This is a genomic window from Schlesneria sphaerica, assembly GCF_044336245.1.
GTDB classification, from domain to species: Bacteria; Planctomycetota; Planctomycetia; order Planctomycetales; family Planctomycetaceae; genus Schlesneria; species Schlesneria sphaerica.
The window spans coordinates 1,177,399-1,234,019 of record NZ_CP172346.1 but is presented as its reverse complement, the minus strand read 5'-3'; the positions used below and the strand labels follow the sequence as shown (position 1 = coordinate 1,234,019).

At 57.6% G+C, this 56,621-nt stretch carries 60 protein-coding genes and 2 tRNA genes (1 of these 62 running past the window's edge); 8 read left to right on the top strand and 54 right to left on the bottom strand.

Going from position 1 to position 56,621, the window contains the following annotated elements; genetic code table 11:
* Both ACGY09_RS04730 and ACGY09_RS04725 read right to left on the bottom strand, forming a co-directional pair.
* Positions 1-624: the beginning of a hypothetical protein gene (locus ACGY09_RS04730; protein ID WP_397570664.1), read on the bottom strand. 1,257 nt of this gene lie to the left of the window's left edge; only the first 624 of its 1,881 coding nucleotides appear in the window; its start codon is at positions 622-624; its stop codon lies beyond the left edge, outside the window.
* A 388-nt stretch (positions 625-1,012) separates the two neighbouring features.
* The gene (locus ACGY09_RS04725; RefSeq protein WP_397570663.1) at positions 1,013-1,483 is read right to left on the bottom strand and encodes a hypothetical protein; all 471 of its coding nucleotides are present in this window, start codon (positions 1,481-1,483) and stop codon (positions 1,013-1,015) included.
* A 32-nt stretch (positions 1,484-1,515) separates the two neighbouring features.
* Between ACGY09_RS04725 and ACGY09_RS04720 the strand changes: the two genes are divergently transcribed.
* A complete protein-coding gene (locus ACGY09_RS04720; RefSeq protein ID WP_397570662.1) occupies positions 1,516-1,761 on the top strand; it encodes a hypothetical protein in 246 nt (81 codons plus the stop codon).
* Positions 1,762-1,770: 9 nt separating this feature from the next.
* Here ACGY09_RS04720 and ACGY09_RS04715 read toward each other — a convergent pair whose 3' ends face one another.
* The 50 genes from ACGY09_RS04715 to ACGY09_RS04470 form a co-directional block, all read right to left on the bottom strand.
* The gene (locus tag ACGY09_RS04715) at positions 1,771-2,685 is read right to left on the bottom strand and encodes a phage tail tube protein (RefSeq protein WP_397570661.1); all 915 of its coding nucleotides are present in this window, start codon (positions 2,683-2,685) and stop codon (positions 1,771-1,773) included.
* Between the two features lie 5 nt (positions 2,686-2,690).
* Positions 2,691-2,897, bottom strand: a complete 207-nt coding sequence (locus ACGY09_RS04710; RefSeq protein ID WP_397570660.1) for a hypothetical protein — start codon at positions 2,895-2,897, stop codon at positions 2,691-2,693.
* Positions 2,894-3,130 carry a hypothetical protein gene (locus tag ACGY09_RS04705; protein WP_397570659.1) on the bottom strand — a complete coding sequence of 79 codons (237 nt, stop codon included), beginning with the start codon at positions 3,128-3,130 and terminating at the stop codon, positions 2,894-2,896. Before ACGY09_RS04705 ends, ACGY09_RS04710 begins: the two co-directional genes overlap by 4 nt.
* A 28-nt stretch (positions 3,131-3,158) precedes the next feature.
* A complete protein-coding gene (locus ACGY09_RS04700; protein WP_397570658.1) occupies positions 3,159-3,599 on the bottom strand; it encodes a phage virion morphogenesis protein in 441 nt (146 codons plus the stop codon).
* A 5-nt stretch (positions 3,600-3,604) separates the two neighbouring features.
* Positions 3,605-4,495, bottom strand: a complete 891-nt coding sequence (locus ACGY09_RS04695; protein ID WP_397570657.1) for a hypothetical protein — start codon at positions 4,493-4,495, stop codon at positions 3,605-3,607.
* On the bottom strand, positions 4,492-4,935 hold the full coding sequence (locus ACGY09_RS04690; protein ID WP_397570656.1) for a hypothetical protein: 444 nt from the start codon (positions 4,933-4,935) through the stop codon (positions 4,492-4,494). The genes ACGY09_RS04695 and ACGY09_RS04690 overlap by 4 nt, the downstream gene beginning before the upstream one ends.
* Position 4,936: 1 nt before the next feature.
* On the bottom strand, positions 4,937-5,269 hold the full coding sequence (locus ACGY09_RS04685; protein ID WP_397570655.1) for a hypothetical protein: 333 nt from the start codon (positions 5,267-5,269) through the stop codon (positions 4,937-4,939).
* A gap of 25 nt (positions 5,270-5,294) precedes the next feature.
* Complete coding sequence (locus tag ACGY09_RS04680; protein ID WP_397570654.1) at positions 5,295-5,954, bottom strand: hypothetical protein; 660 nt, start codon at positions 5,952-5,954, stop codon at positions 5,295-5,297.
* 341 nt (positions 5,955-6,295) lie between these two features.
* Complete coding sequence (locus tag ACGY09_RS04675) at positions 6,296-6,742, bottom strand: hypothetical protein (protein ID WP_397570653.1); 447 nt, start codon at positions 6,740-6,742, stop codon at positions 6,296-6,298.
* 106 nt (positions 6,743-6,848) lie between these two features.
* A complete protein-coding gene (locus ACGY09_RS04670; protein WP_397570652.1) occupies positions 6,849-7,337 on the bottom strand; it encodes a hypothetical protein in 489 nt (162 codons plus the stop codon).
* A 76-nt stretch (positions 7,338-7,413) separates the two neighbouring features.
* Positions 7,414-8,739, bottom strand: a complete 1,326-nt coding sequence (locus tag ACGY09_RS04665; protein WP_397570651.1) for a phage major capsid protein — start codon at positions 8,737-8,739, stop codon at positions 7,414-7,416.
* A 63-nt stretch (positions 8,740-8,802) separates the two neighbouring features.
* Positions 8,803-10,140, bottom strand: coding sequence for a hypothetical protein (locus tag ACGY09_RS04660; protein WP_397570650.1), 1,338 nt, complete (start codon positions 10,138-10,140; stop codon positions 8,803-8,805).
* A 259-nt stretch (positions 10,141-10,399) separates the two neighbouring features.
* Positions 10,400-10,600 (bottom strand): hypothetical protein, encoded by a 201-nt coding sequence (locus ACGY09_RS04655; RefSeq protein ID WP_397570649.1) that lies wholly within the window; start codon positions 10,598-10,600, stop codon positions 10,400-10,402.
* Positions 10,594-10,818, bottom strand: coding sequence for a hypothetical protein (locus ACGY09_RS04650; protein WP_397570648.1), 225 nt, complete (start codon positions 10,816-10,818; stop codon positions 10,594-10,596). Before ACGY09_RS04650 ends, ACGY09_RS04655 begins: the two co-directional genes overlap by 7 nt.
* A gap of 9 nt (positions 10,819-10,827) precedes the next feature.
* Positions 10,828-11,655: a hypothetical protein gene (locus ACGY09_RS04645; RefSeq protein WP_397570647.1), complete on the bottom strand. Its 828-nt coding sequence runs from the start codon at positions 11,653-11,655 to the stop codon at positions 10,828-10,830.
* Complete coding sequence (locus ACGY09_RS04640; RefSeq protein ID WP_397570646.1) at positions 11,648-14,578, bottom strand: phage portal protein; 2,931 nt, start codon at positions 14,576-14,578, stop codon at positions 11,648-11,650. Before ACGY09_RS04640 ends, ACGY09_RS04645 begins: the two co-directional genes overlap by 8 nt.
* A 35-nt stretch (positions 14,579-14,613) precedes the next feature.
* Positions 14,614-16,014 (bottom strand): phage terminase large subunit, encoded by a 1,401-nt coding sequence (terL, locus tag ACGY09_RS04635; protein ID WP_397570645.1) that lies wholly within the window; start codon positions 16,012-16,014, stop codon positions 14,614-14,616.
* Positions 16,011-16,676: a hypothetical protein gene (locus ACGY09_RS04630; RefSeq protein ID WP_397570644.1), complete on the bottom strand. Its 666-nt coding sequence runs from the start codon at positions 16,674-16,676 to the stop codon at positions 16,011-16,013. The genes terL and ACGY09_RS04630 overlap by 4 nt, the downstream gene beginning before the upstream one ends.
* A gap of 10 nt (positions 16,677-16,686) precedes the next feature.
* The gene (locus ACGY09_RS04625; RefSeq protein ID WP_397570643.1) at positions 16,687-17,190 is read right to left on the bottom strand and encodes a hypothetical protein; all 504 of its coding nucleotides are present in this window, start codon (positions 17,188-17,190) and stop codon (positions 16,687-16,689) included.
* Positions 17,187-18,017 (bottom strand): hypothetical protein, encoded by an 831-nt coding sequence (locus ACGY09_RS04620; protein WP_397570642.1) that lies wholly within the window; start codon positions 18,015-18,017, stop codon positions 17,187-17,189. Before ACGY09_RS04620 ends, ACGY09_RS04625 begins: the two co-directional genes overlap by 4 nt.
* A complete protein-coding gene (locus ACGY09_RS04615; RefSeq protein ID WP_397570641.1) occupies positions 18,014-20,458 on the bottom strand; it encodes a hypothetical protein in 2,445 nt (814 codons plus the stop codon). Before ACGY09_RS04615 ends, ACGY09_RS04620 begins: the two co-directional genes overlap by 4 nt.
* Positions 20,458-21,720, bottom strand: a complete 1,263-nt coding sequence (locus ACGY09_RS04610) for a hypothetical protein (RefSeq protein WP_397570640.1) — start codon at positions 21,718-21,720, stop codon at positions 20,458-20,460. Before ACGY09_RS04610 ends, ACGY09_RS04615 begins: the two co-directional genes overlap by 1 nt.
* Positions 21,721-21,732: 12 nt before the next feature.
* Complete coding sequence (locus tag ACGY09_RS04605) at positions 21,733-23,454, bottom strand: hypothetical protein (RefSeq protein ID WP_397570639.1); 1,722 nt, start codon at positions 23,452-23,454, stop codon at positions 21,733-21,735.
* 54 nt (positions 23,455-23,508) lie between these two features.
* Positions 23,509-23,925, bottom strand: coding sequence for a hypothetical protein (locus ACGY09_RS04600; RefSeq protein WP_397570638.1), 417 nt, complete (start codon positions 23,923-23,925; stop codon positions 23,509-23,511).
* Between the two features lie 157 nt (positions 23,926-24,082).
* Complete coding sequence (locus ACGY09_RS04595) at positions 24,083-25,234, bottom strand: hypothetical protein (protein WP_397570637.1); 1,152 nt, start codon at positions 25,232-25,234, stop codon at positions 24,083-24,085.
* 451 nt (positions 25,235-25,685) lie between these two features.
* A complete protein-coding gene (locus ACGY09_RS04590; protein ID WP_397570636.1) occupies positions 25,686-26,471 on the bottom strand; it encodes an HNH endonuclease in 786 nt (261 codons plus the stop codon).
* A 54-nt stretch (positions 26,472-26,525) separates the two neighbouring features.
* Positions 26,526-27,029: a hypothetical protein gene (locus tag ACGY09_RS04585; protein WP_397570635.1), complete on the bottom strand. Its 504-nt coding sequence runs from the start codon at positions 27,027-27,029 to the stop codon at positions 26,526-26,528.
* Entirely contained in the window at positions 27,026-27,205 is a 180-nt protein-coding gene (locus ACGY09_RS04580) for a hypothetical protein (protein WP_397570634.1), read from the bottom strand. Before ACGY09_RS04580 ends, ACGY09_RS04585 begins: the two co-directional genes overlap by 4 nt.
* Positions 27,206-27,229: 24 nt before the next feature.
* Positions 27,230-28,909, bottom strand: coding sequence for an SNF2-related protein (locus ACGY09_RS04575; protein WP_397570633.1), 1,680 nt, complete (start codon positions 28,907-28,909; stop codon positions 27,230-27,232).
* The gene (locus ACGY09_RS04570) at positions 28,906-29,280 is read right to left on the bottom strand and encodes a hypothetical protein (RefSeq protein ID WP_397570632.1); all 375 of its coding nucleotides are present in this window, start codon (positions 29,278-29,280) and stop codon (positions 28,906-28,908) included. Before ACGY09_RS04570 ends, ACGY09_RS04575 begins: the two co-directional genes overlap by 4 nt.
* A 23-nt stretch (positions 29,281-29,303) precedes the next feature.
* A complete protein-coding gene (locus ACGY09_RS04565) occupies positions 29,304-29,582 on the bottom strand; it encodes a hypothetical protein (protein WP_397570631.1) in 279 nt (92 codons plus the stop codon).
* Between the two features lie 25 nt (positions 29,583-29,607).
* Positions 29,608-30,117 (bottom strand): ribosomal protein S18-alanine N-acetyltransferase, encoded by a 510-nt coding sequence (gene rimI, locus ACGY09_RS04560; RefSeq protein WP_397570630.1) that lies wholly within the window; start codon positions 30,115-30,117, stop codon positions 29,608-29,610.
* Entirely contained in the window at positions 30,114-30,476 is a 363-nt protein-coding gene (locus ACGY09_RS04555) for a hypothetical protein (protein WP_397570629.1), read from the bottom strand. Before ACGY09_RS04555 ends, rimI begins: the two co-directional genes overlap by 4 nt.
* A 45-nt stretch (positions 30,477-30,521) precedes the next feature.
* On the bottom strand, positions 30,522-30,980 hold the full coding sequence (locus ACGY09_RS04550; RefSeq protein ID WP_397570627.1) for a hypothetical protein: 459 nt from the start codon (positions 30,978-30,980) through the stop codon (positions 30,522-30,524).
* Between the two features lie 921 nt (positions 30,981-31,901).
* Complete coding sequence (locus ACGY09_RS04545) at positions 31,902-32,111, bottom strand: hypothetical protein (protein WP_397570626.1); 210 nt, start codon at positions 32,109-32,111, stop codon at positions 31,902-31,904.
* Positions 32,112-32,127: 16 nt separating this feature from the next.
* Positions 32,128-33,507 carry a hypothetical protein gene (locus ACGY09_RS04540; RefSeq protein ID WP_397570625.1) on the bottom strand — a complete coding sequence of 460 codons (1,380 nt, stop codon included), beginning with the start codon at positions 33,505-33,507 and terminating at the stop codon, positions 32,128-32,130.
* A 64-nt stretch (positions 33,508-33,571) separates the two neighbouring features.
* Complete coding sequence (locus ACGY09_RS04535) at positions 33,572-34,795, bottom strand: DUF5131 family protein (protein WP_397570624.1); 1,224 nt, start codon at positions 34,793-34,795, stop codon at positions 33,572-33,574.
* A complete protein-coding gene (locus ACGY09_RS04530) occupies positions 34,795-35,412 on the bottom strand; it encodes a hypothetical protein (protein ID WP_397570623.1) in 618 nt (205 codons plus the stop codon). The genes ACGY09_RS04535 and ACGY09_RS04530 overlap by 1 nt, the downstream gene beginning before the upstream one ends.
* 32 nt (positions 35,413-35,444) lie before the next feature.
* On the bottom strand, positions 35,445-35,657 hold the full coding sequence (locus ACGY09_RS04525) for a hypothetical protein (RefSeq protein ID WP_397570622.1): 213 nt from the start codon (positions 35,655-35,657) through the stop codon (positions 35,445-35,447).
* Between the two features lie 789 nt (positions 35,658-36,446).
* Positions 36,447-37,772: a DNA-methyltransferase gene (locus ACGY09_RS04520; RefSeq protein ID WP_397571848.1), complete on the bottom strand. Its 1,326-nt coding sequence runs from the start codon at positions 37,770-37,772 to the stop codon at positions 36,447-36,449.
* 50 nt (positions 37,773-37,822) lie between these two features.
* Entirely contained in the window at positions 37,823-38,911 is a 1,089-nt protein-coding gene (gene dnaN, locus ACGY09_RS04515; RefSeq protein WP_397570621.1) for a DNA polymerase III subunit beta, read from the bottom strand.
* Positions 38,908-39,291, bottom strand: coding sequence for an ASCH domain-containing protein (locus ACGY09_RS04510; protein ID WP_397570620.1), 384 nt, complete (start codon positions 39,289-39,291; stop codon positions 38,908-38,910). The genes dnaN and ACGY09_RS04510 overlap by 4 nt, the downstream gene beginning before the upstream one ends.
* The gene (locus tag ACGY09_RS04505) at positions 39,291-39,785 is read right to left on the bottom strand and encodes a DUF4326 domain-containing protein (RefSeq protein WP_397570619.1); all 495 of its coding nucleotides are present in this window, start codon (positions 39,783-39,785) and stop codon (positions 39,291-39,293) included. Before ACGY09_RS04505 ends, ACGY09_RS04510 begins: the two co-directional genes overlap by 1 nt.
* A gap of 28 nt (positions 39,786-39,813) precedes the next feature.
* On the bottom strand, positions 39,814-40,374 hold the full coding sequence (locus tag ACGY09_RS04500; protein WP_397570618.1) for a crossover junction endodeoxyribonuclease RuvC: 561 nt from the start codon (positions 40,372-40,374) through the stop codon (positions 39,814-39,816).
* 374 nt (positions 40,375-40,748) lie between these two features.
* Positions 40,749-41,198 carry a hypothetical protein gene (locus tag ACGY09_RS04495; protein ID WP_397570617.1) on the bottom strand — a complete coding sequence of 150 codons (450 nt, stop codon included), beginning with the start codon at positions 41,196-41,198 and terminating at the stop codon, positions 40,749-40,751.
* An 11-nt stretch (positions 41,199-41,209) separates the two neighbouring features.
* A complete protein-coding gene (locus tag ACGY09_RS04490) occupies positions 41,210-42,115 on the bottom strand; it encodes a PD-(D/E)XK nuclease-like domain-containing protein (RefSeq protein WP_397570616.1) in 906 nt (301 codons plus the stop codon).
* A gap of 393 nt (positions 42,116-42,508) precedes the next feature.
* A complete protein-coding gene (locus ACGY09_RS04485) occupies positions 42,509-44,023 on the bottom strand; it encodes a hypothetical protein (protein WP_397570615.1) in 1,515 nt (504 codons plus the stop codon).
* 54 nt (positions 44,024-44,077) lie between these two features.
* Positions 44,078-44,269 (bottom strand): carbon storage regulator, encoded by a 192-nt coding sequence (locus ACGY09_RS04480; protein WP_397570614.1) that lies wholly within the window; start codon positions 44,267-44,269, stop codon positions 44,078-44,080.
* A 375-nt stretch (positions 44,270-44,644) separates the two neighbouring features.
* Positions 44,645-44,718 (bottom strand) — tRNA-Met (locus tag ACGY09_RS04475).
* Between the two features lie 336 nt (positions 44,719-45,054).
* The gene (locus ACGY09_RS04470) at positions 45,055-45,351 is read right to left on the bottom strand and encodes a hypothetical protein (RefSeq protein WP_397570613.1); all 297 of its coding nucleotides are present in this window, start codon (positions 45,349-45,351) and stop codon (positions 45,055-45,057) included.
* Positions 45,352-45,546: 195 nt separating this feature from the next.
* Between ACGY09_RS04470 and ACGY09_RS04465 the strand changes: the two genes are divergently transcribed.
* From ACGY09_RS04465 to ACGY09_RS04455, 3 genes are all read left to right on the top strand, one after another.
* Positions 45,547-45,876, top strand: coding sequence for a hypothetical protein (locus tag ACGY09_RS04465; protein WP_397570612.1), 330 nt, complete (start codon positions 45,547-45,549; stop codon positions 45,874-45,876).
* A 27-nt stretch (positions 45,877-45,903) separates the two neighbouring features.
* Complete coding sequence (locus ACGY09_RS04460; protein ID WP_397570611.1) at positions 45,904-46,137, top strand: hypothetical protein; 234 nt, start codon at positions 45,904-45,906, stop codon at positions 46,135-46,137.
* A 520-nt stretch (positions 46,138-46,657) separates the two neighbouring features.
* Entirely contained in the window at positions 46,658-47,842 is a 1,185-nt protein-coding gene (locus tag ACGY09_RS04455) for a tyrosine-type recombinase/integrase (RefSeq protein ID WP_397570610.1), read from the top strand.
* A 20-nt stretch (positions 47,843-47,862) separates the two neighbouring features.
* On the opposite strand, the gene ACGY09_RS04450 is transcribed toward ACGY09_RS04455, so the two are convergent.
* Positions 47,863-47,934, bottom strand: a tRNA-Cys gene (locus tag ACGY09_RS04450).
* A 674-nt stretch (positions 47,935-48,608) separates the two neighbouring features.
* A complete protein-coding gene (locus ACGY09_RS04445; RefSeq protein ID WP_397570609.1) occupies positions 48,609-49,850 on the bottom strand; it encodes an MFS transporter in 1,242 nt (413 codons plus the stop codon).
* A gap of 109 nt (positions 49,851-49,959) precedes the next feature.
* Between ACGY09_RS04445 and ACGY09_RS04440 the strand changes: the two genes are divergently transcribed.
* From ACGY09_RS04440 to ACGY09_RS04425, 4 genes are all read left to right on the top strand, one after another.
* Complete coding sequence (locus ACGY09_RS04440) at positions 49,960-50,223, top strand: CDGSH iron-sulfur domain-containing protein (RefSeq protein WP_373651392.1); 264 nt, start codon at positions 49,960-49,962, stop codon at positions 50,221-50,223.
* A gap of 235 nt (positions 50,224-50,458) precedes the next feature.
* Positions 50,459-52,270, top strand: coding sequence for a c-type cytochrome (locus tag ACGY09_RS04435; protein WP_397570608.1), 1,812 nt, complete (start codon positions 50,459-50,461; stop codon positions 52,268-52,270).
* A gap of 364 nt (positions 52,271-52,634) precedes the next feature.
* On the top strand, positions 52,635-55,376 hold the full coding sequence (locus tag ACGY09_RS04430) for a M16 family metallopeptidase (protein WP_373651394.1): 2,742 nt from the start codon (positions 52,635-52,637) through the stop codon (positions 55,374-55,376).
* A 361-nt stretch (positions 55,377-55,737) separates the two neighbouring features.
* On the top strand, positions 55,738-56,178 hold the full coding sequence (locus ACGY09_RS04425; protein WP_373651395.1) for a type II secretion system protein GspG: 441 nt from the start codon (positions 55,738-55,740) through the stop codon (positions 56,176-56,178).
* Positions 56,179-56,621 lie beyond the last annotated feature (443 nt).

The window sequence follows — 56,621 nt, the reverse complement described above, 5'->3', positions numbered from 1 at the left end:
TCCTGCGACTTCCGCAGCGGCCTTCGACTCCTCCTCCCTCGCGGCGTCCTCTTCTTCCTTTTTTCGCTTGGCTTTTTCGGCATTCGTTGCACGAACTGCATTCGCGACGTCGTTGTCAAAGACGTCCTGCCTCTCCTGGGCGAGTTGCTCCCGCTGCCGTCGACGCTCCTCCTCATCCCTTCTGTGGGCCGCGTCACGCTCATTTTGCGCGATCGTGGCATCGCGAATTCTCCGGTCGCTTTGCTCCCGCGTCGGGTAGATCGCCCCCTCTTGCGCGAGTCGTTCGGCAAGGTCGTTTGTCGCCCCTCCAGCCGCGAGGATCTCCGCCGCGAATGTGCCTGCTGCAGGACTGCCCCAGTTCCGGCCACGGCCCCGCCTCGCTCCGCCACCGCCTCCAAATCCGCCCGCGCCACCGCCTCCGATCCCACCCCCGCCCAAGCCACTGAACGTCCCGCTGGCGGTCTCGCGCGCGGCCGCGAACGCAGCTTCCATTTCCCGCTGCATCGCTGCAGCCATCGACTGCACGTCTCGTTGTGCGGCATTCAGCGCTGCGGAAAACGTCGACGAGTCGCCCGGCTGGATGGCGACTCTGATAACGACGTCTCGATGTGTTTGGCCGCTCATGTTTCTTCAACCCCACCGACGGCCGCAATCATTTGCCGTCGAAACCTGTCTTCTTTCCACTCGCGGAACTCGCCCTCAACCTTGCGGATGATCGCTGCGTTTCGCCTAACGATCGGATCGTCGGGGAATTGGCTGACCGCCTTGCATTCCTGGTAGTGCTCGTAACATCGCTGATTCTCCGGCCACAGCGTCCGTTGCCTCTCTGGCGATCCTTTCGGACATCCTTGCCGCGACTGGCACGGCGGCGGGCAGCCCATGTGTCTCAGTTCTGGTTGCCCGTCTCGCCCCAGGGTGACCAGACCGGTGTCTTCGTACTGGTATTTGAGACATAACTGGCAGTCTCGTTTTGCGATTCGCGGGTGCCACAGCAGCAGGCGGCACCCTGAGTCTAGTTTTTTGCGAGTTCCTCGAGGGTCGGCGGCGAGGGGACCTCATCGGGAGATTGACCGTCATTTTCCTCGGCCGGTTTCGGATCGCTGACCATCGAGCCGCGAATGATTGAGTAGAGTTTCGAAAACACTTGAGACTTCATTCTCGCGCAGGCATCTGCAGAGACCGGCACGCCTTGCCCACTTCGGTTTGTCAGATCCCAGTCCGAAACGTGCTCCGCGACAAACTTGCATGCCAGCGACTCAGCTTGCAGAGCGCAGGTCGGATCGGTTTCCTCGTTCTTCATTGCGATTCGGCACTCCGCATCGTGCTTGATCACTTCCATGCGGGTGGCGTAGCGGTAGGAAAACGAGAGCGAATCATGCAGTCGTTCCCCTGACTTCGCAGGTTCTGCAGATGCGATGTAGCCATCGTCGCGGGTGTATCCATCATCAATGTAAGTCGCTGGCATCTTAGTTTGTGCTTTCAATCAGTATTTCAGGTCGGTAAAGTGGTTTGATCATGGTCAACGAAAATCGCCCTCATCAGCGCATCGAAATGAACATCAACCCGATTGAACCGGCGTTGTTCGACGTTCTGCGGACCATTCGGGACACTCCCAGTTCCACACTGCAGGAAAAACAGTTGGCAATCTGCTGTCTGCACATGGGGCTCGCACTCAATGAGCTTCTCGGGAAACTGGAATATGGGGACGTAATTATCTCCAACAACATCAGCGAAAAGCCGCTCTCTGACTTTATTCGCTAGTCGCCACCGTCAGTTCGGCAGCGTGACTACAAGTTCTTTTGTCGTGCTTAGCCCGTAGCACTGGTAATTCAACGGCAATCGCAACTTGCTTCGTCCTGGGATTTTCACCGATTCGGCCATCGCGACGAGTTGCGCAAACGTCATCGTCAGGATGTTTGACCCATTGGTGAATGCGAGACTCGCCGCCCGCCCGGTTTTTGCCCGCGTATCTGTTTGCAGGACGACTTCCGTCGAAGTGAATTTCGTCTGCATCCCCAGCGTGATGATTCGGTCTGCCGGCTCCAGGTCAGTCGCGGTCTGCCCCTGCATGTACGTCGGATCGATCATGTTGTCGATGATCAACTCGAATCGATCGATCGAGTAAGTGAGTGAGTTGATCGTCACTCCGCTTCCAAGGTCGTACATCATCCACGGACGGGCAGTCAGGTCCATCGCTGGAATGCTCGCAGACGCAAACGTGCCCGCGTTTCCGATCGTCATGACGGTTCCGACGAGATCGAGCTTCAATTGCAGCTTTCGTCCGGGTGACGCGGAGAACGTCGCGCGGCTGACCTTCGTTGTAAACGTGTTGACCTTCGTCGTGTAATCGACGAGGAGATAGAGAAACGGGAGCGTATCCGCGAGTGCGTACGTTCCACTGCTGCTCGCCGTCCCCATGATAAACGGCATGATCGTTTCGAGTTCAACGGGCGTCGGCTCGAGCACAATTGACCCGCCGACCGCAATGTTACCCTGTGCCAGTCGCTCCGCTGCTCTGGTTCGCGTCCCACGAAGCCCGTCGTCCTGCTCAATCGGAATCGTCTCCGCCAGATCACAGCTCACAAACTCAAGTCGTGACGACGACGAACTGAATGCCGTCGTGTTCGCGATATTGGCCATCGGCTGCATGGCGAGCGCACTGGCCCAGCCCATTGATTCCGTCATGATAACTACCTCTCTTTACGCTGCTTTGGCACCGGCTTTGGCCTGTATTCGCTGATTGATAACGGTCGGTTTTCGGGATCTGTAATGTGGGCGAACACCGCTTCCCACGCCATTCGCTGGATGTGCCGCAGACCGTCCCACGTCGGCAGCTTGACGCCATTCTCCGCGTGGATCCGGTGATATTCGGCGTAAGCGGTGCGTCCGGATTTCATGGTGCGGATTCTGCGGTTGGCGGTTTCTTTGATGCCTTTGCGGCAGCCTGATCGGTTCCTGGTTCGGCCACTTTCGCACGAGGTTCCGTAGCCCATTTCTGAGCACACGCGATAGCCTCTTTGACGGTCTGGAACGGTCCCCGGACCTGCCCACCGCGATGGACCGTCGATGAAAAGCCCTCTTCGGTCTTGTCGGATGGCTCGCTCACAACTTGGAAACCGTTAATGTCCATAGTTCCGTCCCGTCCCCTCAAACTCTGATCACAATGAATCAATCGTTGCCCGGGCCACTCGTTCGCACAGATCATCAAGGGTCTCGTCGCTCATCCCCACCGCCGGCCGCGCTGGCATTCGCGAGGTCCCCGTCTCATGAAAGATTGCGTACTCAACATCTGTCCCGAACATCAGCCCGTGCGAGTTGGTGGCGTTAATATTCCCCGGCCCGTCGACGTCAATCAGCGATGACGCCAGATCGCCTGTGTCCACTAAGATGTATGCGTGCCCCTTGCGTCGTACCGTCGACTCCGCGAGCGGTGCCCACGGTACCCCGCCTGGTGTCGACTGAGCCCGGAATGCGACCTCTTCACCTTGAGCAATGACCTGCTGGAACTGCTCCAACATCGGTCCGTAGTCACACCGCTGCACGACTGTTTCCATATCGTGATAGAGCGACTCAAACGCCGATGTGTCTGCCGTTGCCATAGGTGTCAAAAGTCCGGTGTGCTGAGTTCTTCGAGCTTTCGATGCGCTGTGTTGTGATGTGCAGTCGCCGCTGCTCTGTGCAGCCGCGCCGCTCGCTCGTGTGCCTGTTTCTGCTGCGGATCCTTCACCCGCTTGGCAAGATCTTCATGTGCCCGGGCATGTTCCGCGTGCTCGTTCGACGCTCGCTTATTCAGGTGATCCGCTGCGTCGTGACCGTGCTTCGAAATCTGTCGATGTGTGGTGCTCGCTGCCTGCGCGAGCGGGCCCTTTCCCCCAGTAGCCGCCTGCGAGGCCTGTGCGGCTCGCTGGGAGACCGTCTCGGCATGTTTTGCCATCACAGCGCCCGGAGCGTCTTTCCCTTTCTGTGCAGCCGATCGCTGGTGAGCCGTCGCTGCTGCTCGGTGGATCGACGCTGCGTTCGCGTGAGCTTCTCGGGCCTTGGGATCTTTGGTTGCCTTGGCGATTCGCTCGTGCTCTGCCGCGTGCGATGCGTGCTCTTTCGCGAGGTCCTGATGCTCACTCGATGGCATCAGTTCGCCGCGTTTCTCCGCCACCTTTCCGGTGTTGCCTGCCGCTTGCGCCAGAGGCCCCTTACCTCCGGTCGCGGCTTGGGTCGCTTGTGCTGCTCGCTGGGATGCGGTCATCGCGTGGCGGGCGACGACTTTGCCGGAGACGTGGCCGTTCGATCCACCGTTTCGTGTGGATCCACTGCCGCCGCTACTTCCACCTGATCCCGCTGAAGATCCACCGCTACTGGTCCACTTGCCGTCATCGGCCCGGGCTTGATTGGGGTCGTAGGACTTGCGTTGCCGCTTTCGGCCGAACTCGGTTGAGCCCGCGAACCGCTTGAATCGCGTTGCGGGAGGGGTCACGCCAGTGAATACAATCTTTGTCACGCTCGCGGCTCCTGGAAGAACACTCGAACCACCATGCCGCTGACAAAAGCATCCCTGTCGAACCACGCTCGCGGCTCGACGACGTTCCCCGGCTCGACGTCGAGGTTGTAGTTTTGTGGGAGGCCGTCGAGGGACCGATTTTTCATCGCTCGCCGGATTGACTGCCGCCACGCGAGACGCTGCTCCAAATCCGTTACCGAAGGCTTTGCGATGATCGCGACCAGTGCGCCGTAATACGCTCCATCGCGTGCGTCTGTTTCGTCGCCGACACGCTCAGGCCCGTAGGGGGAGATACTGACGAACGGAAGTGGGATCTGGCCATCCAGCGAAGTCGCAACCTCTTGAATGACCGTTCCACCGGTCAGCCCTTCGAGGGACAGCCCGTCAATGATGTCTTTGATCGCAATGATCGCGTCGTAGTGATTGGAGAGTCCTGCCATGTCAGCCGATTTCCTTTCTCACGACGCATTCCCAGACTGTGCGGACGGTCTTCAGCCGAGCTGCATGAACGCGATACGTCGCACCAGCACAGGTGATCTTGTCGCGAGGCCGGATCTCTCGTCCCTCGCCCTGAGAGTTTAATTCGTGATCGGGGACCATCAGCAGAGTTTCGTTACCCTGGAGGTTCACGCCGCCGTAAGTCGTCAGAGCGACGTTCACCGGCTTGAGCCATGCACCATGAACGGGAATCAGCGTGACCGTGTTTGAGTCTGGGTTGAGCGCGACGGTAGCCGGGACCCGCTCGGGGACCAACGCCATCAGCGATCGTGCCATTGATCTCGGTATCACGACTCACCTCTCAAATCACGATTGACCGGAACAGGCCCAGCGTCGACGTCACCGAACCGATGGTCTTTGCCACTTCGTCGCTCGCCGCGAATGACGCTGACGCGTCCTCGTAACTCGCCGACTGAACCCCGCCGCCGAATTGGCTTTGGAAGATCCCTTTCGCTACCAGCGAATTGACCGCCATCACCAACGCTGGGGGGATCTCGGCATACCCCGCCGTGTACTCAACAAGGATGTTTCCCTGAGCTTTGGAGGGCAGCGATTGGACGGTGCCCGCAACTCTCGCCGGCCACGCTGCCCAGGAGCCGCCGATCCGTCGCAGAATCCCCGATGAACCCTTACCCCACTGACCTGCAACCAACGCGTAGTCCACGCCGGAAACAAGATCGTTCGCAGATGGAAACGCGTTCGCCGGATCGCCGAAATAGCCGCCCGAATCAACGCAAACCCGTTGAACCGAGATCACCGGGTACTGCCGCAAAAGTAGCTCAACAGTCCCGTCACCGGAGTAGTACTCCGTGTACTCCTGCTGCTCGATGTTGCGGCCGAGGAACCGCGTTACGTAGTCGGAGATCCCGCAGATGAACGCTTTGATCTGGTTGTCGCGTGTGGTGTCCGCACGGGGGATTCCCGCCTGGTCCTTCACAGCGTTGAGAGTCGTCAGCGTCATTCGTGGTTACTTCGCGGTTTTGGAAGACTTGCTGGATGGTTTCGGCTTCTCGACTGGCTCCGACTGCTCAGTGGGTGTTTCGCCGCGAATCGCCACCGCAGCGGCCTCCCAAGAGTCCCTCACCAGTTGCGGCACATTGGCCCAATTCGGTGAGGGGAACGACCTCCCGGCATCATGCTTCGCGCGAAACGCCTCGTAGCCGACTCTTCCGAATGTCATTGGCAACTCATCCATATCTGATTTGTCCTGGTCGGGACTGAGGGCTCGCGCAAATGAGCGAAACCCTGCGTCGGTGTTACGAGTAAGAGGCATGATGACTCGGGGAACTCCGGGAATCCCGATCAGTTGGACGATGGGAGCAGGTTCATCGACCTCGCCCGTTCGAGCACGGCGGGGAACATGTGACGAGCCAAGGCGACTTCCTGTTTCCCCCACTCGTATTCGTCATACGACTCGGCCGCGACATTGGCGTTCAGCGCCTCGTGTACCCGCTTCACGTCCTTCAAACTCCCCAACGCATGGGACATGAGGTTAATCGGATGCGTCCGTTTCAAATTGGGAGCGAACGCTGCATCAAGTGCCGTTACCCACTCGTTCGCATCCAACTTTCCACTGAGAGCGTCTTTCGCAACATCGAGGAACAGCCTGGCATCGCGGAAACAGGCCACGGCCATGCCGCGACTGAGACCGTGTTGCGTCGATCGCTCACTGGCGAACGCGAGGGCGACTTCCTGGAGCTGGAGAGCGTCGTCGCCGGTGACGGAATTTGAATTATTTTTGTCGGCCATTTGAATTCTCGAATGGATTTGTCAGAAAGGTTAAGGCAGGTATGGACAAGAGACATCGCGGACTTTGCAAAGAGCTGATCCGCGATGAGTAAACAGCATCGTCCGATCAGGTAATCACGGTCGCAGGAGCCGCTGCACCGGGATATTTCGGGCCGAACATCATGATCAGTATTCCGCCGAGAACGGGAGAATCCACAACTTCCGTGCACTGCAGTCGCACGTACTTGAAACCACCGGAGATCAGTGCGTCAGCATCCACTTCGATTTCATAGAGCTGGCTGGATCCAGCAGTGGTTGCAAATCCCGAAGCAGTCGCGGTCTGGATCGCCCCTGCCGAATCGCCCGTGGGCGTGGCGCGATAGCGGAACGGAACCGCCGTCGCTCCTGCCCCTGCCGCCGAGGTGCAACCCTCAACGGTAATCGTCGATGTGCCGGTGGTTCCAACGCCTTTGTGGATCACAAAGAGCACCCGATGCCACAGCTTGAGTGCCACGGCTTGGGTCACCCCGGCGGTTCCCGCATTGAAGTCCGCCACGGGGTCGAGGCCCTTGACGACATGGCAATGCTCCATCACCAGACTGTTAAACAAATCCATTTTGAAAACTCCACTAAACGTGATTGATTGACCGAACTTGAACGCGACTGAGACCGAGCGGCCTCACAATCGACGATTAGCGAGCTTCCAACGCGACGAAGCTGGACTGCGTGTTGGTCCCCTTGTATGGGGTGATCGGGCTGTTCTCCCAAGGCGCCGCGTTCATTCGCATGGTGAACCGCAGGGCGAGCTGATCGGTCAGGAACTCAACGTGGGTGGACGTTGCTTGGTTGATCCCGCCCTTGCTGATCGAGAGAACTTGGCTCAGGTCGGCCAGCACAATGTCGCCCTGATCGCCCAGGGTTGGGCAGAACTCGATCGGCTTGATCGGTCGACCGCCGAGGGTTCCGTAAGGAGCCCCTGAGAGTCCGGCAGGTGGCATAAACACGAGCTGCCCGGAGTAGGTTCCGGTCGCCAGCGTCAACTGCATGAGCTGCTGCATACAGTCCTGGTTGATGTACCAGTTGGCGTTGCCGAAGTTGGGCGCGAAGAACCGATTCTGCATCTTGATGATGTTCTGCGCGACGATCGTGTCGGCCGTCTGAGGACCGCTCTCCTTCGAGATCACGAGCAGTGCTGGCGAATTGTTGATCCCCAGCGGCTTTCCGATGGCATCGCCGTTGAACAGTGAGTCACCGATCATGAAGTTGAACTCTTCGCCCGCCTTGCGGGTGACGAACTGTTCCAACGCCTGACCGCCGTCGTCGATCAACTCTTGCGTGAGATAAACCACAACGGCGAGCTTGTGCAGCTTCATCTGCACTTCACGAACGGTCGGCTTGCTCTGAGTGATTGCCTGCCCTTCGCTGGTCCAGTAGCCTCGCAGGCCCCCGTGCCGACTGCCGTTAACTCGCGACGTCTCAGCATTCGCGAGGAACGTCATGTTGTTGCCGTTGACGGTGTAATTGTCCGTCTGGGCAAACAGATCATTGGCGTAGACGTGCTCAAAGATCTTTGAATTGAACTCTGGCATGACAGTGAAACCACCGTCTGACCCGACGCTCTCTGACATCCCCTGGATCGCTTTGAAGTGCGTCCGGCATCGATCGCGGAAGTCTGGCGATTGATGCCCATCGAACCCGCTGCGAACGAAGTCTCCCAGTGACTTGAATTCACCCCAGGGTTGGTAGCCTTGTCGAATGAGGGCTTTCATAGCGGCCCGCGACTTCATTCGTCGTTCTGCGCGTGGCCCGTTCAGATCGTCGCGTCCGGTAACGATCGTCACCGATTCGTCGGTTTCCTCAAAGTAGCCGGTGACTCGCCCTTCGGCATCTCGCCGCACGCCGGAGTAGTCCGGTTTGCCCTGCAGGGCCTTCAGCTTCGCGCTGTCGGCCTTGAGCGGAGCAATCATCTTGGTGAGTTCGGTCACTTCTTTCTGCAATTCTTGAGTCGTCTTAGCCATCGTCATCGATCCTTCAGTCGTGGGGTCCGTCCGTCCATTGTCTTGGGCAACATCGCCCACGAATTACGTTTTCAGCGCGGCTTTTGCGTCGTCGATCATTTTTTGCAGTGCCGCTGCGTCCTTGTCCTCTTTCGTTGCGGCCCGAGTGCCCTTACCGCCACGAAACGCCTTGGCCTGCGTCACCGTTTCAGTCAGCGAGGCCGCGAATTCAGCGAACATCTTGCGATACCGCTTTGGGATCGACGTTTCACCCGTCAGGGCCTTGAGCCGCGCGGCAACACCTGCGACCTGATACCGACGCGGCTCGTCAGTCAGGAGGAACGACTTCATTTCCGAGCCGTCCAACGACCCGTCACCGTCAGCAATCGACACTTCCGACAGCGACTTGGCCCGTGGGTAGTGCTCGCCGTGCATCCCCTCGATTGCGAGCTTTTGCTCATCAAGGGACTTGCAGACCGAGTTGAGTCCAGACCGCAGGGCTTTGTTCTCTAGCGGCTTCATCGAGCCTTTGGTCTTGCCGATGAGGTCTTTGAGGGCCGAGTGAACAGCCCCCAGGAGCAATTGCCCGTGCGGCTTGCAATCGTCCTCGTCACTGCCCAGGGAGCTGTCATCCTCATCGTCGCCAGTGAGGGCATCTGCGTTAGGATCGACGTCATCCGCTTTCATTGCGGAGTCATCAGACTCATCTGCATCGTCCGGGATGCCATCATCGTCTGCGTCACTGTCGCCGTCCGTGTCGGAATCGCCGTCGCCGTCAGTGGACGTGTATTCGGCGGTCTCGTCGTCGTCCGAGTAGTCTTCGCCTTCCCCGGATTCGTCGAGTTCGTCGTCCAGTTCATCGTCGTCTCGATCGTCTGCCATTTTGCTTGCCTTTCCGGAGCCGAACCCGACCCCCAGTTTTCGCGGCACCGGTGCAACCGCCATCAGTGACTTCATGATTGACGGGGACAACTTTCGCCCGTCGATTCGGCTATTCATGGCCTTCGCAACTGCGTCGGGATTGACCCCGATCGCACACCAGGACCACTCCTCAAGTTCCCACTCGTCGACGATCAGCAATTCGCCGTGGGTCTTGTCGTATTTTTTGCGGGCTTTGATCGGGGTCTCACGCACAGACGTGCTGCGAACAATCCCCTCGTCGATCAGCGCGAAGATTTGAGCCGCTTCCCTATTTCGCTGGGAAAAGTAGCTCGTCGCTTTGACTTCGTGGTCGCTGATCCTGATCGACAGCCGCCCGGACGGGTCGTTGCTGGTCGCAATAGGGACCTTGATGTCTTCGAGACCGTGGCCCCAAAGGACAACGGGATTCTTCGCGTAGTTTTCGAGTTGGCAACCACGAGGAATCAGCACATCGCCGACTCGGTCAGGTGTTGCCGTCGAGATGATCGCTGTAGCGGACATCGCCGCACGATCAACGTAGGGCCGCAAGCGGTCACTTACATGATTATCAATCCCAAGAGAGTTCGTCGCCGGAGCGAATTTGTAGAGAGAACCCACCCGAGGGCGTGGCCGTGCGGACACGATTCTGTCCAGGTCTTGCCGATCGATGGTGGTAGTTCTGATTGCCATGCCGGGGATTAGACGCATGGCGGAAAGAAAAGATAAGATACGAAGGACGGTCTTTTACAAACCTTTGTAAGACCGACACGTCGCGACAAACCTATTTCAGGTCAGAACACGGCGTTTTGACCGCTTTACGGCAGATCGGGCAGTATCGGTATTGCACCACGGAGCCGTTCGCACCGGTGACGGTCGATCCGGCGACGCACGGCACACGGCATTCGGTGCAGATGGGCTGTACCGCCATCAGGTACCACGGTCGCCACGCTCGTTTCTTTCGCTCGCTGGGGACTGTCAACACTCGTGATCCTTCACGGGGGGATGTTCTATTGCGATCGTGTGGACGGGACAGAGCAGATCAATCTGCAGATGATGCGGAACGTTGGTCCGTCGACAGGTACACCCAAGATCCTTCGCCACCTGCGTTCCGACTGCGAGATTCCCGTTGAGCCTGTCAAGTGCAATTTCTCGCGCTAGAATCACAGGCGTCGGCAGTTTGTTATCAGGTTCGTTCGGCATGACCGTATCCTATGGTTGCTGCTGCTCGCTCTCGTATTCGATCCAACACCGGCAACGCGGATGACAGGGCGGCCCCTCAGCGTACCTCGACGGCCAGTCTTCTCGGTTCACGCCGTCATTCGGTGAGCACGTCGGACAAACTCTTGTGTCTCGTTGCGTCCGCCACTTGTCGTGCTCACCGAGGCCTTGGACGACTTCCACGGCAGCCTCTGACCCAGCGTGCTGCCCTCGCGTCACCTCGTCAATCGCGTTGGCTTCGATTCGCTCGGCGCCGAACGTCTGGTCGAGAAGTCTGTCCACGGCCTGCCGGAGCAGTTCCGCTGGCGGGAGCGGCGTTCCGGGGGGCGACACTGGCACTCGTGGCGTCCTAACCCGATCGTCATCAACCCTGGCAATCGGGATCTGCGTCTCTTCGGTCGCGCCATCATTCAATCTGGCGATGCGTCGGGCTTCCCTCGCACTCTGCCGCTCTTCCTCCTGGGCGATACGTTCACGGATTCTCATCAGTCCGTTCTCGAGGCGTTCCCGTGTCGATTCCGTCCATTGCGTCGCAAACGCCTGGGCCTGCAGAAGCGCCCAACCTGCCGCCGCAAGTCGCGACTCTTTGTTTCGCCACCCGTGATACCATGCCGCCGCGCCGAAAATCATCAGGAGTATCGCGTAGGTGTGATCCCGAGACTCTTCCTCCATCCTGTCCCAAAACGACTGCGGGACGTTTCCGATGTCGGGCGGATGTCCGAGCCACGCCCGAAACTCGTACATGTGCCGCCGCGCGACCCTGCCGAATCGGCGAGCGAATTCCGCTTCGAGTTGGTCGCGGTTGGGGAGTTCAGCCATTCACTGCCTCTGCTTCCCGTTTACTCGCGGAACTGTCGATCCCCAAAAACGCCATCACCGCCGCCGACGGCTTCTCCTCGTCGCTCAGGCCCAGCTTCACGGCCCGCTGTCGCAGCCGGATCTCCCGCTCGAGCCCAGAACGGATTGAAGTAATGACGTCCGACGTGAGGAGCTTCTCGGAGTGCTTTTCCAGCTCAGAGTTGAACGCGTCCTCGTTGACGCCCTGCAACTCTCGTGAGTGCCCGATCGCGTCGGAGTCCACGGATTCAAGTTGCACTTTTCCGTCGACGAGTTCGAAGTGCAGGGTGCAATTGAGCCGCGTGCCGTCGGAAAGCTTCAACTTCGTTTTGATAAACCCGTCCGGCCGCTCCGCAGTGATGTCCATATCGCTTAAATCGGTCCGCTGCGGGGCTCGGACGGTGATACCTGACGCGATGGCTTTCTCGAGGTGTGCAGTGGAGGCAGTGGGAGAGATGCCGCTAAGGCTGTTGCTGGACCCACCGGAAGCGAACTTCCCGTCGTCATCGCGTGGGTGCTGCGATTCCTCAAAAGATTTTCGATAAGACTTCTCCCGCTGGCCGATCTGTTCGGACACTGGCTTGCGAGTGTCGCCAACCTCAATCCATTGCTTGAACTGACCCATTGTCATGGGGGTGATGGATCCAAGCCCGCTCCAGCCTTTGGAGTAGCAGGAGAAGTACGCGTCCCGTGCCTCTGCCGTCGATTCGTAGCCGATCATGCACTTGTGTTCGTCAAACTCGCCATCCTCATTGACCTGATCAATTACGAAGACAATTTCGGACTCAGGATGAGGACCGATAAAGACGTCGATATGATCCCCATCTGCGGCCGACTCAGTTCCTTTGATGTAGCCGTAGTGACACCCCATCTTGACAGACCATTCGTTGCCAGCTTTGTCTGTGCCAGACCTGGTACCGCCCTTCGGAGTCTCAATCGAAACCCTCAAGCCCTGGATTGTTACGTGACCTTTGCGATAGTTCCCCGCCTCTCGCTGTTGGTCTGACAACGGGGCTTCGACTCGTTTCGCTGCTCGATCGATCTCTTGTGTCAGGCCCTTCACGCAATTCCGCAGCCACGCACGATCAACCTCTTCGACCGCACGTAGCGCCGCGAGGTATGACGAGGACTTGTTTGAGAACGGCGTTCTGCGAGCGAACAATGCCTGAGATGGCTTCTTCGAGGGCTTTGGTGCGGGCTGCTTGTTCAGCTTCCCGGGATTCGCTGCAGGGATATCTTCGTCGTTCCGTTCGTCTCCATCAGGATCTTCATCATCCTCATCCCCGTCGGCAGATGCAGGCCCGCCAAAGGGTGAACCGCCGTCCTCGTCGCCCTCTTGCTCCTCCTCATCTCCATCTTCGTCTCCACCTTCATCATCGTCGAACAGCCCCAAGCTGGGCCCGTCGCCGAGCTGGAACCCGCTGCCATCGTCGCCACCGTCGAGGCCTCCGCCCATGCCGCCCATCATCCCGCCCGCAGGATCCGCAGCAGGCGGCTTGCCGACGATCTCTTCGCCATCCTCGCCTTCCAACGGCGTGTAGCCTTTCTTGGCTCGGATCTCATTCCGCGTGAATGACTGCGACGACACCATCGAGTCAAACTCTTTGTTTTCTGTCTCGTCGTCATCGAGTGCCGCGGCCTCGTATTCAACTGTGATCCCCTCTCCAAATTGAGGCGCGAGAAACTCCGTATCCGACTCGGCCAGCATGTCGCACAGCGGCTGAATCGCAGCGTGGCGGGTCTGTTTCATCGAGGTGAAATACGCGGATCCGGTCCCAACCTCCTGAATCCCCGCAGCCACCGGTGAGACCTGGTGCAGGGCGAACACCGATTCGCGGAAGTCTTTGTGCCCGGTCTCGTAGGCCATGTCTTTCGCGTCCGCGCCAACAACGGTGACGTCCGTTCCGTCCGGAGCCCAGAGGACCTTCGCGTGGTTGTAGGGGCCTGAGTACTTTTTGTTGAATGCGAGTTGGGCCCGATCGAGTTCATCCTTGTCCACCGCACCCGCCTCCGCTTTTCGCGACACGACAATCGCCGGTGTCACCCCATTCCGTAGATGTGCCGACCGCGCGACGGCAATATCATTCGCCCCATCAATGAACGTCGCTCCGGCCATCACTGGTGACCAGCCATCCCCCAGCCACCACGCGTGAGGATATTTAATATCCTGCACCTGCCGAGCGTCGACGGTCGCCCCGAGAAGCATGTAAATCCCGGGCATTCCTTCAATGAAACCGTTGTCGTCCAGCGGCACGTAGCGAGACCCGTTCATCGAGACCCGCCAACCTCCCCGCGGCATGTCTCGCGTGGGGTTGACCCACGTGGCCATCGAAGTGGGAATCACGTAGCGTTCGCAGGTCTGCCCTGCCTGGCTTGGCACGTTCCAAATGAGACAGCGCCCCGTGAGACGGAGTTGCTGAGCCTGCCGGTACCGGAACGCCGCCCCTGATTCGTGCGGGTTTGGGCGCTTCAATAGCTTCATGAGTGGGTGACTGGACGGCAGCGGATCTGTTTCGGTGTCGTCCTGTCCGTAGATCGACTTCCATCGGCTAAACGATCCTTTGCAATGAGTGGCAAGAGCTTTCCGCCGAGCCTGCTTCGACTCTCGATCATCCCCATCGTAAAACGCGGTGACAGTTGCCCCGGCAACCTGCGTCGCGATCGCATGCACGGCGATGTAGTTGAATCCGGTGTTGTGGTTCGCTTCTTCGCGGTGATCTGAGGACCAGCCGCCGGAGTTCCCCGCGCCACCCAGGGCACGCCGAAACCCATCGTCTGAAGCCAGCTTGTCGTCTTTCGATGGCTTCGGAGTATGAGCAACTGCCGTCGATGCCACTGCCGACGAATTCGGCTCCGCCCACAGGGGGCCCGAGACGCGATTGAGGAGATTTGTGAACCAGCCCATGATTTACCGTCCTTGATTGCAGATGCCTGCGAGGGTCAGTTCTGCGGGATCCAAACTTGTTTCTTCAGAGTCAGTTCGTTGAACGCGTCCGCCAGTGCATCGATCTCATCATCGGGAGCGCCGTCCGTCGGGAACGCGTCTAGGCGACTTAGCAGCCCTGGAAGCCACGGTCCCCGCAGAGCCCGAACGTTGCCCGCGTTGACCTGTGCCGCGAACCCAGTTGCCCGCTTCTGCTTGTCGCCACTCACCACGTCGGCCCGCACATCGAAACCGCTCAGCATGCGAGTCATCCGCGCCGCCTCAGCTTTGCCGGCCGCTGCTGGGTCTTGCGGGACTCGCACTTTGCACTTGTGCCGACCGTCCAGACCCGTCGTTTGGCAGATCATTTTATCCCGATAGCTCGCTTCCCATTGCCCGCGAACGACGTCCGCGATGTAGAAGAATCCATCATCGTCACGGCCGATCTTTGCCCCGACAGTCCAGTCGCCATCACCATCGGTCGCGGCCAGATCCCATGCCCGGCAGAACGTGAGACCGATCGGCAGCGCGTCTATCATCTGAATCTGACCGATCTTGAAGAACATCCCCGCCTGACGCTTCGCGTTCCAGTTGCCATCAGCGAGTCGCTGCTTCTCGACATCCTCGAGGTTGAGCAGGTTCGCCTTGTAACTCCCGGGCATGCTCGGATTATCGGCCAGCTTCGCGGGAATAAACGTCAGCGACTTTGGCTGAGCGGTCTGGTCATCGTGATTGATCGGCAGATCGGGACGGCCGTATCTATCGACAAGCTCTTGCTTCGAATCGCCCCAGATGATTTCGCCACCACGTTGGATGAAGTATCGGATCACTCCCGAGCGTTCTGGGATCGCAAGTCCACTCACAGGATCGATCCACCAGTCCAGTAGCCGTCGAACCCACCCGCCAATAGGGTCATCGTCCGGCACCGGATTACAGGTCGCTCGGATGTACGGATCCACCCCCGACTTCGTGCGGCCTCGAGACATCAGGTAAAAGAACTGCCGCTGCGTGAAGTGTGTGACCTCGTCGAACCCGAGCATCGCGACCTGCGAACCCTGCCACGCCATCGCGTCCGCTTCGTACTGCAGATGCCGGAACGCCACTTTCGCACCGCTGGGGAAGATCCACCTCAGCGAGGCCACAATTGGACGAGCCCCCAACTGTGAATAGATCGATACCGATTCGTCCCACAGTGCCCCTTCGTTCGTGATCTGCGGAGATGTGCGGCGGAAAATCACTGACCCAAACGTCGGGATGTGCGTGTACCGTGCAGCTTCGACCAGCAAGGCCCACGTCTTCCCGCCTCCTGCCTGCCCACCGTAGAAGCAGATATCCGCCTCCGATGCCAGAAACGCCGTCTGCGGCCCTGGATGCGGCTCGAGATAAGAAACTTCGTATTGGTCTGTCGCTGAACTCATTTCTGCACCGCGGTTGATTCAATCACGTTTGTTGGCATAGGACCGCGACCGTTGTCTGGCAGCCGCATCGCCACGATCCGATTGATGGTGATCTGCGTCGTCTCCTGCTGAATCGCTGCGTCGGTCCGCTCCTGAATCGTCAGTGACATTCCACCTGGGACATGTGTCGGAGCACGGTTCAATTTGTCGTAATGGTGCTCGTCGACTTGATCCTGTCGCTCGATGGCCAGCAGAACCCGTGCTGCCTGGATCGCCAGAGTGTCCGCCTTGACCCGGTCAGACTTGTACCCGTCTGGTGTGATGACATCGACCTTTTCCCTCTCAAGGATCTTGTGCAATCGATTGAGGATCTGCCGCCGCTTGTAGTCGCTCTGCCGCCACCGCCCCTTTACCATCCGCTCCGCCAGTTCCAAGTCCGCTGACAGCGTCTTCGGATCCTGGAGGAAGTCCGAGGTCAGTCCGTCGCTTGGGCCCTCCGGTTTCTGTCCCCGTACCGCATCAGGCGCGGCCTCGCTTCGTTCGACTCGTGAAGACTCAAGGTCGCTATGTCGTTTGGCTCCGGACGACTCAACTTGATTGGCTTCTGGCGGGCTCTCGCCCACCGACTCCGCTCTCGCCGCTTCGGCCCGTCTCCTCTTTGCTGCTCGTTGGCGTGCGTTCACACCGCCCCCTTCAACTCGTCGCCCGCGTCACATCCGGCACGACGCCCAGCCCCCCGCCGATTGGCGTTGAAACCTGCGTCGGCGTCACGTACTGACAGTCCCAGATCAGATCCCTGAGCGCGAGCTGCGCCGTGATGCCTCCGCTGATCGTCAGCGTCGCGTGTCCGACTGTTGCCCCGACAACGACGAGGCTCGCATCGGATGCAGTGACGTCGTCATCCCCATTGAAACGCGTCAGCCCAACCCCTTCGACAACTTGGATCATCGCGTCTTCGTCGGAGTCTGCCTCCTTGCGCTTGGCTGTGAACGTGAGCTTTGTGCGCGCGGAAATATCGCCCATCAGGGGGAGCGCGACCGCGAGCGTATCCCCGCGAACGATGGTGATCTGGCCGGCGATGATCGAAGCCTGGGCGACGGCTGCGGGGATGGTGATGTAATTGTTGATCACCGTAGGGCTGCCGCCGCTACCGAAGTTCCCCAAGCCCCCAGTCAACAAGTGTCCGATTGTCATCATTCACTCCTTGCAATCGCGGTCGGATCCGGTGATCCCGTCAGAGTGAACGCCGCGGCGGTCGTGGATCCGTCGAGTTTCTTCACTGTCATGGTCCCACCTGCCACGGAAGCATTGCTCGCTTTCTGGTGCAGCAGCATGATTGCTTCTGTAAGCGTTGGCTCTTCGCCTTCCGCTGCGTAGGACTCGGTCATTGGAGTCGTGAGGACCGCTTCTGCGATTGCGGCTGGATCTGCTGTGCCGCTACTCGCTTCCAGGATCGCATCCAATTGGTCGTCGAGATCCGCTGAGGCCAGACCTAACGCTGATCGTGTGCCCGCCGCGTCCAGGGGCGCTACATAGCTTGCCAAGTAGCCAGCCAGCGCAGCCAGAATCGTTCCCGCCGCTGTTGAACCAGTGATGATCGCGTCCCACACAGCTTCTACGATTGCCTCGACACTTGGCACAGCCGCTGTGACCGATGCTTTCATTGTCGATGTTAGGTCCCCGGCCAAATGCACGACTGGCGAGACCTCAATCGTGTCAACGATGACATGCTTCCCGCTGGCTTCCCCGCGGATCTTGATCCGCCCCGCTGAGGCGAAGATCGCGTCGGGCACATCGAGACGATAGACCCCTTCGCCCCGTTCCTTCACTCCCCCGGCCGCGTAGGCCGTCGTGATTGTGGCCAGGTCTGTCGGTGCAGGAAATGCCACATCCGAGTTGGCTCCCGCACGCGAATACTTGAGCGTTGGAAATGTCGCTGCGAGCAGGCCCGTCACAGGCAGGCCCGTATCATCGACAATCTGAATATCAATCGATTGGCTCGTCACGCCGCTATCAAAAATCATCGTCGCCTCCTTCGTCTCAGCAGCAACAAGCCGCCTTGTGCGGGCTGAATAGCTCCTGCCGCCCCGATGCCTGTGTTGCTGATTCGCCGTCCGTTGAGATCGCCCGGGATCATCGCCATACCGGCCGGAACACGATTCAGGCCCGGGCTACCTGGCTGCAGCGAATAGTCACCATTTCCGGCGCCTGATCCCGCCACCGACTTATCCAGCGTGTAGCCCATCTGCTGGCTGCCGACGACCGCGACGTCGATGCCGAAGAAGTCGCGGGGGAACAATGAGATTTCGTAGCGGTTACCCCAGTTTCCAACACCGTGCATCCAAGCCCAGTTATCGACGCGGGCTGAATTTTCGATATAGCCCCTCAGACCAAATCGAACTCCAGTCGCTGAAACGGTTGCCGCTGCGGCCATGACTGCGGTTGTGGAGTTCGTGACAGACGAGACGGTCGTGTATCCACCAGGGACCCCCTCCAACGCGATGATCTGTCCAACGTCCCCCGCGACGAAGTTTGCCGTCGCGCTGGTGATGGTCGTCGTGCCATTGAGCACACCATCGGTGAGCGTCCGATTTGCATTATTGAACGGATCACACTTTGCGTTGTCGTCACGGTATAGGTTGAAACGCGAGAACCAGTTTTCTCTCGTGAACCGAGAGTTTCCGCCCTCGTGATAGTTCCCATTCCTTCTGCGACCCGAGAACGAATTATGCGCCTCAAGGATGTTGCTGACAGAATTGGCGTTGCTGTTGTCGGCCGCGATCTGCACCAGGGGAATGGAACCCGTCGACCCCTCGGCTACGTTGCCGACGACTGCGAGGCCCTTACTCGAACTGGACGTCAAGAATGCCGGGCTGATCCATAGCCCGCTGAGTCCGTAGCAGGAGTTCCAGGCGACGATCGCGTTATCACTAAGATCATTCGTCGACCCCGACTCCACGAATCCTGTATTGAACTGGATCCCTTTGTTGCCCAAAGCGCAATACATGTTCGACGAAACCCCGCCCGTCACGGCAGAGGCGTCGTTGCCCCGCAGCAACGCGAATGCACCACGGTTAGCCCCGAACGGCTTGAATCCCGTCACGCTGCTCGCGGTGACGGTCGACTGAGTAACCCAGCATACCCGCCACTGGTACGCAAATGACGTCGACGTACTGCTGAGCGTGCAGGAGTGCAGCCACAGAACGCCCGCAGTTGGGCTGCCCCGAAGCATCCCGGCCCCGGACCCTGAAAAGCTAACGTCCATGCATTTAAGGTACCCGGCGAACGAAGCATTGGTCGCAGTCGAGAACACAACACCCGCTTCCGTCGCCCCGTTTTCAAGGTCGGCCCTGATGATGCACCAGGCCTTTGTGTTCCCGCCGGTAAATGACCCCGGACCGGTATAGGTCCCGTTCTGCATCAACAGCTCACAGCCATTCAGGGAGTTGTCACCGTGGTTGGCGTTTTTGTAGGCCTTCAGGGCAGTCAGAGCAGTGGCAACGGTCTGAAATGGTGTTGTCCTGGCCAAAGCAGGGGTTGCTTGAACTGCTGCCCCAACTCCCGACGATGCAGCGTCAACGCTGGCATAGGCGGCGAGGACGTTATCTTTGTCGAGGAGGAACATGAGCGGTGACAAAGACTCCGAGGGAGCATCGACCCCATCGGCACTGGTGCGGGTATCGATACACGATGCAGCATCTCCCACCCAGGGGAAGGCTTTGGCGTGTACCGTGATGACGTCCCCTTGAGTGAGCGTTGCCACGGGAATCGTCGCTGAATACGTCCAGACTGCGTGGGCATCCCCGGCATTTCGCGGCGAGAGGGTCATTGACCGCACGGTCTGCGTGGGAACTGAGTTGCCGTGCTCGTCCGAAGCGTCGAACTTTACGCACGCCACGGGCAATCCGTTTTCCGCGAACGAATGGAACACGACGAATTCGACGGTGACATTCCCGGTGACTCGCTCGAAACCGCACCAGGCCCATCGACCGATACATTTCGGATAGGGGACGGTCGAATTGTTGGCAACACCAAACGAGCTTCGCGCTGAGCTACTTTGCCCACCGCCTGCCGTATTCGTGACAAACCCGCTCAACAGTGTCGCTACTGGATCCGTGCCAGAATTACCCCCCCCAGCCTTGTCGCGGGCATACAAGTAATTGTGAAACGCGATGCGAGCGGTGAGGTTGCCCCCTCCGCTCGTCTCATCAAGCGTGGCATTGTCGGGCCACGCCTTCCGAACGCACTTGGTCCCGTACAGTGATCGAGGCTTGGTGACTGCGACCCCAGCGTCATTGAAGCCCATCGACGTCACCGCGATGACAGCCTTCGCACCCCCAACGGTTGCATTGTTGGTTCCAAGCCCGTTCGCGTACGTCGCACCCGTAGCAAACCCCTCAACGGTCAGATCATAGGACCAACCATCTGCCCGGCTCGGCATCGAAACAATGTCGCTTAAAGCCATTACTGTTTAGCTCCCGCTCCACCGATCCGGATGAACTTCCCCGCTGCGGGACTGTCATCAACGACGCTGAAATCAAACTCTGCCGTTGCGGGCAGGTATTTGACGAAGGTGCTTTCCGGCTTCACGACGGTCAGCTTGTCCCATGTGTTTTTCGCCTTCGTGAACGCGAAGTTATTCGCGGTGAGAGCCCCATCCTTCGGCAGGTTGTACGATGGCGCGATGTTGTCCCGGACCATGACGTTCGCAGGAGATGCGAAGAGTCCGATCCAGCAGGGTTCGGCTGCGACGCCCTGGTACACGACGGTGTTGCTTTCAATGACTGAGTCGCTGTAGCCGTATCCGGTGATGGCATGGAATGCCGTGCTGAGAACGGTATTCCGCCGAATGAACACATTCGAGGCCTTGCCGTCGAAACTCACGATTCCCTGAAATGTCGCGGAGCTTTGAGCAGGAATCGCGTTGAAACGGTTTGTCGAGAACGCGACAAAGTTGTTTTCGATCAGGATGTTACTCATCGGCCGTTCATCGAAGTTCCACCCCTGCATCCCGTCATGGTGGAACTTATTGGACTTCAGGTCATACAGATCGGTGATCCGATTTCCCGCAATCCGCAGATCGCTCGCCGTGTATTCGATCCCATCGTTGATGAAGTACTCGATCGTGTTGTTGAGAACCCCGATTCGGTTGCCTTCGACGTAGACACAATTCTCGAGCCCCGTCAGGTAGCACTTCGAGACCGTGAGATCCGTGCCACGCAACCACAGGCCGTAGAACGGACAGCGTTTTTGCCACTCGGCATCGCCCCAGGTCGATGGATCGGCAGCGGTTCGAATCGAGCAACCTTCGACCGTCACCCCTTCAACGTCCGTCAACCGAAAAACGATCGTCCAGTCCGGCAGAACCGCGTCCGGAGTCTGCACCGTCAGATTCCTGAACGTCCAGTTTTTGAGGCCCGGACCGCCCGACAGTTGTGAGAGAGTCGGCTTCTGCCGGTCTGCGGCTTCGATCGTCACCGACGATAACGCCGATGAAATACGCACCGCCCCATGATCGCCCGACATCAGGCGAATGGTATCGCCCGATCTGAGCGGAGACTTTGCATTGCTGAGGGCACTCTGCAACGTCCCCCAGGGCTTCGCGGCCGTTCCGTCCCCCTTGATACTCCCGTTGACCGGGTCACAGTACCAATCCGCAGCGGGCCCGTTCGCTGCGGTACTCACAATCAGTAGGAAGACGACAGTTCGTTGAATCGCTCTGAGCATCAGAAACGTCCCTTACTTTAGTTTGACCAGTTGCGGCGTACGCAGTCGCTCGCGGTCAAACCCGGTGACTCGATCGACCTCGTTGCCCGCCTTGTCCAGGTAGACCAGACAGGGGAGACTTTCGACTTTGTATTCCGCTTGCAGGCCTCGATGCCGTTCCACGTCGATCATGCGGATATCTGCCTCTGGCGATTCCGACATCGTGAGCCCGGCCGCTTTGACCTTGGGAGCCAGATACGCCTGTTGGGTATCACAGACACCGCACCGCGGAGCCGTGAAGAACAGACACTGCTCTGGCCGGTCGGGGGTTTTCTTGCTGGTGATTACGGGCTTGCATGCAGCCTGTTGCACGGTCCGCCTGACGGTGAGCGAATCCCACGAATCCGGCAAGTCGTCGGATTGCGTGACAGTTCGCCGCTGCAGGGCCGATGACCAGTCTGGCTCCCGTCCGATCGCCCCCACAGTCGGAGATGTCGGAGCCCGTCTAACGGTGGCGACGGCGAAGTCGATGGGTTGCGCGTCGGCGACGTTCGAAAGCAGCACTGCCGCCAGTGCGATCAGGGCGGCGGTACTTCGTCGCCCGACCCCGCCCGAGATGAAAAGGACCGAACCAGAGATCACTAACAGCGAACTGGCGAGCAACAGAAATCCAGTCATTTGAGGTACCTCCCTTTCTGGGGGTTGCGGAGGTTCGACCCCAATGGATGTCACGGGGGATCGAACGTCGCGACGTCGTAAAAGATCCTCCCAGCGAAGCGACTCGGCCGGGAATCCGTCGAAACTGCTGAAGGCCCAGGAATCGCCCTCTCGGCAGATCCGATCGATATCAGAGAAGCGAATCCAGTACCCGCCAGGTGGCTCGCCCTGCAGCGGTTGAGGATGAGCGTTCGGACCCCACGAATTGAGGCAGTAGAAGTACTTATTGGATCCGGATCCGTCGTAGCCAATCAGGCATTGCTGATGAGCCCAACTCGTGTTTCGGTTTGCGACCCTGCGGCCGTCAACCGTCCCGATGCTGGTTGTCCCCCACCAACTCGACGCAATGGTCACCGGATACCCGTTGCAGATCGCATCGCGGGCTTCGGCCGCAGACTTTACTTGTGCGATCGACTTGACCAGAAACTGCTTAGCCTCGTCGCGCGCCCATTGCGGCGGGCCTTTATCCCCCCACATTCGGGCAATCGATCCCGAATACGGCGGGACATCTTTGGCATCAGCGCGAAGAACGCCATGCTTCTGGACACCCTCCGCCGCGTATGCTCCTACGGATCCATCACCGCGGAAGTTACTCCCGTGAGCTCGCCCGACGATGACACGACTGACGCCGTAAATGTAAGGCGGGTACGCATCCCGGAATTGAAATCCCGGGGGACCACGGACCAACTGATACGCCTGCAGGTAGTTCACCGCGTTTGCGGCCCCCCACGAGACACAGTCGCCAATCTGCTGGGGGATATTCGGTGCGTGGGAACCACGGACAGCCAGCATCGCGTCCCACAGCCGGACGTTTTTTGTTGTGTTGTCCTGCCCGTCCGCACCGACAACGACGAACGGCGGCAGGTCAGCCGCAAGCAGCTCGGACTTCTCCGCGTGGTTGACTTCGAGCCCCAATTGATCCAGGGGGACCGAGGGGATGGCGGCGGGCTGCGGCAGCAGAGTCCAGCCAATCCCCAACAGTCCCGCGAGGACCAGACCGGCCCCGAATCCCTGCAGCAGTTTCGATTGACGATTCAACTTGCAAACCTTTCTTACATGTTCGAGTTGTCAAGGAATCCTTAACAACTGACCTCAGTCCCGCAGATTAGAAAGCGTCCGCACCTTGGCTTTGTCCCAGTCGATCGCCTCGTCTGGCGGGGCCTTCTGTGCGTCCCGATAGAGTTCCGTGATTTCGATGACACTCGCCTCCCGGAACGCGTCCAGTGAAGCTTCGACGTGTTGATCCACGGCGTCGGGACCTGCGTCGGGATGCTTCTCCCGGAAGGCCTCGGCAATATTCCGCCGCATCGTCTGGGCAACTCGCCCATCCGGACGCCGATTAATGGCCCTGTGCTGCTGCAGGATGCTCGCCAATAAGCAGTTCTTGATCAGCCCCATGAGGAACGGAACCAGAATGGCAATCAGTGCCGGATCGAACTGGATCGTCTCGTCGTTCCGGGCGAGCATTTGATCCTCAATTTCGTTCGAAATTCGGTGTTTCCAATGCACGATTTTCTCCCGTCCGGAATCCCGCATCACTCGTACGGCAGGACGAGAGCAACCCGCCAGCCAGGAGACGCACAGAATTGCCGAACACGCCAAACGTCGAGTTATTCCAGCCACGTCAGACACCTACCCTTGAGACATCGAGCACGACACAACCGCACTACTTCACCGCCCGCAGTCCCGTGACGGCCTCCATGAGCATCGCTCGCCATCGATCGACCGTGGCAAGCTTTCCCGCTTGATGCAGAGCCTGCATCCGGGCAACAGCTTTCGCTCGGAACTCCACATCCCAGGCAGCACTGGTCGAGGCGTCAAAAGCAGGGCCAACGGCAGAAAACACTTCCAACGGCGTCCGTAGAGCCCCCGCCGCAATCTGCGAGGCAATGGCCTCAAACGCATCGGCGAGCCGCGCCGCTTCCGCCGCTCGGTTCACGGACACCACGGAAAGAGCCAGTGCCTTGATTGCCGCTGGTAAACCATCAAATTCGCCTGGTGGCAGATCCGGGACCACGGGAGTCGGGACCGGGGCAGGAGGAGCTGGCGGAACTGGTACTGGCACAGGGACCGGTACCGGAACAGGTACCGGGGTCGGCTGAGGGTTCGGAACGGGAGTAGGCACGGGTGGAACGGGCGCGGGAGGTGGCCCGGGAGTTGGTTCCGGTGCAGGTGGACATGGCATCGGACCGGGAATCGTGATCGTATGCTCGTGGTCCGAAATCCCGTCCGCATTGGCCACCATGACCCGCACGAGGTACCTGCCGGGAAATGTAGCCACCCGAACGGTCTTACCTCCTTCCAGCACGGTCAGTTGCTTCCGACCGTCGAGCTTCGGCCAGATCCTCCATGCGAACGTCGTAGGCTCACCCTCCGACGTGGACGCATCCAGAATGACTTCCTCCCCCGGTTCCGCTGATCGCGGCCCGGAGATTATCGCCCGAGGCTCAGCCGCCGCCGCCGCACCGCTCAGGCAGACAACAGCCAGCAGACCGAGCAGCTTTCGATTCGTCGCGCCCCGAAAGTCGATCTCCGGGAAGTTCGGTAACGGAGGATCGACTGGCGGAGCTGGGGGGGCAGGTGGCGGATTGACCGAGTTCTTAATCTCGGCCGTCGCCAGCTGTTGAAAGATCTGACCGGCAACAGAGAACATCTTTGATGCGCTGTAGAACGCCGCGGCAATGATGACTCCATTTTCCAGCGACAGACCACCGACTGTAGTGGCAATCACCGCCGCAGACACAGACAGCGTCATCAGGATCGTACCTAGCGCCGACGCATAGGTTCGATAACCCGCCAACTTACTCAACCAGGACATGGCCGGGACTCCAAAAACGAAAAAACCTGCTGCAAGAATTAACCTGTGCCCCCAACCACGCGATTAGGGAAACAGGTCAATCCTCCAGCAGGCTTTGTTTGGAGCCCTTAGACTGCGAGCATTGACACGGTTAGTATCGACATTGACAAGTCGACTGTCAATTGCTCTTGCGATTAGTGATCGTCAACCTGCGCGATCTGCTCGACACTGAAAGACGAAACCGACTACTTCCTTTGCAGGTTTTAACTCGAATCGAGACTTCTTCCCCGCCCAGCGAGATAATCGCGACCTCTCCGAATTTGACGTTGCGCTCAACTCGGTAGGTCGGACTACTCGCTGATTCGATCTGGTCTGGTGGTTCGTTACGTCCTTGCATTATGTCCTCCACTCCTTTGTCTGATCGCGACAAGTTATGCGATGTCCTCCGAACCGATCCTCAGGAATTAGATGACTAGTGTTCGGGCTGAGCGTTAATGAAGTTCAAGATTCCGTTACGCCATGCAGTCCAGGTTTTCACCGACTTAGCATGCGCTTCGAGCGATTCTGGTGAAGCATTCAACTCAGACGCCCGCTTCAACAAGTCGATCGCAACATTTAGATCGCAGTACGAAAGGCGTTGGCGAAGGATCCCACGAATGTAATAAAGACGGCGCAAGCCTGGATCTTCCTTGTCCAATCTGGCCAGTCGGCAAATGCCGCCAAGTTTCTCCCACGCAAGATTCACGCTTTCTTCGATTGGAATGTCGCTGGCACCGAACCGAACATATTGATCGACAGCAACTTTGATTGCTTCCATTACCTCGTTCACGGAGAAGGTCTTAATGAGCCGCCGTAAGTCGGAAACGCCGTTTTTCGTTAACGCATATGGGTGAACTCGCTGATTCCATTCCTCTGCGATGCGATCGGTCGCGGAATCGCTCAGGTTTGAAAGACCTTTTTGCCATTCGAACATCAACTCCAACTGTTCTCGTCTGGCTTGCAGTTCCTCAAGTTGAGCGCGCTGCTTGTCAAGAACTGCGGTATCTTCAAGGCGTCGATCCGATTTTCCGGCGTTACAGTCTTTGCACGAAGAGATCAGATTCAGCAAGGAATTCGTGCCACCCTTCGAAACCGGTTCAATGTGATCCACCTCAAGCAGCACATCAGGCGCTTTTCTGCCGCAATATTGACACGTGAAAGCATCTCTTTTGAGAACCTCAAATCTGAGTGCTTTACCTAGCGTTTGACGTTTGGCCACAGCCGTTTTCCTCATGCCGCGTGACAGTTCCCGAGATCGCTTGTATTTACCTAATCAGTCGTCGCACTCTTTTCCACCGATGATCCGCTTTCCACCTCTCGCAATCCGACGATCCGTCAGATTCGGCTTCGACATATCTGGATCCCGCTCGGTCGTATCCCATTTGCAGTTTTGCTCATTGAAACGCCGATCAAGCCGCTCGGACTCCCTTCGTAGTGACTCCGCAGTTTCCGGTGTCCGAATGACGCCATAAGCGTTGTTCGCGGGGTCCCAGGTCTGTCCGGAAATCCCTTCGATCAGCCTGATTAGCTCCTCCTGTCGGTGCATGTGACGCACGTGTATGAACCGGTGGTATCGATGCGCCATATCCGACCGCAGCCAGCAGAACCAATCGTCGGCTCGATTGTGGGACAGCTCGATCGCAAGCTCGTCTCCGCTGCATCCTGGGATGCAGTCGCCAAACCACAACGTCCAGTGCTTCTGCTCCCTGTTTCGTGGGTCCGGCGTGTCGTACTTAAAACCAACGGAACGGAGCCATTCGTCAGTGATATCGCTCATCTCACTGCCCTCTTCAACAACGGGCGAAACCAGCCGACAACTATCCTGACCGGTACATTCACCTTGCGGGAGATCTGCCCGATCGTCATCCCCTCGCCAACAAACATGTGTGTCGCCTGCATGCGGGCCGCATCGGAGTAATGCCGTGCCAATGCCCTCGCTTTTGTTTCTGGCATAGTCCTTTCCTTCCCTGAATAACCCTACGCTGCAGGGCAAGACCTGCGATCGAGGTAACGCTGAATGAGCTTTTGCAGACGGCTCACATCATTCTCTTTCACTTCCACGCCGATGTGCGGATCCACGATGCTCTGCGCTTCCGACGATTTGATCCCCAGCACGTCCATAATGGGCGGGTCGCTGCCGTCGTCGGTCACCAAGAAGAACACGCTGACAGGGTTCTTCTGCCCCTCGCGGTCGAGTCGCCAGATACACTGCTGGTGGATCCCCGGAGACCAGTCGAGTTCGCCGAACACTCCCGTACAGCAACGATGCTGCAGGCCGTCGACTCCAGCACCGCTCCTCAGTGACATGATCAGGACGTCGGTTTCGCCGTTGATGAACCTCGCCTTCGCAGCTTCCTTCTGCGTTGCTGACTCGCTGCCGGTGTACATGGCGGGATTCAGATCTTTGAGCTGCTCGAGCCAGATCTCGTACACCTCTCGGTGCCATCCCCACAGAACCACCGGTTCGCCGGCTTCGACCATGATTCGAGTGAACGCTGCGACTGTCTTGGCCTTGGCCACACCGGTTGTCTGTCGCATCATGATGTCCAGCTCGCGGGCTGCGTTGCCGCGCTCGATAAAACTGGCCGTGGTCGCCTTGATGGCCAACGTCCGGGCAAGATCTTCCACCGCAGCAACTGATTTCTCGTCGTAGTCGACGTGCTCCACGATCCTCGAGACCTTCGGCAGCTGCTGGCCGACGTCCGATTTCAGTCTTCGCAACAGGACATGCTGCTCTCGCAGGTAGCTGCCGAGGGCCTTTGGCTGCTTGATCCGGTATTTTCCGTTGCCGAGCGGACTGCACCACTCCCGCTCAAAGTCCTCCCAGGAGCCAAGGATTGAGTTGTCGATGAACTGCATGATGTGCCACATCTCATCGCCGTAGTTGTAGACTGGAGTGGCCGTCAGCCCGAGATGGTAGGTCGTATAAGCGGAGAGGACTTTGCACGCCGCCCCCTTGGCTGTACCCGCCCCAGTTCGCAGCGATTGCGGCTCGTCGTAGGTGACGGACTGAAAGAATCGCGTCGCGAAGATCTCGGACCACCCCGCCACCTGACTGATTCGGTAGACGTAGACATCCGCTGTCGGCAGTTTGTACGGGCGTCCCTTCTTGATCAGGTGGACTCGAAGGTGTGTGAACGCCTCGATCTTCTCTTTCCACTGCCGCTGCATGTGAGCGTCACAGACCACCGCGGCAGGCAGAGCCTTTGGCTCGGCAACCATAAACCCCGCTGCCGTGTAGGTCTTACCGAGCCCCCCTTCGTCGCCCAGCAGGAGGTTCTTGCGTCTCCGAAGTACTTCGATCGCCTGCCATTGGTAGGGCCGGAGTTGCTGGCCTTCGCGCAAGTTGGCGGATCCAGTCGCCACGTACGCCGGCATCAAGATGCGTCCAATCTCTGACTGTTGTGCCAAGTACCCGCTGCGACCCTTGAGCATTTCCTCACGGTCCCGTCGTGAGATCTCAAGCGGGTACCTCTGCATAAACCAGTCAAGGTCCGTGTCGGTGATCAGATCATGTGGCAACTTGTACGCAGTGGCAGCGGCCTTCGGGATGCGAGGAAACAGTTGCTTGAGCCTGATTGAGACGTGCGGCTCTGCCTTCTCGATCACCCATGCGTGCGACTGGTGGCACAGGCGGACTTGACCAAACGTCCTCATAGCCAGCCCTCCGACAGCTTGACCAGGTACACGTCCTTGCCCTCGATCTGTTCTGGTAGCCCGATGCTCAGATTGGATGCGAGGATGAGGACGCTGATACGGTCACTCTGTGCGTACCTCCGCAACTGCCGGTAGACATCCTTCTTGCTCGCCCCGCGCAGTTTGATTTCGATCCCGACGCCACCGACCAGGAAGTCGACGATATCGTGCTCGTTCAGGCGGACTTCACGCTCAGCAGCAATTTCGTGCTGCGCGAAGGATTTCGCCAATTCGGCTTGTGCCAGCTTCTCGGCTGACAGGTCAAGCTTCACGGATCGCAGGACTTCGATGATACGTCGCACCGTTTCGATCTGAGGTTCGTCAGCAATCACAGGTCGGCTCCTTCCGATTACTATCAAAACAATGACTGTTGCTTCGGAATAGCTTCCGATTCGGCCTTAGCTTCTGGTCTGATAAACTCATCCAACAGAAAGTACCTGCTCTTCGTCAGGCCACCTACGTACTCCGGGAACTCCCATTCGCCGACGATTCGCCCTACTTCAATGTGATTCTTGGTCTCAAAGATCGACGTGTACGGGTAGGGGCCTTCTATGCGGGGATGGACGTCAATCGTCATCGCGCAGATCGCTTCGAAGAATGTGTCGCGATCAACCTCTGTAGTAGCCACGTTCATGACGATCCTCTCTCTTCTTATCGCTTCAAGTTGACGCGTCCCCACGAATCGAAGCGGCTTCCACTTCAAACTTAAACACGTACGCATCCTCCTCCGAGTCCTCGTAATGGCCCTTGAGAATCTTGGATGCCACAAAGCCAGACGCTGCGAAGAACAGTTGCGCGTCCAGATTCGATTCCCGGACTTCCAGAACGATTGACTTACGGCGATAAGGGCTGAGTTTGCTCACCAGCTTCCGCACCATCTGTGAGCCAATACCACGACGTTGCATAGATGGCATGACGGCGAAGTTAAGGACGTGCAGACTTCGCTTCTTTAGATTAAGTTCATAGAACATGTAGCCAACAATCGTGTCATCCCGCTCAGCGACCATGCCGATGCACTCTCGGTGCCTCAGGCAATTGTGAACGTCTTCTTCGGTCCACGGGAATTCGAACGCCAAATGCTCGATTGCCATGACCTCCGGCATATCACGGCGGATCATCCATCGGATTTGGACATTTGCCACTCGGTCTTTAATTTGTGCCTCAGTCATCGTCGTTCAGCCTCCAATTCTTGTTGTTCCCGACGTTGCCGAGTGGCCACACCCTTCAGTGCCGCATCTCTCCGCAACCTCTTTACGATCCAGCTTGGGAAATTCTTCCGGTGCTCAATTCCTCGAAGATCCGTCACGGGGTACCACCAAATGTTTCCGCTCTCGACGTAGACAGCGACCAGATTCGGCGGAACTTCATCGCTATTGCACACGATGCCGTGAAAGCCTTTCGCGTCGTTGAACACGACGAGACCGACCGGGAACGCGATGGCGCGAGTCTCCTTCAATGCCTGCTCCGCATTCTTGAAATGCGAAACCAACTCGTTCCAGCAGGTTTGGGAGAACTTCGGAGCCCACATCGATCACGTTCCTTTCTAGTACCGCTAATCGTCCTTAGCGGATATCTAAACGCTGCCTGGTCGTGCGAGTGAGTACTTATTTCCCCGGACTGCGAACCGCGACGGGTTGGCATCCAAGGCCTGCACAACCGATTCGACATCGAGCTGCAACTGTTCTGCGATCGACTCAGGCGAGGCCTCGCCGGCTGCAGACAGATAGACGGTCACCTGCTCGAGAGTCGTCCGCGTTCTCTTAGCATCAACGACACGAACAGATTCCTGGGGCTCCTGCTCGTCTGCAAAATTGTTCACGACCACTGTCTGCGGCGCGGAATCCGCCCCGAGCATCTTCAACAGGAAGTTCGCGCTCGGAATATGGCCCTGTTTCGCTTTCTCTACGAACGTTCCCACGATCTGCTGCAGATCGTCCTTTTTGATCGTTTCAGCTAACACATTGTCGAGCATCTGCAGGCCCGATGATTTCACTGTCGCACTAATCGACGCGAGTGTCATTTGCTTTGCCATTGTCCGCTTCCTTTCTGATTCGAACCGCCAGTTCCGAGAGACCGTAAAAGTGTGAATTACAACCCTGACCGCCGCGTTTCCCACGCTGCCCATTTGGCAACTTAGGAGACCGAATAACGAGTCCCCGCCTCATGAGATGAGCTAAATAAGACCCCTCGGGATCCTTTGATTTCAGACTTGATCGGGAACCGTGCCACTCCAGTCCCATCAACTCGCAAAGTTGTCGCCGATTGAGGAGCCCATGCTGCCCAAGGAGACTGAGAATCTGCACATGTCGCGGACGTAGATTTGCTGGCCACCCAGCATCCGCTGCAAACTTTTGAAAAGCTCGCTTTCGCAACTCCCCGAGTGACGTTACACCCTGGGTTTCAAGGTGCTTCTTTACTTGCAATGATACCCGTTGCCGATACCTGTCCGATCTCCCTGCAGGACGCACACCAGCCTGTTTCATAAGCGTCGAAACGTAACGGCGATTGACGTTCAACGACCCGCAAATTTCCGATTGCGACATGCCAGCAGCCACGCTCTCGACGAGAATCTGCTTCCAATTTGGTGGAATCTTGCTCGGTGGCCTTTTACCTGTAATCCCCATCGCGAAGGCTTTTCGGTGAATCGCTGACACGTCTCGACCAAGATGTGCTGCGATTTCTCGCGCCGGCATCTGTCGGTAGTTCTGGCGAAGATACTCCTTCTCGCCTGCTGAGAAGTTTCTTCCTGTCAAACATGTAGCGGCACTACTTTGCATGGTCTCTCCGTTACGGAACGTCACACCCCCGCCAGTTCCAGTTGACGCTCCCGTCGCGTGGTCGATTTCGGCTCACGCAGCCACGGGCAGTTTGCGGAGACGAGTGCCGCCGCCCCCCGCGAAATTATCGACGATCATCCACCGGCGAGCGTGCAGCTTGTTGACTGGTAACTTTCTCAAGATTTCCCTTTCTTGCGCTTATTCAGCGTGCGGCACAGATCCTGGCACTGGGCTAACGTCGCGACTTTTCCCGGGTGGACTTCCTCGGTCCGCAGTCGATCGCGCTTGTGTCGTACTGCTTGGAACCAGTTCCCGTGGGACCGAGGCACCCATCGACCCGCATCCAGGTCGGACATCACGTCCGGTTCATCTCGTTGCTGGGACATGCTGTCCGCCTCCCTCTCAATAACTGGGGTCGACCTGCGAATCAGACTGCTGCGGTACCCGCTGAGGCTGTCCACCCGTGGTGATGTACCGGAGGTAGTCGCGCAACTCGTTCACGATCTCCGTGGGGACGTCGGCGGAGACTGACTCGTCGATGAGCCATCCGACCTCGGATTCGATGGCAGCCTGCAGGGAGACGTGCGAGAAGTCGGGTTGCAGTTCCGGCCATTCGTCGCCGATCTGCACCGGTTCGCTTGCCCCCTCAATTTGGACGATCAGATCCGACGCGATGTAGTACTTGCCGTCCGGACCGATTCCCACGTTCAGGACGCAAGAGGCCGCATCGTTCTTGATTGGTACCAGATAGTCGTCTGTCTCGGTGAAGACGCCCGCCTCGTCGACGTAGTGTTTGCTCGATCGCTGCGAATCGAACAGAGTCGGCTGACGCACTTCCGCGGGCTCAGTTTCGTCGGATTCACCGCGTTCCGGGTTCTCGGACTCATCCCGGCTGCTCTCGTCGGTCGCATCGCCCAGGGGTGTGATTCGACAGCTTCCGTTCGATTTCCAGAACGTGTCGAAGGCGTCGACGAGCGTCAGTTCGTCCTTCGGCACAAAGCAGGAGAACTGCCAGTCAGTATGCGTCCGGACGTACCGTTTCACCTCGGTGATACAGGTGATGATTTGCGACATCCCGGGCAGGTTCGCCTGGTCCCACTCGTTGGCCTTCCGCAGGCCGAATTCCAGTTCAATGCGCGTCCAGCCCCACAACTCATCGGCTCGAGACGGACTGATCTCCTCCAGGGGGACCTGGAACGTCATCTTGATCTTTTCTTCGCAGTCGTCGCCGTCCGGTTTCGTCGGGCTTGGCTTGCCGTACTTGCACCGCATCAATGAGCGACGGACCACTTCCTGCTCAGCTCGGTAGGGTGCGATCTCGTCCAGCAGTGCCTTGGACGCGAATGGTTGCAGACAGGTTGGTACCGGTGAGAGCACGCCTGTTTTTCGACTGTTGCACCAGCGAGCGGCGATTCCCTGTTCTTCATCGGAGAGGGCCCGCCACTGAGTCTCTTCGATCAGCACACCGACATTGTCAAATGCGTTCATCAACTCGGCGAGGTCGACCTGCCTGGCGACGACGTCGGGATCGTCGAAGTTGTGGCCGTTAGTTTCCTCTGCAGGTTCTGCGTGGCCAGGATTGTCAGCTTCCGCATCCGCAATGACTTTGTCGGTCTCGTCCCATCCTCTGTTCCACTCGGCAAACAGAACCGGTTGATCTGTGTCGCTGTGAGGATTACTTCCTCGCTCCGCGCCTTCAGCGGAGGCGTTCGCGCCCGCCGTGTACGCCGAGAGTTTTTCTGTCTTGGTTGGCGCTTTTGGCTTTGCTGTTTTCGTTGCCATCTGGTTGAGTCCGTTCGTTGATGAGTGTTGCGCAAGAATTTAAAAGACTGAGTTGGTCCGACAGTTATTGGGCCACCTCCGGGAACTGTCGGACGCGAAGAGCTTCCGGCCATTCGGAGGGATCGCCACCCTTTTTGTCTACAGGCGCCATTTCTGCGACTTGACCGTAGACACTGGTGCAAATGGGCTTCGATCCTATTTGCTTGTGAAATACAGGCACGTTGGCCACTCGACATTGATTGATGATTGACTCAATCCAGGCGTAGTCGCACGACCTGGCGTTCGGTCCGCTTTCTCCGCCAACGATTACCCAGTTCAGATACGGCACCTTCATCTCACCTCCGTTGAACGAGTGAGGTTCGAGAGGAGACCAGTTGCGTTCCGTCTCGTTTTCGCCCCAATACTTCATCCGGAAGTCGATTGATCCGAGTAGAGGCTCAAGTGAGCAGAACAATGTGATATGTGGAGTCACCCATCGCATTGGGCGAAACTCTCGCATGTTCGTTTCAAATGTCGCTTGATCTGATGCGCTGAAACCAAACCAGACATTACCCGGCAACGCGTTCAGCGGACGACGGTACAACTCCATCCACTGACTATCAGTGGCGAGTCCGTCATCATCGAATTCATAGTCGTCCTCGACACCGATTTTCGCTAATCCGGCGCGATCAATGATCGATTCGGCGATTGGACACTCGTGACAATGACAAGATTCTTCCTCGCCCCTCATTTCATTGGCGGGATGATTGCACACCCACTCCAAGTCCTCGGTGTCGCCGACGTATCCGCACTGGTTGCGCATGCGAATATCGTCCATGTGGATCACATCACCTTGCTTGAATGGTCGGCGGTCAACGTCCGTCCACCCAAAAGCCAACCGTGCCGATCTCTCACGCACATACTTCAGAAGACGACCAGGGCGTTTTGTCAGAACAAGATGTGTGTGCTGCGGTGAATGCCACATCGCATCAAAGCACTTGTCGATCATCTCGTCCGGCACGAAGTCTCCGAACAGATCTGACATGTCGCACCAGAAGTACCGGGTCGGCTTTTTCCGTTTCCGCACTTCGTCGAGTTTCGTTTCATCAAGCCAGATCTCCACGTCGTCGCGTTTCTGGCCGCTCCCGAACGACGGCATTTGAAACCGTCTCTGCAAGTTTGATGCGTAACAGTTTGCACATCCTGACGCGATTTTTTCGCAGTAATGACCAACAGCCCCCGTTGCCGTATGTCGTGCGCGGATAGGGTTCAAACTGTGATCCGCCCATTCAATCGTTGTTTTTCCCATCACCGTACTCCCAAAATGTTCGCGAATCTGCCCGCCGCAATGGATGCATCTGTTTCCGACAGTTTCTTATTCATCGCAGCCTTTTGGCCCTCTGCCTTCGCCACGTAGTACTCGAGCGACTCATTCGCTGACCCGTCGAGATTCGACGTTCGCGCCCGGTACTCCGGTGGCTTCGACCGGCTGAGCAGTTCCCGCGCTCTGTCCATGTCCTCATTGCGGACGACGGCCGTCCACGGGACTGGGACCAACTGCGTCCCGCGTTTGACGTTGCGGATGCCGTTTCGCATCGTCCAGGTAAACAGCGCCGCAGGCCGGATCTTCTCGAGGTCGCAGCAGTTCACAGCCAGCCCAACGAAATCCTGCCACTCGATTTCGCGGACGCAGCCGAGCTTGCGCGCAGTTCGGAACGTCGCCTCCAGGAACGGAACGCTCAACAACTCTTTCGACGTTGTGTTAGGCGGAAGCCGAAACTGTGAACGCATGGAGTCGGGGGGGGCACCAGGTTGGCTGGCCGTGAGCGGTTGAGATCGCACGCTGGTCGGGGCGTGCTTGGTGGGATCTGCCGCAAGAGAGACGGTTCGCTCGGTGTGGTGCCTGGCCTCACTTCGCTGAGACACCCCCCGACTCGATGAGTTCACTTCGTTGCGGACTACACTGTCGGCTCGAGTGAATAAGTCAGGCTGACGACATGGTCGATCTTGAATACTTTGAGGATGTACTGCCCGGGGAGATGGATCGCTCGCATGGCTGCTTGTTGAGCGTCGCCGCTGTTCAGGTACTTCCCGCACAGGGTGATCACTCGAACGTGCTCGGCGGGATTCTCCGGCGACTGCAGGAACACTTCGACGCGGTAGTTGCTCATCGTTATCCCAATCAAAATAGGTTTGTCGCGGATCGTCCTTTCGTCCGCGAGGCGATTTCACCGTCGGCCGAGTGGCCGACATGACTGTCTGGATCAGAGCTCCGATGATTGCGACGGTGCGGGAGAGCAGCTTTGGCTTTGTGCCTGTTCGCTTTCGAGAGTGAACGTCCACCCTTTCGAGGTCACCACCCGCCGCCATTCCTCTCGTTTCGCCGCGGCTTGCTGCAGCGTCATCCACGCGCTGACACTCACTGTCGGCTTCCTGTACCGGTTCTCGGTCAGCGACCCCGGCAGGAAGTTCATCACAATTTCCGCTCTGACTCGGTATCGCATAAGAACATGCCCTTCCACGTCCGCCAGTGACCTCGATCGCCCCTTCGGAACGGAGAACTTCCAGTCGTCGCCCTAGAGTTCGGACGGAGATTCCGCACTCGGCAGCAAGCTCCGCCTGCGTCCCCGTCCACGGTCCTGCCGCAGACAGGTGCGCAATGACGGACAGCACTGACTGTGCGTCCTGCACCGATGATGGCCTCCGAGCCCCTGACACGATCCGTCACTCTCCGTTGTTCGTCTTTGTTGCTTGCTGTCGGGTCCGACGATACGTTTTCACTGCACTGATCGATCTTGCGATCTGTTCGATGGCGTACTTCGCGTGACTCCGATGGCCCTTTGCGCCGGACTCCGCTGCGAATTCGAGTCGCCCGAGAAGGTTCGGCAGCACGAGATCTCTTTCGAATATGTCCAGTTCGCCAAAGTCATCCATGAGGCGGTCGACTTGTTTGGATCCGCTCATTGGAAAAGCTCCCTCTGTTGGCGGTTTTTCCTACGTCGTGGCTTCGGTGGACTGCGTTCTGATTTCGGAGCCCATGGTGTCTGCAACCGTTTGACTCCGAGTTCGGCGTATTCCGAATTGGCTTCGATGCCGATGAACTCACAGCCCATGTTGATGGCCACCTGACCGGTCGTCATTGAGCCGCCGAACGGATCGAGGACGACTGGCCGAGCGGGTTTCCTCGACAGACTGCTGCAGCAAGTTTGATGGACGGACTTGTCCGACAGCGTGACCCATCCAGGTCGCGACGTGTCCGATGCCTCACAGTCGCAGAAAGCGCATCCGCAGGTAGGCAGGTACTCATGCACCTTTGTCACCGTCGAATGCCGATTCGGATCTCGGTTACCGCAGATCGACCCGCTGTGCCGTTCGTAGGGCGACCCCTCGTCGTCAGATACCCGATTCACCTTTGAATTGTGCCCGGGCCTTGTTGGCACCCGCTCAGTTGTTACGACAGGGGCAAACTGCTTCCCGCATAATGAGCAGCACCCACCTCGAGACGTTCCAGCAATCAGACATCGTCGGACCAATTCCGTTGGGTACGTGGCGAAGTGGGCTTCTTTGTACGACTCGGAGGAAATGCGCCAGACCGACCGCATGTTTCGCGTGGCGGAATCATCTGACGCTCTGGGGCCAGATTGCGTTCTATCACCGCCAGAACGCTTACCTGTTTTGCCAGAATCGAACCGACTTCCTGCCGCCCCTCGTACAGCAGGCTCCTTCGACCCATCCCCATCGCAAAAATATGTCGACGACTTCGTGAACATGAAAATCTGTTCATGGCTTTTCGTGGGACGCCACGATCCTTGCTTCAGGGCACCGTCACGGAATCGCCAGCCGCTCACTGACTCCGGCATTGGTGAAGTCTTCGCCCAGATGATTTCCGACCGTAGAATCCAGCCGTCTTCCTGCAACGCGAACGCAACACGCCATGGAATTCCGATCGCATTGCCTGACCGCATACCGAAGTTCATTCGATTCGGTTGGGTATTGATCATTCCTGCACGCAAAAACCGCTGACCCTGATCACCCCCTCCGGGTGAACGCCCTACTGATCCACCGCCCGTTGCATACGAATCACCTAGGTTCAGAAACAGCACTCCGTCGTCCCGGAGAACTCGCTTCACACCGCAGAAGACATCAACCAACCGGCAGACGAACTCGTGCGGAGTCTTCTCAGATCCAATCTGCCCCTCGTATCCGTAGTCCCGCAGTCCCCAGTACGGCGGCGACGTCACAACGCAATGGACGCTGCTGTCGGGGATCTGCCCGAGGCCCTCCATCACGTCGCAGACGTGGATCGTCCAGTGCTCACCGCTGAGTGTTTTCACGGTTACTCCCTCGACAGCGGCATAATGACGTGGAGGTAATCGCCCTGGCTGAAGAGCACGCGGTCATCCGCTGCAATCAGACCCACTTCGATCGATGTTTCGTCCAGGCCCTTCAAGTACTCGCCGAGGTACCGGCCATCCAAGGTGATCGTCAACTCCGGGCCGTCGTAACTGATCGGCATACGCACTTTGGCCTGCCCGATCTCCGCCGCCCCGCTGCTGACGACGAGCTCGGTTTTCGTGAACTTCAGGTCGACTCCGCGGCTTTCCTCGTTCGTTGCGATATTGGCTTGGCGAACGAGGCTCGCGACATGCTTTGGGATCAACTGCACCCTCGAACGGAGGGAGTCCTGGGTTGGGACCACTTTCCTGTAATCCGGAAACCGTCCCTGAATAACCTGACTGAGGATCGTGACGGGCCCCGACCGGAAGGCAACGTCATTCGTCTGGATGCTGATGTGGCACTCGGTATCATGTATCGATTTTTCCACGAGCTGCATCGCCCGTTTAGGAATGACGGGGATGATTGTTTCGACATGCCCCTCCACGCCGCTCATCGCTGATACCACGCAGAGGCGCCGGGAGTCGGTCGCTGCGAGAGTTGTCCGGTGTGGCCCGCACTCAATCTGGATCCCGCCCAGGGCGTACCGCGCGGAGGCCTCGTCGCAAGCAAAGATCGTCTGCCGAATCATCTTTCGCAGCGATACAGAGTCGAGTTTGAAGTAAGACGATGCCTTAAACGCTGGGACCGGCGGAAACTCCTTGGGATCGGCGGTCTGGAGGTCGAAGGTCGCGGATCCAGACTTGATGTGCAGCTTGCCGTCGGAAGGGGTCAGTTCGACGGCTTCCACATTGAGCTCTCTCAGCACAGACAGCATTCTTGCGGCAGGGATCAGAGACTGGCACTTCTCGGCCGCGACGTCGACTTGCATCCGCATGTGGACTTCGCCGTCACTGGCCGTCAGGGTGATCTGGCTACCATCGCTGATGAACAGGACATTTTTGAGGATGTCCTTCGTGGTACGCGCCGAGACGCAGGCCGCGACGGTCGCGAAGGAATCTGCGAAGGCCTTCAGGTCAAACTCAATCATGTGCGTGCTCCATTCGGTGTAGGTACCCAACTGATCAGCACGCCAGCGAACGGCAGCCCATGGGCGGTACGGTGCCAATCCTGCATCTCGTTGAACGACGCGAATCCGTCGGCAACGGCGAGGCCCTCACACTGGTCGGGATTCAATTCCCATTCATCCAGGAATGCGCCTGTTTCGGTGATCTGGATCGTCTCGACCTTAGAACAGACTTCCTGTCGCAGGGTGCGCTGCTTCGACCGGTAGGCTTTCCCACTCCAGCAGCGGAGCGACAGTTCATCCCCGGGCTTAACGGGATTCACTGGTGCCCGGCGGATTGTGTGACGTTTGTCGCCACTCTCGACGCGCGGCACGAACCGCTCTTGGAACATGAGTACTTTCATCAGGCCCGTACCTTTCGAAACACGACACGGCTCTCCGAGTCGGTTTCCTCAGCTCGCTGCAGGATCCGCCCGGAACGCTCGACGACGACGCCCGTTGAAAATGGCTCCGAGTACACGTCCACAATCCGAGCCAACCAGGCGGCATGACAGAGCGGGACATCGCCCATCCCGTTCCAGCGGACGCACCAGCAGCCGAGCGTCTTGCCCTGCAGGCCGAGAAACTTTTCTCTGTTCAGTGGCTGGGTGTTGAGCACGTCTTTCAGGTGACGGGTGTACCGAAAGAGCCACTCGATTTTTTCGGTGAGCGTGAACCCATTTTCGAACTTAAATGGGTTTCCAAGCCCGCTGTTCGGCCAGATGAGACCCTCATGTTTCCCCTGGCGAATGAAGAACTCACGGCCCACGTAGACATTCTGCGGGTCGGCCGTCCACTCGTCGGGGTTGAGGCCTCGCACGTTTACGACCGTGGTGTTTCGCAGGATTGTTTGTGTCATTCCAGAACCTCCGTTTTCCGCTGCAGAGTCACTTCGCAGCTCTGGCCTTCTTTGGCTTCTTCGCCTTGCCGTTGATGGCAATGTCCACGCATTCCCGCTGCGTCTCATTTGTTGGTTGGTCGTAGCCCACGATTTGGAGAGCCACACGAGCCAGTGCGTAAGCGTCGTACTCGTCCGATGAACCGAACTGGACGCCGTACTTGGCCGTCATCGCCGCAATCAGGGCTGTTTTGTCGCCCGCGCCTCGTCCCGTCGCCCACTTCTTCAGGCTGAGCGGGTTCACCTCGATGAGGCGAAAGGACCGTGTCAGTACGTACCGGAGGAGTCCACCGTATTCGACTCGTTCGTTCGCTCCAGGCATGTTGCTGCCGAATGCGTAGCCCTCGATGCAGATCATCGTCGGCTTGAACGCGTCGCCGATTTTCTTGATCTCCCAGACCATCTTCTCGTACCGGTCCATTCGAGCTTGTGCCGATGGGCCGCACGGTGGCGTGGAGACGATCGTTTTCGATGCGATTGATCCCGCTTCTGTCAGGACGATTACGCCTGTGCCAGAGAGCGAGGGGTCGATTCCGATGACGTGATTCATTGGGACTCCGTTCCGATTTGCGTGAATTGCGAGATCGATCCTGCATCGCCGTTCTGCTGGCTTGTTCGCTTTATCTTTTCCGCGCAGGTGGTCGACTGACCTGTGCAACGCTGCCAGCTTGGGTTGCAACCAATCCCCGTCTCGTCCGCGAGTGTTCGTGTCGGGCGATTACGGATCGATCTCACAAATGCAGGGCGGCGGATTCGAACCACCTGTTCCAGGAGAGATAAAGCTCCCTCATCCCTGCGCGACGCATTTGGTTGCGTCCGTCCCCCACGGACAGCCACTAGCGTGTCCTGCTGCAGCGTGGCATCCGTGGTCTGTCCTGAGTCCCGCGGAGAGACCAGGGTCGAAAGGGCTGCAGCCGGGTTGTTCTAGGATGCAGTTGTGGACTGCTGGCTTGCCTTAAATTTCAGGAACGCTTCGTACTGTTCTGGCGACATTTGCGGCCCTGCCGCTTGTGCTACAGGAGGCGCTGTTTGTCGCGGGAGAATTTTCACGACAATGGTCTTCATCTGGTTCGGACCGGCTGTAATCGTGATCCACTTCCCGATCGCTTCACTCGGGCTGGTTCCAAACAGTTCTTTCAGTGTTTGGCGTGAATCGCGGCTGACCCGCAGCCACTTCTTGTCGTTCGTGAAGACGAGCACCGCCCGCGGCAGATCATCCCCGTATTGCTCGAGCTGGATCGAACCGATCTGCAGAACCACCTCTTTGCCCATGCAATGTTCTGGTCCCCAGTACTGATCGGGAACCACTTCTTCCCACGACCTGCCGTCGTGGCTGACGTCTTTGTAAACCGGTTTATTTTCACCAATACTCACTTCAGTACCTTTCACCACGAAACAAGAACCCCAGACTCGACACGCATCGTGTCCGGACCAAGTGCCCACGCGGGCAACTGCCACTCCTCTGGACTCTCACTGCCAGGCCAGACATTCGCTTCGCGACATTCCGCGATTTGTCTGAGCAGTGTTCTGTATTGGGTCCGACCAATGTTGATCGCCTCAGCACTGAGCGGTGCGGCTTGCACGTCGTAGGGGCTCGACGTTTCGACGGCGGTGATCGTGAACGTGTGCTCCACCCCGGTCAGTTGCTCGAGCCCGTCCAGGTAGAACGCCCCTTGTCGGTGGTATCCTCGTCGGGCAATGACGTTATGGAACTGGCTGGCATCCGCAGTTGTTTTGAGGTCCCCGACAAGTCGCCGGTCCCGCTGCAGGCAGTCCACGCGACCTTTGCAAAGCAGCCCGGTCTCTTCGTCGATCCAGACGATCGCGACTTCGTTCTGCGTCTCTGTACGCACGGCCAAGTACTCGCTCGCCCGCTCATGTAGGGACAGGGCTCGGACGACGCCGAGCATGGTGTTGAACTCGGTGTCACTCACGAAGATCTTGCCGGCGTGCTTCTCTTTGAAGTCCGCCACGAGTTCCTTGTAGGCCTTGGACCCACGCGGGCTGTCGTACATGGACCCATCGGGCTTTCGCACTTCTGCGGCAAACTTTGATTCCGGCACGACTGCGTATTGTTGCGATATCAGCAGCGGCTCGAACTTGCCCGCGTGGCAGAGCGTGCCGAGCCGCATTGGCGGAGTTTCTTCAACAGGCTGCTGCGCGTTGTAATGAGCCATTGACTTCGCCGCCGCGTGGAGGCTGCTGTTGCTGATTGCCGCCCACGAGAGGTACTCATCGAACGGGATATCGCAGTAGATTCCTGGCTTTGGACAGGCTTCGATTAATGACATTCGCAAAGGCCTCCGTTGTCGGCATAGGGCCCGTTTGGGCCTTTTGGATCTTGGTCGCTGTAATGCTGACCTGGGATTCCGTAGTGCGATTCGCCGTCACCACAGCAGTCGCAGACAGCGACGTCATGCGCCTCACTGCAGACCCCACACGGCGGAGCAATGTGACATGAGCAATCGCCTAGGATCCGTGGATCTGGATGCTCTGCCAGCCAGTCCGAGATCGCTGCGGGATCGTCTCGGTTAACCGTTTCTGGCAACTGGTCCACATTAAGGAAGCCCGTTCCATCACAGCGGGTGCACTTAAGACTCATCACGCTCTCCCCTGACAGATGGACCAGACATAACCTGCGGCAATCACCGCACACGCTGACAGCAGGATGTGCCCCGGCTCCATCAGATCACCTCCGCTTCCAGCTCTGCCCCGACATCGAATGACTTGGAGCTCTCAGCGGTGAACACGATCAGGTCGGTGGTCGAAACGTGGTCCGCGATGATCTTGCGGTTGGGGCCGTCGAGTGATTCCCAAGCCTCTTGTGGCACAGCGAGTACTCCACGCTGCCCCTTTCGCTTGAAGGCTGCGACGGCCAGATCTAGAGCCAATCGCCACCGTTCCCCGTGGCTCAGATCTGCGTAGTAGCACTCGGTGCGAATTGGATGAGGCACGATAATGCGGAGTTGCTCGTCCAGCTTCAGCCCTGGCACGAGCGACTTCACGCCGTTTGCCAGTACGTCGAGCGTGGACGCTGCCGCATCGCGGAGGAACTCGGCACGCTGAACGGCGGCAGCGCGTTGCGCGTCGAGTTCCTCCGCTTCAGACTTACGGGCGAGAGCGTTCCGGACCAACACCCCTGTTTCGCTGGCCTTGCGGGCGGCTTCAACTGCGGCAGCCGCGGCGGAAATCGTCGCTTCGCTGGGGGCCTCGATGCTGTTGGTTGCCTCGAGAGTTTCCCGCCACCCCGCGATAGCTGCTTCGTGCGACTTCGCGCTTTCGTGTGACGCCACAGCCAGAGACAGTTCCGTGTTTGCAGCTTGGAGGTCGGCTTTCGCTTCCCGGAGTTTGTTTTCCAAGTCGGTCACGACTCGGGCCATGCTGTCACGATCTTCGGTCGCCCGATCAACTCGGTCAGCCGCTTCTTTAACTGACTGACCGGTATATCCAGCCACAGCCTTATTCAGTGCAGCTTCGGCCTGCTGACGGGCCAGTGCGGTGCGACCTGCTGCGTCAAGACGCTCTTTCAATGCGGACTGTTCGCGAATCGCAGTTTCGAGCCGCTGTTGCAGGACTTCGCGGTCGTGTTCGGCGTTCAGGTCCAGCCCGTCGAGTGATGCCAGCTTGGATTTGACCTCACCGAACAGGCGCTCGGCTCGTTGGGATTGGAGGCGCGAGGCCGATTCAAAATCCCGCTTAATCTTTGCAGCCAGTTCAACCGGGTCCGTTGCGGCCAGCGATTCGGGCTTCACGATCTCCAGGAACTCGGCTGGCGTTTTCGTGAGGCACTCGAACATCTTGGGATCGGCTTGAAGGCCAGCGAGTGCGACGAGGGCCTTGAGTCTTTTGCCGTCGGCTGCGACAGGATCTTTGACGTTCGGGTCAACGAAGTCCGCGATCGACAGTTTGTCCTCAACAGCCGTGACCAGCAGGTCGCCTGTGCGGCGATTGGTCCCGCCACGCCCAACCTTGATCTGCACCCCGAATCCGATCGCGGTACCGCCGATCGTTCCGTCGCGTGATTCAAGCCTGGCCTCGCCGCGGGTCAGGGCGTCGATTGCCTCCAGGGCCGTTGATTTGCCCCGGCCGTTGCACCCTCGCAACACGGTGATCGTGCCGGGTTTGGCGGCCAGCTCAAGGTGTTCGATGGGGCCGATGTTGTTAATAACAATGCCGGGTTCCACTACTGCAGAGATCATTTGGACAGCCTTTCAGGTTTGGTTGAGTTCGCGGAGGACACACGCCACCGCCTGTCATGCCTGTGATTCGTCGCTCTGTGCCTCTTCGTCTTCGATGTGCTGCGGCAGTTCCCCGCGCCGCACGTTCATTTCTCGGGGAGCATCGATCCCGAGGCGCACAGTGTTGGGCCCGATGCGCACCACGGTGATCGTGATGTCTGGGCCGATGTGGATCTTTTCACTGGGCTTTCTGCTGAGCACTAACATTTGGTTTCCCTTCCGTGGGTTGTCTGTGTCTGCGCGTACCTTCCACGCAGACTTTTTGGACATGTGTGAGAAATGGGCGCCGCCTGAGTCGAACAGGCTTTGGTTTCTTGAATTCTTACGGGGTGGTTATCCGGCTCTTTTTCCGTTACCGGGAACACCGATTCCTCCCACCTACCGCCAACCCACGATTCACCGAGCCGAAGCCAAGTGGTCGCAGGGCACACCGTTGTGCATCGCGCCCGTCGATCTGGGTCTTTCCCCCTGATCAGTAGAGCCACCCTGCGATGCCACGCTGGGAGTATTGGCTGACAGTACCGCTGTCAGTCGTTTGCTCGTGAGTGGCGACTGTCGACTCGGTCGCGGAAACACTTGCAATAGGGGATGTCAGATTCGAACTGACGACCTTTTGGTTATGAGCCAAACGAGCTACCAGGCTGCTCTAATCCCCGCTGTAACCGGCTTTGAAAACCGCGACTGAATCCATGTCGCCTCGCCGCCGGTCAGGAGCTGCTGTCGCTCCGACATCCGTGATTCCATAATTCGTTGTCAGTGTTTGATTCGCCAGAGGAACAGAATTCCGATCGCGTCGAGCAACATCCACACTGCCATGGCGATGAGGGCGATTTTCATCGGAGAGTCCTTTCTTCGCGGGCGTGATAACCCGAAGTGCGGTACGAAGATTTGCGTAACTTTTGGCGAAGCTGGAAGAACTGTCTTGATTTGCTGCAGACGCAGCGGAATGATGGCGGCGTCACGGAGTTGACTGCGTTTCCGCCACGGACGCTTTAAGAGTCCTCGTCCAACCCGGCCACGGGCAGCGATGCGAGGTATTTCAGATAGTCGGCTCCCAAGACCCTCACTCGTCCGCCATCTTTGCGGACTACGAGTCCCCGGCGTCGCATCTCTGACACACCGCTTCGTGTCGTCCCCAGCCGCTCGATGAATCCCTCCATAGAGAATGACTCACCAGCTTCAACATAGCCGGTCGCGGCAGACGCCTTGCGGTTGCCCGACTGCTTTCGAGCTTTCGTTGCTTTCTGGATCGACTTGATCTGTCCTGGGGTTCTGGTCGACGTGACCATTTTTTACCTCCGGTGTGTTGCGGTTGTCCGTTGCGTGTGTGAGGAGAGTTTACAAATAAACGCCTTTGAAGCAAGCGACAAAGGCTATGTCGCACAACATGGATTGCGCCATAGCACACACAGAACGGACAAAACGTTTGTCGTGCATTAGACTTGCGTTTCGCAATTTTTTTCAGATTTTTTTTGAGAACAGCGATGCCCAAGAAATGGAATGTGATGGGTCGAGACGAGTTCGACCAAATCGTAAAAACCGTGCACGAGACTCACTCGGTTCTCACTGCGATCACAAGTCGTTTAGTGCAATACAACTTAGAAGAATTCTTGGCCCCATGGTCCGCTAAGTCGGTCGATCATCTTGCGGCGGTGGCCTCGTTCGCAACCACGTTGCTGGCCGACATTGACAATCAGGGGCTGGCGAAGAAGTTCAACACAGAATCCCGAACCGAGCGGGAAAAGAAGCGTGCTGCGAAGACAACCCAAGCTCGCCGCGAACGCAGTTCAAACGCCCGCAAAAAAGGCGGTTAAGAAGACCACGAAGAAGAAGGGCCCCCTATGAGCAGTCGCGTGACCGAACTGAGCCAGCCACAGCTTTCCAGAACAGTGGAATCTTTGATGGATTCAGCGGCTTGCCTGACGTCTGTACTGCAGCGAATGGTGCAAGATGACGTGGACATGATTCACGTCCGGGGATCCGATCGCCTTTTTCAGATCGCACAGGAGCTGGCCGAACTGTCGAAGGGGATCGAACAGGATTCCCGATCGACGCTGCCACTGAGAAGGCTTTGAGGTCTCCATGATCAGAGATCAAGGAGTGATTAACGAGACGCTCGTGGGAAGGTTAACTCTCGCGTTAATCGTCACTTCCAGCTCATCGAGCCTGCACTGCCTGCCCGCAACGACAAAACAGGGCATCAATCGAGATTTGAATATGACAGGATCGCCTTCGATGTAAAATCCATTTTCTGGAGCGGCTTTCGATGCCCGGTATTCGCTTTCAGCTTCCATTGTATGTCTTCCTATTAAAGGACTTTTCCGGAGCGGTCTTTCTTTCAGGCGGAGAGCACCTGTTCCTACCTCTTTTCACCTCACTTGAGGATGCGAAACTTTACCGAAAACTCAGTCGAGTTGAATGTCAAATTGCGATCATAGACACCCTTGAATCGCTCAGGCTGTTTATCACGGCGCCACCATCTCGCACAGGACCGGACAGTGACACTCAATTCATTGTCACGTTCGATCCGATTGCCGACAGCGTCTCAGACATACCTGGATTTCCAAAAGACGTTTTTCTACGTGATCTTAGAGCATGAAAAACAAAATCACCGTCTACGTGATGGACTACGGTCGCGACAAGTTCCTTCTGCAGTGGAAGGACCCCGTTACCGGAAAGCGAAAGTCGCAGACCAGTCAATTTTCGACGAAAGCCAAGGCCACGAAGGAGGCTGGTCAGCTTGAGGAGTCTCTGAACAACCGATTACCGACCGGAACCGGTTCGATAGCCTGGGGGCACTTTGTTGAAGAGTACACGGAAAAGCATCTCCAGTCCCTGAAAAAAACATCACAGGACCGCGCGGAAGGAGTGCTGTCGGTCTTCGAAGCAAAGGCGTCGCCCAGGTTCCTGCGAAACGTCACGGGGTCGGTCCTGTCGAGTTACTGCGCGACGCTGCGAGCGAACGGCCTTTCTGAAGCCACAATCGCCACACACATGAGAACGCTCCGTGCAGCTCTGCAATGGGCCTTGGATGCGGGTCACATCAAAGAGATACCACCCATCCCCAAAATCGCCCGCGCCCGAAAGAAGCGAGCCAAGGGACGGCCACTGACAGACGCTGAATTCTACAAGTTCGTCGGTGCAATCCAGGACGTCCCTTCGATCTCGCTCAAAGCGAGAGAGAGCTGGTGTCGCCTTCTAATCGGGATCTGGTACTCGGGACTGCGACTGGGTGAAGCCCTGGCCCTGACCTGGGGGAAGGTTGGTCGCCATGAAACAGCACTTTGGATCGACATGACGGGAGAATTTCCCCTGATGGGAATTGTCGCCGAGTCGGAAAAGGGGTTTGAGGATCGCCTGCTACCACTCACGCCAGATTTCGGCCGATGGTTGCTCCGCGTTCCAGAAGAGAAGCGACATGGGTGGGTGTTCCCAATCACGAAGCACCGTTACCCGGATGTCCGGAATATTCGGTCTGTGAGCAAAGTGATCACTCAGATCGGAGCAGCCTCTGGAATCACCGTGAACTCACAAGGTAAGTTCGCCTCAGCCCACGACCTGAGACGCAGCTTCGGGCTTCGGTGGTCCCACAAATCCTTCCCAGCAGAACACAAGGAATTGATGCGGCACGCCAGCATCCAGACCACCGAGGACTATTACGCATTGCACGAAGCCACTTCCTTCGCCAAGCGACTTTGGGCGGCAGATGCTGCCGATCGTACAACAAAGCGTACAACAGCCCAAAACCTGTCTGATGACGATAAAAAGAAAAACCCCTGAAAAATCAGGGGTTTTTCTAAAGGCTCCGGTCGGAGTCGAACCGACGATGACGGATTTGCAATCCGCTGCCTTAGCCACTTGGCTACGGAGCCGACGAGTGATTCTATCGACGAAAGTGGCGGATGAGTTGAGCCGGATGGTTCACTTTTCAGAAAAAACCGCTCAATGTTCATAGCCCTCGCAGTCGGCATCGGAAATGTAGCGTCGAGGATCCGACCCGTCAAATGCCTGACGCGGGAAATGCTCGTTCCTGGCAAATCTCACCTGTGCCTTCCACCTAAAACTCGATCGAGTCAGACATTGCGATGAGAGGGCTGTCGGGGAGCCTGGGGGCCATTCCGACGCCCGTCGTAATCTTCAATATGCGACGATGTCTGCAGATGTTCAGTGCAGCAAGCCGGCCAGAAAAGGGGTCGCCGTCGGTTTGTAAATCCGTGCTCGAGAAGATCGCCAAGAATCTGTCTTGGGCGGCCAGGATCGGCCGATTTTGCCTTGTCGTCGTCCGGTCGGAGGGGCGCGAGCCGCTTTCGCAGCGGGCCGGAGACGCAATTGCCAGAACTCGCGCCGCTTGCTTCAAATTCGGTGAGCCGCGTACGTCCGCAACTCGGGTAAAAGTAGAAACGCGGGGTGGAAGACGCCTCCGGTCGCGACTAGCCGGACTCTCTTCGTAAGCAGACACCTGCGTCTCATCAGAAGGGCCCGAGGATCGCGCTGGCAGGCCGATCCTCGGGCCGATTGCTGACTTCCGGAAGTCTGAGAGCCGGGTTTACTTAGCCGCTTTGCGCTCGGTATTCGGAAGGAACACCGCCAGCAGGCCGAACAAGGGGAGGTAGGAACAGATATGGTAAACAGATTCGATGCCGATCTGGTCTGCGAGCCAGCCCAGGACCGCCGCACCCAACCCCGCCATGCCAAAAGCGAAGCCGAAGAACAGACCCGCGATCATCCCCACTCGTCCGGGAACCAACTCCTGGGCGTAAACCATCATGGCCGTGAAGGCGGAGGCCATGATCAATCCAATGGGGATCGTCAGCAACACGGTCCAGAACAGATTCGCGTACGGAAGCAGGAGGGTGAACGGAAAAATTCCCAGGATTGAAAACCAAATGACCGTTCGGAAACCGAGCCGATCGCCGATGGGGCCTCCACCAATCGTTCCGGCGGCAACCGATCCAAGAAAGACAAAGAGGTAGATCTGTGCTGTCGCGACGGGGATGTCAAACTTATACATCAGATAGAAGGTGTAATAGTTGCTGAGGCTCACGAGATAGAAGTACTTCGAGAACAAGAGCAGCATCAGAATGACGAGAGCGCTGATCACACGGCCTCGCGATAACTGAGATTCGGTATTGTGAGCGTTCTTCTTGGGGTTGGCCCTGTGTTCTGCCAGCCGGACCCCGTACCACTTGCCGATGTTTGTCAACAGGGCCATTGCCGTGAGGGCACCAATCGAGAACCACGAAATACTGAACTGCCCTTTCGGAACGACGATAAACGCGGCCAAGAGTGGTCCGAGCGAGGACCCGAAGTTACCGCCGAGTTGAAAGAGAGCCTGTGCGAACCCATATCGTCCTCCCGAAGCCAACCTCGCAATTCGAGACGCTTCCGGGTGGAAGATCGAGGATCCCAGTCCAACCATTCCGGCAGCAAGCAGAATCGTGGCAAAGCTGTTCGCGATCGCCAGCAAGTTTAACCCGAGCAAAGTGAATCCCATCCCGAAGGCAAGCGAGTAGGGGGCGGGATGACGGTCCGTGTAGAGGCCGACGAGAGGTTGAAGGATTGAGGCGGTCAACTGAAACGTGAACGTGATCATCCCGATCTGAAAGAAGCTCAACGAGTAAGTCTCTTTCAGCAGTGGGTAGACGGCAGGAATCAGCGACTGCATCACATCGTTCAACATGTGCGACAGACTGAGACTGATCAGAATCGCAAGTGCTGTCGTCGGCGCGGACTGCTCTCGTTCGGGGATTGTGGCGTCAGTCGGATTGATGGTGATCGGCGTCTGCAATACCGACCCAGTGGGAGACTCGTCTTTCAGAATAGCACCTGCGGTGTCATGAGTATTTTTCTGTCTGCTGCTGGTGGATAAGATTCGTGGGGCAGCCAATCGCTGTCAAATGAGCACAATTAATCCTAACGCAGAGCTCAGGAGGCAATTCGTGACGGAAACTCGAATTCGAACCAGAGAAAACGGGCCCTTAGTGATCACCGGCCCAGTCACTCTGGTTGACCACAAGGGACAACCATTCGATGTCTCGGGTTCGGAGAATATCGCTTTGTGCCGGTGCGGTTCCTCCCGGCGACGCCCCTTTTGTGACGGCACGCATCGAACCACCGGTTTTCAGGCGGCAGAACTCGCGCCGGCGCCCGAAGCACAATAGTCGTTTCCGTCTCGTTCCCATGATCGTAGGACGAGTCCTGCTGTCAGGCCACCCCGCAAAAGTGCGTCGAACTCCAACATTCGGCTCGGGACGTGAACTCCTGTTCTTGTCGTGCGCAATTTGACGAAATGGGGACATCTCACGCATTGAGTGTTCTTGCCAACTGGGCCGCGATGTTCGAAGATTGCCGTGCTTGCACGACCGGTTTTGAAACTGCTTATCAACGAGACAATTCATGAACTGGAAAAGCCTGTTGAAATTGCTTGCCGTCATCCTGGCCGTCTCATTGAACGAGTGCCGGGCGGAAGAGGCCCACCGCAGCCCACTGGCTCTGGCGATCTCTCCCGATGGCACCGTCTTGATGACCGCAAACCAGTCATCAGGGACAGTGACTCTGGTTGACGTGACCGGGCAGCGTGTGCTCAGCGAGCTTCCAGTCGGTCGCCATCCCTTCGATGTGGTCTGGGTAAGTGATTCGTTCGCACTCGTCAGCCTGTTACATGACGATGCGGTGGCGGTCGTGAAGCGGGACGGTTCAGCGATCAGTCTTTTCAAGAAGTTTGCCGTGGGGGACGAACCGTCTGGTTTAGCCATGCTGCCTGACCGTAGCCGCGTATTTGTGGCCTTAGGTGGTGAAGATCAAGTTGCGGCGATTCAGGTAGAAGCCTTGATTTCGGCTGACTCACGCCACGAAGAGGTGGCCCAGGACCGACCGGTTTCACGAATTGACGTTGGCGGAATTCCCCGGACACTCGCGGTTTCTCCGGACGGGCGGTGGCTCGTTACGTTCTGTTCCGTTCCCTGCGAGGCGTTCGTGCACGATACCGCGACGCTGAACCAGATCAGTGCTCGCAAGATTTTCGATGGCGGCTTTAACCCCGGCAAACCTGTGATCACGGCGGACTCGCAACTCGTGCTGTTGCCGAGTGCCATCAACCGTGCGTTTTCGGTGACGGCAGGGATGATTGACATCGGCTGGGTGATTGACAACCGCCTGACGAAACTACCACTACCGGACGGAGAACCAGGTGATCAGAAGCAACTTGGCCTGGATATTCGCGGCAAGGCTGTGGGAGATGCAAACGCCGTCGCGCTGAGTCCTGATGGAAAGTACATCGCAGTGACGTGCGGTGGAACTCATGAGTTACTCGTACTGGAGTATCCCTCCATCCCCTGGCCCTCAGGTGATCCGGGCGATTTCCTGCCTGAAGTCTTGCGAAAAGATCCCTCTCGCTATCGACGGATTCCGCTCGGAGGTCGCCCTGTCGACGTTCAATTCCTGGACCAGCGACGTGTCATCGTTGCGAATCACCTTGGCGATTCCCTGCAGGTGGTGGATCTCGAGGCGGACCAGGTTGAGAATATCTCGCTGGGGGCGCCTGCGGAGATCAGTCTCGTCCGCCGGGGTGAGATCGCGTTCTACGACGCCAACTGGTCGATGCACTCCTGGTTCAGCTGTCATACTTGCCATACAGATGGTCACACTTCGGGGCAGGTGTTCGATACGCGAAACGATCGAACCTATGGCACCCCCAAGCTGATCCCCACGTTACGGGGGGTGGCAGAGACTGGGCCTTGGACCTGGCACGGCTGGCAGACAGATCTGAAAGACGCGATGCGCCGTTCCCTGATTGAAAGCATGAGTACCGAGCGGGAAATTGCTGACGAAGACGTGGCAGGGCTGGCTGCATACCTCAGCAGTGTGAGTCACCCGGAAAATCCCCGGGCCAATCACGATTCACCTGCCATCACCTTGGGACGCCAGCTGTTTGAAGGCCGGGCGGGCTGCGTACAGTGCCATTCGGGAAACAACTTTACGACACATGAGACCTTTGACGGTGCGGTTATCGACCCCAAGGATGCGAATAAGCTCTACAACCCGCCGTCACTGCGCGGGGTATCAGCTCGCCGGCGCTTCTTGCATACCGGAAAGGCGAGATCACTCGAACAGGTCCTGAAACAGTACCATCGACCTGAGGATGTCGTCGGTGAAGCACTCAATGACGAGGAAGTCACCGCGTTGGTCGAGTATTTGAAAACGCTGTAGTCAACGGCTTATCTGGCTGTGATTTCGCCCCCCGGCTTGACGGAGTTGTTCGCTGGTCGTCATGATTGGACAACTCTGCTTCGCCAGAGCCGTCGAAATTTTGCGGCGATTTTGATCAAGCTGGCAACAGTTCTTGTTCTGAGAGTTGCAAGGCGGATTAAGCCTCTCACCCCTTCACATCTCTTCCCTCGCGAAGTTCGGGTCAATCGACCGTGACCTTGAAATTCGCACTGGGTAACTCCATATGGATAATCCGTATTGATTAATGGAGTAGAGAATTCGGCTTTGCCGAACGAGTGCGGGTGGATGAGCCAGAGTCATCATCGAGTCATCTGTGAAGCGGTATCAGGAGGAGAACGTATCGATGTTAAAGCGTCTTGTTGCAGGAATGCTGGCTGTACTGCCCACATTGCTTTGTTTCACACTTCACGGAGCAGAAGCGTCCAAAGTTATGAAGATCACCACGATTGAAGGCATCAGTGAATACCGACTTGAGAACGGTCTGAAAGTCCTTTTATTTCCCGACCCATCGAAGCCGACAGTCACTGTCAATCTCACCGTTTTTGTGGGATCTCGCCATGAAGGATATGGCGAGGCAGGAATGGCACATCTGCTGGAACATATGCTGTTCAAGGGAACTCCGGATCATCCGAGTGTCCCCAAGGCGCTCCAGGCTCGCGGAGCCCAGTTCAACGGTACAACGTGGCTTGATCGCACGAACTATTACGAAACTCTTCCTGCCAACGATGACAACCTCGAGTTCGCGATTCGCCTCGAAGCGGATCGAATGATCAACAGTCATGTCAAGGGCGAAGATCTGACCTCGGAAATGACGGTCGTCCGGAATGAGTTTGAGCGGGGAGAAAATAACCCCCACAGCATTCTGGGTCAGCGGATCATGAGTGCCGCGTTCAACTGGCATAACTACGGTCAGGCGACGATCGGTAATCGTGCAGACATTGAGCGTGTTCCCGTCGAAAATCTTCGCGCGTTCTATCAGAAATACTATCAGCCAGATAACGCGATCTTGATCATCGCGGGAAGGTTCGAAGAGGCTCAGGCGCTGGAATACGTGGGGAAATACTTCGGGGCCATTCCGAAGCCTGAACGGAAACTCGATCAGACGTACACGGAAGAGCCACCCCAGGATGGCGAGCGGACGGTCACGCTTCGTCGCGTGGGTGACGTCAGCGTCGTGGGAGCTGTCTATCACATCCCGTCAGGTGGACATCCCGATTTCGCTGCGATCGATGTTCTGGAATCGGTCCTGACGATGACTCCGTCGGGTCGGCTGTACAAAGCCCTTGTCGAACAGAAGAAAGCAGCCAGTGTCTCCGGCGCCGCGTACGCTCTACACGATCCCGGTGTCTTGCGATTTATGGCGGAAGTGGCCAGTGGCAATACCCCTGAATCGGTGCTCGACGGACTGTTGGACACGCTTCAGTCGGTCATTGATCAAGGGGTCAAAGAAGAAGAAGTCGAACGCGCCAAGCAGCGATTGATGAAACAGCGTGAGCAAGAGGCGTCAGACTCTCAGCAGTTGGCCATTCACCTGAGCGAGTGGGCTGCACAAGGGGACTGGAGACTTTACTTCATCTACCGCGACCGTCTGGAACAGGTTACGGTAAAGGATGTCAACACTGTTGCCCGCGCCTACCTCCAGCCCAACAACCGAACTGTTGGGATCTACTACCCGACGAAAGAGGCCGAGCGGACCGTGATTCCGTCTTCGCCAAATCTGGCAGAGATGATTGGTGATTACCAGGGGCGGTCTGATACGTCTGCCGGAGAAGCGTTTGATGTGGATCCCGCCAAGATCGAGGCTCGTACGAAACGGACTTCGATCGATGGAATCAAGGTCGCACTTCTCCCCAAGAAGACACGCGGTAATACCGTCTTCCTGCGGTTGAACCTTCGATATGGCGATGAACGGTCGCTGTTCGGGCTGGGGAAAGTCGCCGAGTTCCTGCCGTCGATGATGACAAAGGGAACGAAGCAACTGACACGGCAACAGTTGCAGGATCAGCTGGATAAGAATCTGGCCTCACTTGGCTCTTCCGGCTCGGCAGGCGATGCGACGTTTGTGATTCAAACCAAACGCAATAATCTTCCTGCGGTGATTGAACTGCTGCGACAAGTTCTGCGAGAACCGGTCTTTCCCGCCGCTGAACTCGATATCCTCAAGCAAGGGCATCGGGCCGATCTTGAACAGGGACTGACCAATCCACAGGACCTGGCACTGAAGGGAGTGAGACGTGCCCTGAATCCGTACCCCGTCGGCGATGTGCGCTACTATCCGACAGGCGAAGAAGAAATCGCTCTGACAGACGAAGTCGATATCCCCGCCGTCAAGAAGCTGTACTCCGATTTCCTCGGTTCGCATGCCGGGCAATTGGTTGTGGTTGGTGACTTCGATGAAGAAGAAACCATGAAAGCTTTGACGGGGATGCTGAAGGGGTGGAAGGCGAAGCAACCTTATGAGCGAATCGCTCGCACCAGCGATGTCGAAGTCAAGGCCGAGGTCATCAAGATCCTGACTCCCGATAAGGCGAACGCCTTTTACTTCGCGGGAGGAGTGCTGCCCCTGCGAGATGACAACCCGGACTATCCCGCCCTGCTGATTGGCAACTACGTCTTCGGTGCAGGTGCTTTGTCTTCTCGGTTGGGTGATCGGATTCGGCAGAAGGAAGGTCTCTCCTATGGCGTGGGATCGTCGCTTGCGGCGAGCTCTCTCGATACGCGAGCGACCATCACGATGTACGCGATCTATAATCCTGCGAATCTTGAAAAGATCGTGTCGGGGATTCACGAAGAACTGGAGCGACTTCTGAAAGAAGGGGTTACTCAGAAAGAACTGGATGATGCCCGGCGTGGTTTCCTTCAGAGTCAGGAAGTGATGCGGACAGAGGACGCCAGACTGGCTCAGATTCTCGAGTCGACTCTCCTTGCCGACCGAACCATGGAGTACTACAAGACTCTTGAGTCGCGCATCAGCGAACTGACACCAGAAACAGTCCTTGAGACACTAAAGAAGCATATCGATCCGAAGTCGATTCTCACGGTGGTTGCAGGGGACTGGGAGGCGGCGAAGAAGAACGCCAAGTAACAGCTTGTTCTCCACCGCCGGAATAATCTTGTGCTCAGGTTCAATCGAATCTGGTCACTAAAACGGTGGGGGGAGCGATTCGGATCGAGTCGCGTAGGCCGGGTGCCGCCGAGTTGGGCAGGCACCCGGTTGTGCCGAACTCATGCATGGACAGAGAAACGTTGCTCTCGTTCTGGAGGCAGGGCAGGGTACCTGAAATCGATCTGAACGAGCGCCCCTTCGCATTGCATGATTACGCAGCAAGAGACACACTCAACGGATGAGGCGTACGGGCGAATGTTCGTGCGGCCGGGCAGTTTCCCCATACTGTCGTCTGCAACCATCGGATTGGGACGCACCTGATTTTCGGATAAAAGTTACTATGAAACGACGCTCACACATTCATAATTCGTCTCTTCGCGCCGGATTCACGCTGACGGAAGTGCTGCTCGTGCTGGCGATCCTCGGTGTCATCGCAGCCATGGTCATCCCGAACCTGATCGGTCAGCAGAAGGTCGCGATGATTCGGCAGACAAAAGTGAACATTTCCGGGTTTGAGCAGATCGCAAAGCAATATGCCATTGCCCACGACGGAGATTTCCCACCTGACGTCAATGCAATGCTTTCTCCTGGTCAGAGCGCGGATGGTAAGCCGCTCGCCCCATTCGCTGAAAAAATCCCCCGTGATGCCTGGAATCAAGCTCTCAATTACCAGTACCCGAACAGCAAGTCCTCGGTGGACAAACCCGCAATCTGGTCGTCGGGACCGAACAAGCAAAACGAAGACGGCTCGGGCGACGACATCAATAACTGGTCCGAATAGTCTGACGATTTGCGGTTGGACACACTATCCGTGCAGGATTCGTTGCCCGACCCGAATTTGACGAACAGCAGACAAGCCCATGTGCAGGTTATTCCGGAGGAATCCGGATCATCTGCACATGGGCTTTTTTCATTGCGTTTGACTTCCTGTGAGAGCGTCCCAAACGCGAACTGCTCTGGTGCAAGTCGCGTTTGTCGCAGTCGCATCCCTGTGAGTTCGCTGTCATGAGCACCCGCTATCGTTATCGTCTGCCCAAGCAAGGGGCGCGATCGACGGTAAAAGCATCGCTTGACGAAGCAGAAAATATTTCTGAATCGTCCGTCGATTCTGACGTTTTTCTTCGACTAAATGAGCAGGGATCCCATGCACTCGGGACGGACGTTACCCAGTCCTCCACTGTGCGGGACGATGAGATCGATGGCCTGAGGGATGACTGGAAGCGG

Excerpts from the sequence above, each read along its gene's own strand:
- ACGY09_RS04505 (WP_397570619.1), bottom strand. The coding sequence starts at position 39,785 with ATGACACAAACAATCCTGCGAAACACCACGGTCGTAAACGTGCGAGGC.
- ACGY09_RS04700 (WP_397570658.1), bottom strand. The coding sequence starts at position 3,599 with ATGGCAACGGCAGACACATCGGCGTTTGAGTCGCTCTATCACGATATG.
- ACGY09_RS04435 (WP_397570608.1), top strand. The coding sequence starts at position 50,459 with ATGAACTGGAAAAGCCTGTTGAAATTGCTTGCCGTCATCCTGGCCGTC.
- ACGY09_RS04585 (WP_397570635.1), bottom strand. The coding sequence starts at position 27,029 with ATGAGCGATATCACTGACGAATGGCTCCGTTCCGTTGGTTTTAAGTAC.
- ACGY09_RS04440 (WP_373651392.1), top strand. The coding sequence starts at position 49,960 with ATGAGCACAATTAATCCTAACGCAGAGCTCAGGAGGCAATTCGTGACG.
- ACGY09_RS04690 (WP_397570656.1), bottom strand. The coding sequence starts at position 4,935 with ATGGCAGGACTCTCCAATCACTACGACGCGATCATTGCGATCAAAGAC.
- ACGY09_RS04645 (WP_397570647.1), bottom strand. The coding sequence starts at position 11,655 with ATGGCTGAACTCCCCAACCGCGACCAACTCGAAGCGGAATTCGCTCGC.
- ACGY09_RS04470 (WP_397570613.1), bottom strand. The coding sequence starts at position 45,351 with ATGGTCACGTCGACCAGAACCCCAGGACAGATCAAGTCGATCCAGAAA.
- ACGY09_RS04540 (WP_397570625.1), bottom strand. The coding sequence starts at position 33,507 with ATGGCAACGAAAACAGCAAAGCCAAAAGCGCCAACCAAGACAGAAAAA.
- ACGY09_RS04460 (WP_397570611.1), top strand. The coding sequence starts at position 45,904 with ATGAGCAGTCGCGTGACCGAACTGAGCCAGCCACAGCTTTCCAGAACA.
- ACGY09_RS04705 (WP_397570659.1), bottom strand. The coding sequence starts at position 3,130 with ATGGACATTAACGGTTTCCAAGTTGTGAGCGAGCCATCCGACAAGACC.
- ACGY09_RS04620 (WP_397570642.1), bottom strand. The coding sequence starts at position 18,017 with ATGATTTTTGATAGCGGCGTGACGAGCCAATCGATTGATATTCAGATT.
- rimI (WP_397570630.1), bottom strand. The coding sequence starts at position 30,117 with ATGACTGAGGCACAAATTAAAGACCGAGTGGCAAATGTCCAAATCCGA.
- terL (WP_397570645.1), bottom strand. The coding sequence starts at position 16,014 with ATGAGTTCAGCGACAGACCAATACGAAGTTTCTTATCTCGAGCCGCAT.
- ACGY09_RS04615 (WP_397570641.1), bottom strand. The coding sequence starts at position 20,458 with ATGGCTTTAAGCGACATTGTTTCGATGCCGAGCCGGGCAGATGGTTGG.
- ACGY09_RS04675 (WP_397570653.1), bottom strand. The coding sequence starts at position 6,742 with ATGGCCGACAAAAATAATTCAAATTCCGTCACCGGCGACGACGCTCTC.
- ACGY09_RS04480 (WP_397570614.1), bottom strand. The coding sequence starts at position 44,269 with ATGTTAGTGCTCAGCAGAAAGCCCAGTGAAAAGATCCACATCGGCCCA.
- ACGY09_RS04710 (WP_397570660.1), bottom strand. The coding sequence starts at position 2,897 with ATGAAATCCGGACGCACCGCTTACGCCGAATATCACCGGATCCACGCG.
- dnaN (WP_397570621.1), bottom strand. The coding sequence starts at position 38,911 with ATGATTGAGTTTGACCTGAAGGCCTTCGCAGATTCCTTCGCGACCGTC.
- ACGY09_RS04720 (WP_397570662.1), top strand. The coding sequence starts at position 1,516 with ATGGTCAACGAAAATCGCCCTCATCAGCGCATCGAAATGAACATCAAC.
- ACGY09_RS04550 (WP_397570627.1), bottom strand. The coding sequence starts at position 30,980 with ATGGCAAAGCAAATGACACTCGCGTCGATTAGTGCGACAGTGAAATCA.
- ACGY09_RS04565 (WP_397570631.1), bottom strand. The coding sequence starts at position 29,582 with ATGAACGTGGCTACTACAGAGGTTGATCGCGACACATTCTTCGAAGCG.
- ACGY09_RS04575 (WP_397570633.1), bottom strand. The coding sequence starts at position 28,909 with ATGAGGACGTTTGGTCAAGTCCGCCTGTGCCACCAGTCGCACGCATGG.
- ACGY09_RS04610 (WP_397570640.1), bottom strand. The coding sequence starts at position 21,720 with ATGCTCAGAGCGATTCAACGAACTGTCGTCTTCCTACTGATTGTGAGT.
- ACGY09_RS04535 (WP_397570624.1), bottom strand. The coding sequence starts at position 34,795 with ATGGGAAAAACAACGATTGAATGGGCGGATCACAGTTTGAACCCTATC.
- ACGY09_RS04525 (WP_397570622.1), bottom strand. The coding sequence starts at position 35,657 with ATGAGCAACTACCGCGTCGAAGTGTTCCTGCAGTCGCCGGAGAATCCC.
- ACGY09_RS04510 (WP_397570620.1), bottom strand. The coding sequence starts at position 39,291 with ATGAAAGTACTCATGTTCCAAGAGCGGTTCGTGCCGCGCGTCGAGAGT.
- ACGY09_RS04595 (WP_397570637.1), bottom strand. The coding sequence starts at position 25,234 with ATGTCCTGGTTGAGTAAGTTGGCGGGTTATCGAACCTATGCGTCGGCG.
- ACGY09_RS04455 (WP_397570610.1), top strand. The coding sequence starts at position 46,658 with ATGAAAAACAAAATCACCGTCTACGTGATGGACTACGGTCGCGACAAG.
- ACGY09_RS04520 (WP_397571848.1), bottom strand. The coding sequence starts at position 37,772 with ATGGAGGGCCTCGGGCAGATCCCCGACAGCAGCGTCCATTGCGTTGTG.
- ACGY09_RS04485 (WP_397570615.1), bottom strand. The coding sequence starts at position 44,023 with ATGATCTCTGCAGTAGTGGAACCCGGCATTGTTATTAACAACATCGGC.
- ACGY09_RS04660 (WP_397570650.1), bottom strand. The coding sequence starts at position 10,140 with ATGTCCGCTACAGCGATCATCTCGACGGCAACACCTGACCGAGTCGGC.
- ACGY09_RS04715 (WP_397570661.1), bottom strand. The coding sequence starts at position 2,685 with ATGACGGAATCAATGGGCTGGGCCAGTGCGCTCGCCATGCAGCCGATG.
- ACGY09_RS04430 (WP_373651394.1), top strand. The coding sequence starts at position 52,635 with ATGTTAAAGCGTCTTGTTGCAGGAATGCTGGCTGTACTGCCCACATTG.
- ACGY09_RS04425 (WP_373651395.1), top strand. The coding sequence starts at position 55,738 with ATGAAACGACGCTCACACATTCATAATTCGTCTCTTCGCGCCGGATTC.
- ACGY09_RS04555 (WP_397570629.1), bottom strand. The coding sequence starts at position 30,476 with ATGTGGGCTCCGAAGTTCTCCCAAACCTGCTGGAACGAGTTGGTTTCG.
- ACGY09_RS04640 (WP_397570646.1), bottom strand. The coding sequence starts at position 14,578 with ATGGGCTGGTTCACAAATCTCCTCAATCGCGTCTCGGGCCCCCTGTGG.
- ACGY09_RS04650 (WP_397570648.1), bottom strand. The coding sequence starts at position 10,818 with ATGCCGAACGAACCTGATAACAAACTGCCGACGCCTGTGATTCTAGCG.
- ACGY09_RS04625 (WP_397570643.1), bottom strand. The coding sequence starts at position 17,190 with ATGATGACAATCGGACACTTGTTGACTGGGGGCTTGGGGAACTTCGGT.
- ACGY09_RS04685 (WP_397570655.1), bottom strand. The coding sequence starts at position 5,269 with ATGGCACGATCGCTGATGGCGTTGGTCCCCGAGCGGGTCCCGGCTACC.
- ACGY09_RS04680 (WP_397570654.1), bottom strand. The coding sequence starts at position 5,954 with ATGACGCTGACGACTCTCAACGCTGTGAAGGACCAGGCGGGAATCCCC.
- ACGY09_RS04545 (WP_397570626.1), bottom strand. The coding sequence starts at position 32,111 with ATGTCCCAGCAACGAGATGAACCGGACGTGATGTCCGACCTGGATGCG.
- ACGY09_RS04465 (WP_397570612.1), top strand. The coding sequence starts at position 45,547 with ATGCCCAAGAAATGGAATGTGATGGGTCGAGACGAGTTCGACCAAATC.
- ACGY09_RS04670 (WP_397570652.1), bottom strand. The coding sequence starts at position 7,337 with ATGGATTTGTTTAACAGTCTGGTGATGGAGCATTGCCATGTCGTCAAG.
- ACGY09_RS04490 (WP_397570616.1), bottom strand. The coding sequence starts at position 42,115 with ATGTCATTAATCGAAGCCTGTCCAAAGCCAGGAATCTACTGCGATATC.
- ACGY09_RS04665 (WP_397570651.1), bottom strand. The coding sequence starts at position 8,739 with ATGGCTAAGACGACTCAAGAATTGCAGAAAGAAGTGACCGAACTCACC.
- ACGY09_RS04580 (WP_397570634.1), bottom strand. The coding sequence starts at position 27,205 with ATGCCAGAAACAAAAGCGAGGGCATTGGCACGGCATTACTCCGATGCG.
- ACGY09_RS04500 (WP_397570618.1), bottom strand. The coding sequence starts at position 40,374 with ATGAATCACGTCATCGGAATCGACCCCTCGCTCTCTGGCACAGGCGTA.